Origin of the sequence: Pseudomonas sp. SC11, from assembly GCF_047039205.1 — a bacterium.
GTDB classification, from domain to species: domain Bacteria; phylum Pseudomonadota; class Gammaproteobacteria; order Pseudomonadales; family Pseudomonadaceae; genus Aquipseudomonas; species Aquipseudomonas boreofloridensis.
The window spans coordinates 5,241,022-5,297,140 of record NZ_CP178183.1; the positions used below are offsets into that span (position 1 = coordinate 5,241,022).

At 64.3% G+C, this 56,119-nt stretch carries 55 protein-coding genes (2 of these 55 running past the window's edge); 32 read left to right on the forward strand and 23 right to left on the reverse strand.

Annotated elements, in window-relative coordinates; all coding sequences use genetic code 11:
- The 3 genes from ACK2SD_RS23265 to ACK2SD_RS23275 form a co-directional block, all read left to right on the forward strand.
- On the forward strand, positions 1-2,208 hold the 3' portion of the coding sequence (locus tag ACK2SD_RS23265; protein WP_412460954.1) for a primosomal protein N'. Its footprint begins 12 nt before the window's first position; the window shows 2,208 of its 2,220 coding nt (coding positions 13-2,220); its start codon lies beyond the left edge, outside the window; it ends in the stop codon at positions 2,206-2,208.
- A gap of 253 nt (positions 2,209-2,461) precedes the next feature.
- Positions 2,462-4,198, forward strand: coding sequence for an arginine--tRNA ligase (gene argS / locus ACK2SD_RS23270; RefSeq protein WP_412460955.1), 1,737 nt, complete (start codon positions 2,462-2,464; stop codon positions 4,196-4,198).
- 1 nt (position 4,199) lies between these two features.
- Positions 4,200-4,898 (forward strand): SPOR domain-containing protein, encoded by a 699-nt coding sequence (locus ACK2SD_RS23275; RefSeq protein ID WP_039582571.1) that lies wholly within the window; start codon positions 4,200-4,202, stop codon positions 4,896-4,898.
- A gap of 51 nt (positions 4,899-4,949) precedes the next feature.
- Here ACK2SD_RS23275 and ACK2SD_RS23280 read toward each other — a convergent pair whose 3' ends face one another.
- Positions 4,950-5,369 carry an NINE protein gene (locus ACK2SD_RS23280; RefSeq protein WP_029615080.1) on the reverse strand — a complete coding sequence of 140 codons (420 nt, stop codon included), beginning with the start codon at positions 5,367-5,369 and terminating at the stop codon, positions 4,950-4,952.
- A gap of 167 nt (positions 5,370-5,536) precedes the next feature.
- On the opposite strand from ACK2SD_RS23280, the gene ACK2SD_RS23285 reads away from it, so the two are divergent.
- Positions 5,537-6,169, forward strand: a complete 633-nt coding sequence (locus tag ACK2SD_RS23285; protein ID WP_412460956.1) for a C40 family peptidase — start codon at positions 5,537-5,539, stop codon at positions 6,167-6,169.
- A gap of 46 nt (positions 6,170-6,215) precedes the next feature.
- Here ACK2SD_RS23285 and ACK2SD_RS23290 read toward each other — a convergent pair whose 3' ends face one another.
- Positions 6,216-7,217, reverse strand: a complete 1,002-nt coding sequence (locus tag ACK2SD_RS23290; RefSeq protein WP_412460957.1) for a type IV pilus twitching motility protein PilT — start codon at positions 7,215-7,217, stop codon at positions 6,216-6,218.
- Positions 7,218-7,282: 65 nt separating this feature from the next.
- On the opposite strand from ACK2SD_RS23290, the gene ACK2SD_RS23295 reads away from it, so the two are divergent.
- The 9 genes from ACK2SD_RS23295 (at position 7,283) to ACK2SD_RS23335 (ending at position 13,845) form a co-directional block, all read left to right on the forward strand.
- A complete protein-coding gene (locus tag ACK2SD_RS23295) occupies positions 7,283-7,969 on the forward strand; it encodes a YggS family pyridoxal phosphate-dependent enzyme (RefSeq protein ID WP_116887358.1) in 687 nt (228 codons plus the stop codon).
- 38 nt (positions 7,970-8,007) lie between these two features.
- The gene (gene proC / locus ACK2SD_RS23300; RefSeq protein ID WP_412460958.1) at positions 8,008-8,826 is read left to right on the forward strand and encodes a pyrroline-5-carboxylate reductase; all 819 of its coding nucleotides are present in this window, start codon (positions 8,008-8,010) and stop codon (positions 8,824-8,826) included.
- A 10-nt stretch (positions 8,827-8,836) separates the two neighbouring features.
- Positions 8,837-9,427, forward strand: coding sequence for a YggT family protein (locus ACK2SD_RS23305; RefSeq protein WP_039582561.1), 591 nt, complete (start codon positions 8,837-8,839; stop codon positions 9,425-9,427).
- A gap of 88 nt (positions 9,428-9,515) precedes the next feature.
- Complete coding sequence (gene metX / locus ACK2SD_RS23310) at positions 9,516-10,655, forward strand: homoserine O-succinyltransferase MetX (protein ID WP_412460959.1); 1,140 nt, start codon at positions 9,516-9,518, stop codon at positions 10,653-10,655.
- 7 nt (positions 10,656-10,662) lie between these two features.
- The gene (metW, locus tag ACK2SD_RS23315) at positions 10,663-11,283 is read left to right on the forward strand and encodes a methionine biosynthesis protein MetW (protein WP_029612369.1); all 621 of its coding nucleotides are present in this window, start codon (positions 10,663-10,665) and stop codon (positions 11,281-11,283) included.
- Between the two features lie 23 nt (positions 11,284-11,306).
- Positions 11,307-11,741, forward strand: a complete 435-nt coding sequence (locus ACK2SD_RS23320) for a DUF4426 domain-containing protein (protein ID WP_412460960.1) — start codon at positions 11,307-11,309, stop codon at positions 11,739-11,741.
- Positions 11,738-12,334: an RdgB/HAM1 family non-canonical purine NTP pyrophosphatase gene (gene rdgB / locus ACK2SD_RS23325; protein ID WP_412460961.1), complete on the forward strand. Its 597-nt coding sequence runs from the start codon at positions 11,738-11,740 to the stop codon at positions 12,332-12,334. The genes ACK2SD_RS23320 and rdgB overlap by 4 nt, the downstream gene beginning before the upstream one ends.
- Positions 12,331-13,509, forward strand: coding sequence for a radical SAM family heme chaperone HemW (hemW, locus tag ACK2SD_RS23330; RefSeq protein ID WP_412460962.1), 1,179 nt, complete (start codon positions 12,331-12,333; stop codon positions 13,507-13,509). The genes rdgB and hemW overlap by 4 nt, the downstream gene beginning before the upstream one ends.
- Before the next feature lie 9 nt (positions 13,510-13,518).
- Positions 13,519-13,845, forward strand: a complete 327-nt coding sequence (locus tag ACK2SD_RS23335) for a DUF3392 family protein (RefSeq protein WP_029612373.1) — start codon at positions 13,519-13,521, stop codon at positions 13,843-13,845.
- Between the two features lie 57 nt (positions 13,846-13,902).
- On the opposite strand, the gene trmB is transcribed toward ACK2SD_RS23335, so the two are convergent.
- The 4 genes from trmB to ACK2SD_RS23355 form a co-directional block, all read right to left on the reverse strand.
- Positions 13,903-14,625 carry a tRNA (guanosine(46)-N7)-methyltransferase TrmB gene (gene trmB, locus ACK2SD_RS23340; RefSeq protein ID WP_039582554.1) on the reverse strand — a complete coding sequence of 241 codons (723 nt, stop codon included), beginning with the start codon at positions 14,623-14,625 and terminating at the stop codon, positions 13,903-13,905.
- A 9-nt stretch (positions 14,626-14,634) separates the two neighbouring features.
- Positions 14,635-15,429 (reverse strand): thiazole synthase, encoded by a 795-nt coding sequence (locus ACK2SD_RS23345; protein ID WP_295486219.1) that lies wholly within the window; start codon positions 15,427-15,429, stop codon positions 14,635-14,637.
- A gap of 52 nt (positions 15,430-15,481) precedes the next feature.
- A complete protein-coding gene (gene thiS, locus ACK2SD_RS23350) occupies positions 15,482-15,682 on the reverse strand; it encodes a sulfur carrier protein ThiS (RefSeq protein ID WP_029612374.1) in 201 nt (66 codons plus the stop codon).
- Between the two features lie 102 nt (positions 15,683-15,784).
- Complete coding sequence (locus ACK2SD_RS23355) at positions 15,785-16,156, reverse strand: DUF423 domain-containing protein (RefSeq protein WP_039582551.1); 372 nt, start codon at positions 16,154-16,156, stop codon at positions 15,785-15,787.
- Positions 16,157-16,220: 64 nt separating this feature from the next.
- Between ACK2SD_RS23355 and mtgA the strand changes: the two genes are divergently transcribed.
- Entirely contained in the window at positions 16,221-16,931 is a 711-nt protein-coding gene (mtgA, locus tag ACK2SD_RS23360; protein WP_116887355.1) for a monofunctional biosynthetic peptidoglycan transglycosylase, read from the forward strand.
- 99 nt (positions 16,932-17,030) lie between these two features.
- Here mtgA and rpoH read toward each other — a convergent pair whose 3' ends face one another.
- The 4 genes from rpoH to ftsY all read right to left on the reverse strand — a co-directional run bounded on the left by rpoH (position 17,031) and on the right by ftsY (position 21,175).
- Entirely contained in the window at positions 17,031-17,885 is an 855-nt protein-coding gene (gene rpoH, locus ACK2SD_RS23365) for an RNA polymerase sigma factor RpoH (protein WP_295486213.1), read from the reverse strand.
- Positions 17,886-17,994: 109 nt separating this feature from the next.
- Positions 17,995-19,020 (reverse strand): permease-like cell division protein FtsX, encoded by a 1,026-nt coding sequence (gene ftsX, locus ACK2SD_RS23370; protein ID WP_412460963.1) that lies wholly within the window; start codon positions 19,018-19,020, stop codon positions 17,995-17,997.
- Positions 19,017-19,688, reverse strand: coding sequence for a cell division ATP-binding protein FtsE (gene ftsE / locus ACK2SD_RS23375; protein WP_029612380.1), 672 nt, complete (start codon positions 19,686-19,688; stop codon positions 19,017-19,019). The genes ftsX and ftsE overlap by 4 nt, the downstream gene beginning before the upstream one ends.
- Positions 19,685-21,175: a signal recognition particle-docking protein FtsY gene (gene ftsY, locus ACK2SD_RS23380; protein WP_412460964.1), complete on the reverse strand. Its 1,491-nt coding sequence runs from the start codon at positions 21,173-21,175 to the stop codon at positions 19,685-19,687. Before ftsY ends, ftsE begins: the two co-directional genes overlap by 4 nt.
- Positions 21,176-21,405: 230 nt before the next feature.
- Between ftsY and ACK2SD_RS23385 the strand changes: the two genes are divergently transcribed.
- The 5 genes from ACK2SD_RS23385 to ACK2SD_RS23405 all read left to right on the forward strand — a co-directional run bounded on the left by ACK2SD_RS23385 (position 21,406) and on the right by ACK2SD_RS23405 (position 28,713).
- A complete protein-coding gene (locus ACK2SD_RS23385) occupies positions 21,406-22,761 on the forward strand; it encodes a M16 family metallopeptidase (RefSeq protein WP_412460965.1) in 1,356 nt (451 codons plus the stop codon).
- A gap of 67 nt (positions 22,762-22,828) precedes the next feature.
- Positions 22,829-24,253: a M16 family metallopeptidase gene (locus ACK2SD_RS23390; protein ID WP_412462362.1), complete on the forward strand. Its 1,425-nt coding sequence runs from the start codon at positions 22,829-22,831 to the stop codon at positions 24,251-24,253.
- On the forward strand, positions 24,253-24,870 hold the full coding sequence (gene rsmD, locus ACK2SD_RS23395) for a 16S rRNA (guanine(966)-N(2))-methyltransferase RsmD (protein WP_412460966.1): 618 nt from the start codon (positions 24,253-24,255) through the stop codon (positions 24,868-24,870). Before ACK2SD_RS23390 ends, rsmD begins: the two co-directional genes overlap by 1 nt.
- 69 nt (positions 24,871-24,939) lie before the next feature.
- On the forward strand, positions 24,940-27,660 hold the full coding sequence (locus ACK2SD_RS23400) for a M16 family metallopeptidase (protein WP_412460967.1): 2,721 nt from the start codon (positions 24,940-24,942) through the stop codon (positions 27,658-27,660).
- Between the two features lie 60 nt (positions 27,661-27,720).
- A complete protein-coding gene (locus ACK2SD_RS23405) occupies positions 27,721-28,713 on the forward strand; it encodes a hydrolase (protein ID WP_412460968.1) in 993 nt (330 codons plus the stop codon).
- Positions 28,714-28,725: 12 nt separating this feature from the next.
- On the opposite strand, the gene ACK2SD_RS23410 is transcribed toward ACK2SD_RS23405, so the two are convergent.
- Positions 28,726-29,580: a sulfurtransferase gene (locus tag ACK2SD_RS23410; protein ID WP_295486197.1), complete on the reverse strand. Its 855-nt coding sequence runs from the start codon at positions 29,578-29,580 to the stop codon at positions 28,726-28,728.
- 134 nt (positions 29,581-29,714) lie between these two features.
- Here ACK2SD_RS23410 and ACK2SD_RS23415 point away from each other — a divergent pair, with 134 nt between their 5' ends.
- The 4 genes from ACK2SD_RS23415 (at position 29,715) to ggt (ending at position 33,849) form a co-directional block, all read left to right on the forward strand.
- On the forward strand, positions 29,715-31,169 hold the full coding sequence (locus tag ACK2SD_RS23415) for a coniferyl aldehyde dehydrogenase (protein ID WP_412460969.1): 1,455 nt from the start codon (positions 29,715-29,717) through the stop codon (positions 31,167-31,169).
- 129 nt (positions 31,170-31,298) lie between these two features.
- A complete protein-coding gene (gene coaD, locus ACK2SD_RS23420; protein WP_317870968.1) occupies positions 31,299-31,778 on the forward strand; it encodes a pantetheine-phosphate adenylyltransferase in 480 nt (159 codons plus the stop codon).
- 125 nt (positions 31,779-31,903) lie between these two features.
- The gene (locus ACK2SD_RS23425; protein ID WP_039582535.1) at positions 31,904-32,155 is read left to right on the forward strand and encodes a YfhL family 4Fe-4S dicluster ferredoxin; all 252 of its coding nucleotides are present in this window, start codon (positions 31,904-31,906) and stop codon (positions 32,153-32,155) included.
- Positions 32,155-33,849 (forward strand): gamma-glutamyltransferase, encoded by a 1,695-nt coding sequence (gene ggt, locus ACK2SD_RS23430; RefSeq protein ID WP_412460970.1) that lies wholly within the window; start codon positions 32,155-32,157, stop codon positions 33,847-33,849. Before ACK2SD_RS23425 ends, ggt begins: the two co-directional genes overlap by 1 nt.
- Before the next feature lie 7 nt (positions 33,850-33,856).
- On the opposite strand, the gene mutM is transcribed toward ggt, so the two are convergent.
- Positions 33,857-34,669 carry a bifunctional DNA-formamidopyrimidine glycosylase/DNA-(apurinic or apyrimidinic site) lyase gene (gene mutM, locus ACK2SD_RS23435; RefSeq protein ID WP_412460971.1) on the reverse strand — a complete coding sequence of 271 codons (813 nt, stop codon included), beginning with the start codon at positions 34,667-34,669 and terminating at the stop codon, positions 33,857-33,859.
- A 3-nt stretch (positions 34,670-34,672) separates the two neighbouring features.
- On the reverse strand, positions 34,673-35,491 hold the full coding sequence (locus ACK2SD_RS23440; RefSeq protein ID WP_295486443.1) for an HDOD domain-containing protein: 819 nt from the start codon (positions 35,489-35,491) through the stop codon (positions 34,673-34,675).
- A gap of 194 nt (positions 35,492-35,685) precedes the next feature.
- On the opposite strand from ACK2SD_RS23440, the gene ACK2SD_RS23445 reads away from it, so the two are divergent.
- From ACK2SD_RS23445 to ACK2SD_RS23465, 5 genes are all read left to right on the forward strand, one after another.
- Positions 35,686-36,222 (forward strand): type 1 glutamine amidotransferase domain-containing protein, encoded by a 537-nt coding sequence (locus ACK2SD_RS23445; protein ID WP_412460972.1) that lies wholly within the window; start codon positions 35,686-35,688, stop codon positions 36,220-36,222.
- A gap of 115 nt (positions 36,223-36,337) precedes the next feature.
- Positions 36,338-37,534, forward strand: a complete 1,197-nt coding sequence (locus tag ACK2SD_RS23450; protein WP_342650000.1) for a class I SAM-dependent rRNA methyltransferase — start codon at positions 36,338-36,340, stop codon at positions 37,532-37,534.
- A 323-nt stretch (positions 37,535-37,857) separates the two neighbouring features.
- On the forward strand, positions 37,858-38,931 hold the full coding sequence (locus ACK2SD_RS23455) for a SagB family peptide dehydrogenase (RefSeq protein ID WP_412460973.1): 1,074 nt from the start codon (positions 37,858-37,860) through the stop codon (positions 38,929-38,931).
- A gap of 5 nt (positions 38,932-38,936) precedes the next feature.
- Positions 38,937-39,869 (forward strand): diiron oxygenase, encoded by a 933-nt coding sequence (locus ACK2SD_RS23460; protein WP_412460974.1) that lies wholly within the window; start codon positions 38,937-38,939, stop codon positions 39,867-39,869.
- Between the two features lie 53 nt (positions 39,870-39,922).
- Positions 39,923-41,065: an MFS transporter gene (locus ACK2SD_RS23465; protein ID WP_412462363.1), complete on the forward strand. Its 1,143-nt coding sequence runs from the start codon at positions 39,923-39,925 to the stop codon at positions 41,063-41,065.
- Between the two features lie 110 nt (positions 41,066-41,175).
- Here ACK2SD_RS23465 and mgtE read toward each other — a convergent pair whose 3' ends face one another.
- A complete protein-coding gene (mgtE, locus tag ACK2SD_RS23470; RefSeq protein WP_412460975.1) occupies positions 41,176-42,222 on the reverse strand; it encodes a magnesium transporter in 1,047 nt (348 codons plus the stop codon).
- A 480-nt stretch (positions 42,223-42,702) separates the two neighbouring features.
- On the opposite strand from mgtE, the gene ilvD reads away from it, so the two are divergent.
- Positions 42,703-44,544: a dihydroxy-acid dehydratase gene (ilvD, locus tag ACK2SD_RS23475; RefSeq protein ID WP_029612398.1), complete on the forward strand. Its 1,842-nt coding sequence runs from the start codon at positions 42,703-42,705 to the stop codon at positions 44,542-44,544.
- Between the two features lie 62 nt (positions 44,545-44,606).
- On the opposite strand, the gene ACK2SD_RS23480 is transcribed toward ilvD, so the two are convergent.
- On the reverse strand, positions 44,607-45,071 hold the full coding sequence (locus ACK2SD_RS23480) for an Lrp/AsnC family transcriptional regulator (RefSeq protein ID WP_412460976.1): 465 nt from the start codon (positions 45,069-45,071) through the stop codon (positions 44,607-44,609).
- Positions 45,072-45,197: 126 nt separating this feature from the next.
- Here ACK2SD_RS23480 and ACK2SD_RS23485 point away from each other — a divergent pair, with 126 nt between their 5' ends.
- From ACK2SD_RS23485 to ACK2SD_RS23495, 3 genes are all read left to right on the forward strand, one after another.
- Positions 45,198-45,524, forward strand: a complete 327-nt coding sequence (locus tag ACK2SD_RS23485; protein WP_116889998.1) for a hypothetical protein — start codon at positions 45,198-45,200, stop codon at positions 45,522-45,524.
- Positions 45,525-45,638: 114 nt separating this feature from the next.
- Positions 45,639-47,315: a GspE/PulE family protein gene (locus ACK2SD_RS23490; RefSeq protein ID WP_412460977.1), complete on the forward strand. Its 1,677-nt coding sequence runs from the start codon at positions 45,639-45,641 to the stop codon at positions 47,313-47,315.
- A 92-nt stretch (positions 47,316-47,407) separates the two neighbouring features.
- Entirely contained in the window at positions 47,408-47,716 is a 309-nt protein-coding gene (locus tag ACK2SD_RS23495; RefSeq protein ID WP_039582522.1) for a DUF2388 domain-containing protein, read from the forward strand.
- 46 nt (positions 47,717-47,762) lie between these two features.
- Here the strand turns inward: ACK2SD_RS23495 and gcvH are convergent, their stop codons facing one another.
- The 8 genes from gcvH to pepP form a co-directional block, all read right to left on the reverse strand.
- On the reverse strand, positions 47,763-48,146 hold the full coding sequence (gene gcvH, locus ACK2SD_RS23500) for a glycine cleavage system protein GcvH (protein ID WP_029612403.1): 384 nt from the start codon (positions 48,144-48,146) through the stop codon (positions 47,763-47,765).
- 45 nt (positions 48,147-48,191) lie between these two features.
- Entirely contained in the window at positions 48,192-49,274 is a 1,083-nt protein-coding gene (gcvT, locus tag ACK2SD_RS23505) for a glycine cleavage system aminomethyltransferase GcvT (protein WP_412460978.1), read from the reverse strand.
- A gap of 124 nt (positions 49,275-49,398) precedes the next feature.
- Positions 49,399-51,021 carry an ABC transporter permease gene (locus tag ACK2SD_RS23510; protein WP_412460979.1) on the reverse strand — a complete coding sequence of 541 codons (1,623 nt, stop codon included), beginning with the start codon at positions 51,019-51,021 and terminating at the stop codon, positions 49,399-49,401.
- 73 nt (positions 51,022-51,094) lie between these two features.
- The gene (locus ACK2SD_RS23515; RefSeq protein ID WP_295486161.1) at positions 51,095-52,099 is read right to left on the reverse strand and encodes an extracellular solute-binding protein; all 1,005 of its coding nucleotides are present in this window, start codon (positions 52,097-52,099) and stop codon (positions 51,095-51,097) included.
- 102 nt (positions 52,100-52,201) lie between these two features.
- Positions 52,202-53,419 (reverse strand): 2-octaprenyl-3-methyl-6-methoxy-1,4-benzoquinol hydroxylase, encoded by a 1,218-nt coding sequence (locus tag ACK2SD_RS23520; RefSeq protein WP_167335986.1) that lies wholly within the window; start codon positions 53,417-53,419, stop codon positions 52,202-52,204.
- Between the two features lie 9 nt (positions 53,420-53,428).
- Positions 53,429-53,911, reverse strand: coding sequence for a DUF4442 domain-containing protein (locus ACK2SD_RS23525; RefSeq protein ID WP_039582510.1), 483 nt, complete (start codon positions 53,909-53,911; stop codon positions 53,429-53,431).
- Positions 53,908-55,107: a 2-octaprenyl-6-methoxyphenyl hydroxylase gene (gene ubiH, locus ACK2SD_RS23530; protein ID WP_317870978.1), complete on the reverse strand. Its 1,200-nt coding sequence runs from the start codon at positions 55,105-55,107 to the stop codon at positions 53,908-53,910. The genes ACK2SD_RS23525 and ubiH overlap by 4 nt, the downstream gene beginning before the upstream one ends.
- On the reverse strand, positions 55,104-56,119 hold the 3' portion of the coding sequence (gene pepP / locus ACK2SD_RS23535; protein ID WP_412460980.1) for a Xaa-Pro aminopeptidase. Its footprint extends 319 nt past the window's final position; 1,016 of the gene's 1,335 nt are visible here — the last part of the coding sequence; its start codon lies off the right edge, out of view — the gene reads right to left on this strand; its stop codon occupies positions 55,104-55,106. Before pepP ends, ubiH begins: the two co-directional genes overlap by 4 nt.

Consider the following 56,119-nt stretch of genomic DNA (forward strand, 5'->3'; position numbering starts at 1 on the left):
ATCCTGCGCCTTGCCCTGCCCTCGCCCTTGCGTCGCCTGTTCGACTATCGGGCGCCGGCCGCCATGACCCGCCAGACCCTGACCCCGGGCATGCGCATCCGCGTGCCGTTCGGACGCCGCGAGATGATTGGCGTGCTGGTGGAAGTCTGCGCGCAGAGCGAAGTGCCCGCCGACAAGCTCAAGCCGGCCAGCGAGCTGCTCGATCCGGTGTCGCCGCTGCCGCCTGAGCTGTTCAAGCTGTGCCTGTGGACCGCCCACTATTATCAGCACAGCCTGGGCGACACCCTCAGCTGGGCACTGCCGGTGCTGCTGCGCCAGGGCGAGGCAGCCGAAGCCCGGCAGGAGCGCTTTTGGCACGTCGCGCCGGGCGCGCGACTCGACGACCCGCGCATCGCCCGCGCCCCGCGCCAGAAAGAGGCCTTGCAGACCCTCGCCCAGCATCCCCATGGCGTGGCCCATAGCCTGCTGAGCAAGCTGGCGCTGAACAAGGACAGCCTCGACCTGCTGCTGGCCAAGGAGCTGGTGCAGGTCGAGGTGCGCCGCCATCTGCCGCCGCCGCGCCACGAGCATTGGCTGGCGCAGCCGGAGCTGCCACTCAACGATGAACAGCGGGCGGCGTTCGAAGCCGTGCGTTCGGGCTTTGGCAGCTACCATGCCTTCCTGCTCGCCGGGGTCACCGGCAGTGGCAAGACCGAGGTCTACCTGCAACTGATCCGCGAAACCCTGGAGGCCGGCAAACAGGCCTTGATCCTGATTCCCGAGATCAATCTCGGCCCGCAGACCCTGGCGCGCTTCGAGCAGCGCTTCAACGCGCGCATCGCGCTGCTGCACTCGGCGGTCAACGATCGCGAGCGCCTGGACGCCTGGCTGGCGGCCCGCGACGGCGAGGCCGACATCATCATCGGCACCCGCTCGGCGCTATTCACGCCCATGAAGCGACCCGGCCTGATCATCATCGACGAAGAGCACGACGGCTCCTACAAACAGCAGGAAGGCCTGCGCTATCACGCCCGCGACCTGGCAGTGGTGCGCGCGCACCAGGACAACATTCCCATTTTGCTGGGCTCGGCCACGCCCTCGCTGGAAAGCTTGCACAACGCCCACACCGGCCGCTACGGCCTGTTGCGTATGAACCAGCGCGCCGGCGGTGCCAAGCCGCCGCGCTTCATGCGTCTGGATGTGCGCAGCCTGCCGTTGGACAGCGGCATCAGCGGGCCCTTGCAACAGGCCATCGGCCAGACCCTGGCGGCCGGCCAGCAGGTGCTGGTGTTCCTCAACCGCCGCGGCTTCGCCCCGACCTTGCTGTGCCACGACTGCGGCTGGCTGTCGGAGTGCCCGCGCTGCGATGCGCGCATGACCGTGCACCAGCGCTCCGGCGTGCTGCGCTGCCATCACTGCGGCTACGACGAGCGTCTGCCGCTGCAATGCCCCCAGTGCGCGCATGTCGACCTGCGGCCAGTCGGCGCCGGCACCGAGCGTGCCGAAGAGCGCCTGAAAACGCTGTTCCCCGACTACCCGGTGCTGCGCGTGGACCGCGACAGCACCTCGCGCAAGGACGCCATGCAGCAGTTGTTCAGCACCATCCAGCGCGGCCAGCCCAGCATCCTGGTCGGCACGCAGATGCTCGCCAAAGGCCACCATTTCCCCCGGGTGACGCTGGTGGCGATTCTCGATGCCGACGGTGGTCTGTTCTCCGGCGACTTCCGCGCCAGCGAACGCATGGCGCAGTTGATCGTTCAGGTGGCTGGCCGCGCCGGTCGCGCCGAGGAACCGGGCAAGGTGATCGTGCAGACCCATCTGGCCGAGCACCCGCTATTGGTACAGCTCACCGAGCAAGGCTATTTCGCCTTCGCCGAACAGGCCTTGAGCGAACGCCGCGCCGCCGGCCTGCCGCCGTTCTCACACTTGGCGCTGCTGCGCGCCGAAGCGCACAAGCCGGGCCAGGCCGAAGCCTTCCTCGACGAAGCCTGCGCCGCCGCCGAACGCCTGCAGACCGAGATGACGCTGCCAGGCATCGAGCTGCTGGGCCCGGTGCCCGCCCCCATGGAGCGCCGCGCTGGCCGCTTCCGCGCCCAGTTGCTGATCCAGGCCAGCGCCCGCGCCCCATTGCACCGGCTGATCGCCGCCTGGCTGCTGGTAGTCGAGCAACTGCCCTCGGGTCGCCAAGTACGCTGGTCGCTCGACGTCGACCCCGTCGACCTTTATTGAGCTGCAAGCTGCAAGCTGCAAGCTGCAAGCTGCAAGCTGCAAGCTGCAAGCTGCAAGCTGCAAGCTGCAAGCTGCAAGCGACAGGTTCGGGCCCGCGCAGTCACCGCACAACCTCTTGCCGCTTGCAGCTTGCCACTTGCCGCTCATCACTTGCCGCTGTGCTTGAGCCTTAAGGCTCAAGCACGGATAATGTCCAGTTTTTCCACCTGCGCATCGAAGCGCTCGCCGCGTTTGCGGTCGAAACGAGAACCCGATGAAAGACACCATTCGCCAGCTGATCCAGCAAGCTCTCGCCCAACTCGTCACCGACGGTGTGCTGCCTGAAGGGTTGTCGCCATCGATTCAGGTGGAGAACGCCCGCGACAAGACCCATGGCGACTTCGCCAGCAACATCGCCATGATGCTGGCCAAGCCTGCGGGCATGAAGCCTCGCGACCTCGCCGACAAGCTGATCGCGGCGCTGCCGGCCAGCGCCGACATCAGCAAGGTCGAGATCGCCGGTCCCGGGTTCCTCAACTTCTTCCAGAACACCGACGCCCTGGCCCAGCGCCTGGACGCGGCGCTGGCCGACGACCACCTGGGCGTACGCAAAGCCGGCACCGCCGAGAAGGTGGTCGTCGACCTGTCGGCGCCCAACTTGGCCAAAGAGATGCACGTCGGCCACCTGCGCTCGACCATCATCGGTGACAGCGTCGCCCGCGTGCTCGAGTTCCTCGGCGACACGGTGATCCGCCAGAACCATGTGGGCGACTGGGGCACCCAGTTCGGCATGCTGCTGGCCTACCTGCAGGAAAACCCGATCACCAGCGAAGCGCTGTCGGACCTGGAAAACTTCTACCGCGCCGCGAAGAAACGCTTCGACGAGTCCGAGGAATTCGCCACCCGCGCCCGGGGCCTGGTGGTCAAGCTGCAGGCCGGCGATCCCGAGTGCCTGGCGCTGTGGACGCGCTTCAAGGACATCTCGCTGTCGCACTGCCAGAAAACCTACGAGCTGCTCAACGTCAAGCTGACCATGGCCGACGTGATGGGCGAAAGTGCCTACAACGACGACCTGGCACCGGTCGTGGCCGACCTCAAGGCCTCGGGCCTGCTGGTCGAGAGCCAGGGCGCCCAGTGCGTGTTCCTCGAAGAGTTCAAGAACACCGAAGGCGAGCCGCTGCCGGTGATCGTGCAGAAGGCCGATGGCGGCTACCTCTACGCCACCACCGACCTGGCGGCGGTACGCTACCGCAGCAACGTGCTGCACGCCGATCGCGCGCTGTACTTCGTCGACCAACGCCAGGCGCTGCACTTCAACCAAGTGTTCGAGGTCGCCCGCCGCGCCGGCTTCGTCGGCCACCCGATGAAAATGGAGCACATGGGCTTCGGCACCATGAACGGCGCCGATGGCCGTCCGTTCAAGACCCGCGACGGCGGCACCGTGAAGCTGATCGACCTGCTGAGCGAAGCCAAGGAACGTGCCTACGCCCTGGTCAAGGAAAAGAACCCGAGCCTGGCCGAAGACGAACTGCGGCGCATCGCCGAAGTGGTCGGCATCGGCGCAGTGAAGTACGCGGACCTGTCCAAGCACCGCACCAGCGACTACAGCTTCAACTTCGAACTGATGCTCAACTTCGAAGGCAATACCGCGCCTTACCTGCTGTACGCCTACACCCGCGTGGCCGGCGTGTTCCGCAAGCTGGGCAAGGGCTTCGAGCAGGTCGAAGGCGACATCGTGCTGCAGGCGGCTCACGAGCAGGACCTGGCCGCGCGCCTGGCGCAATTCGGCGAAGTGCTCAACAACGTCGCCGACAAAGGCACGCCACACGTGCTCTGCAGCTACCTCTACGACCTGGCGGGTCTGTTCTCCAGTTTCTACGAGAACTGCCCGATCCTCGCCGCCGACACCGCCGGGCAGCAACAAAGCCGCTTGCGGCTTGCGGCGCTGACCGGCCGTACCCTCAAACAGGGCCTGGAACTGCTTGGCCTGGAAACCCTGGAGCGCATGTAAGTTGGCTGCCAAGAAGAAACCTGCGCCCAAGCGCGGCGCCAGTCGCCATCAGCCACCTGCGAAACAGCCGATTCCGGGCTGGGTGTGGCTGGCGATCGGCCTCACCGTGGGTGCGTTCGTGGTGTTCCTGATGAAACTCGAGCCGGGCGGCGACGACATCAAGCGTGCCAAGCCTGAACAGCAGAAGCCGGCCAAGGTCGCCGAAGCCGCCAAGGGCACCACTCCCACCACGCCTCAGCCGATCAAGCCGAAGTACGATTTCTACACCCTGCTGCCGGAATCGGAAGTGATCGTGCCGCCTGAAGCGGTGCCGGAGAAGACGCCGCCAGTGCCGGCGCAGCCGACCACGCCGGTCACCCCGGCAGAAGCGGCGAAGATCGACACCGCCCGTGCCCAAGCCGCGCTGCTGGGTCAGACGCCGCCACCCGCACCACCGGTGATCAAGCCGGCAGCGACCACCCTGTACTTCCTGCAGGCGGGCTCGTTCCGCAAGGAGGCCGACGCCGACAAGGTACGGGCGCAGATCATCCTGCTGGGGCAGGTGGTGAAAGTGGAGTCCGGTACGGTGAAAGACGAGACCTGGTACCGGGTACTGGTCGGACCGTTCAGCAACCGCGAACAGCTAACCGTTGCACAGAAACAATTGGCCGGCGCCGGCTTCAGCAACCTGCTGTTGCAGCAGCGCCAGACACGCCAGTAAAGAAAAGGCCTTGCCGCACTGCGACAAGGCCTTTTTTCTGAAGCGCGCCTTTCAGGGACGTTCGCGGTTGACCGTGGATATCTGGGTGTTCAGCGTCCAGAAGTCATACAGCACACCGATCAGGAACAGGCCCCCGGTGAAGAAGTAGATGATCGCGCTGATCCATTTGCCCTGGTACAGCCGGTGGATACCGAAGATGCCCAGGAAGGTCAGCAGCACCCAGGCCACCGTGTAGTTCACCCGGCCCGACTGGAAACGCATGTCGGCTTCGCGGTCCATCGACGGAATCAGGAACAGGTCGATCAACCAACCGATGCCCAGCAGACCGAGGGTCAGGAACCAGATCGTGCCGGTGATGGGCTTGCCGTAATAGAAGCGGTGCGAGCCGGTGAAGCCGAAAATCCACAGCAGATAGCCAATCACCTTGCTGTGCGTGTCGTGCAGCGGCGCACCCTGTTGATACGTATTCATGCATTGTCCTCGTGGGATAGCCGAAAATTTTCTAAGAAAAAATGTGACTTTTCCGTTTTGCGCCGACGTATGGTAATCGCCCACACGACCAACGGATCAGTTTTTGATCGAAAAGCTGTTATAAAGTTGCGCGCCAATCTCCATAACCGTTCATAAGAGCTTCATCTATGCCGCCCTTCTTCAAGACATGGCTGACCCTCTGCCTTTTATTGCCCCTGGCCGCCCACGCCACCAATCGTGAGCAACGACTTCCCAACGGCTTCAGCGGCTATACCACCAATGCCGATGCGACCATCAAACGTTCCCCCGCCAAGCACGTCAATCTGCATGCACGGCCAGGCAATGCGGCCAAGAACCCCGCACTGAAGGTGGCCGCTGCCACGCCCAAGCAAAGCAGCCAAGTGCTCAGCCGCGCCGTCAATGCGCTAGGCACGCCCTACCGCTGGGGCGGCAGCACACCCGGCAAAGGGTTCGATTGCAGCGGTCTGGTCAAATATGCCTTCAACGACGTCGCCGACCTGGATCTGCCGCGTAGCTCCAATGCCATGGCCCAGGGCCACGGCGTGAAAGTGGCGCGCAAGGACCTCAAGCCTGGCGACCTGATCTTCTTCAACATCAAGAGCCGTCGCGTCAACCACGTGGCCATCTACCTGGGCAACGAGCGCTTCATCCACGCACCGCGCACCGGCAAGCGGGTGAGCATCGACAGTCTGGACAAACCTTACTGGCAGAAGCACTACGTCGTCGCCAAACGCGTGCTGCCCAAAGAGCAGCAGGCCTTGAGATTGGCCAAGCGTTAATCCCCCTTCGGCCCGGCGCGGACACTCCGCGCCGAGATCGCCCCTACTACTCCAGGTTGTCGATCAGCCCCCGCGCCCTCAACCTGTCCAGCGCCGCCTCCATCGTCACCATGCCCTGTGCCGCACCGGTCTGCATGGCCGACGGCAATTGCGCCACGCGCCCTTCGCGGATCAAATTGCGGACCGCCGCGGTGGCCACCAGGACCTCGCGCGCCGCCACCCGACCGCCGCCCACACGCCTCACCAACGCCTGCGCCACCACCAATTGCAGTGATTCGGCGAGCATGGCGCGGATCAGCGACTTCTCTTCGGCGGCGAACACCTCCACCAGCCGATCGATGCTGCTGGCAGCGCTGCGCGTGTGCACGGTGGCCAGTACCAGGTGACCGGTCTGCGCTGCGCGCAAGGCCAGGCGGATGCTGTCCAGGTCGCGCAGTTCGCCGATCATGATCACATCCGGATCCTGACGCAGTGCGCTGCGCAGGCCTTGGGCGAAGTCTCGGCTGTGACGGCCGATCTCGCGCTGGTTGATCAACGCCCGGCCACGGCCGTGTACGAACTCAACCGGGTCTTCCAGGGTCAGGATATGGCCTGCGCGGTCGCATCCCAGTTGCGCGACCAGCGCGGCGAGCGTGCTGGACTTGCCACTGCCGGTCGCCCCACCCACCAGCACCAGGCCATCGCGGCAGCGGGCAAGCGCCTGATACACCCCAGTCAATTCCAACGCCTCGACCGTCGGCGCCTGCTGCCCGATCAGCCGCAGGCTGGCGGCCAGGCCGTGATACTGCCTGAACAGGCTCAGGCGAACGCGTCCAAGCCCAGGCGGCTCCACGGCCAGGTCCACCTCGTCGCCCGTCCGCCAGCGCTGGCGCTGATCCGCATCGAGCCAGGGCGCAAGCCCCTGTTCCAGCGTGTCGCTGCACAACGTCGGCAGCGCCACGCGCTGCAATACGCCATCCAGGCGCCACGCCGGCAATTCGCCCGCTGCCAAGTGCAGGTCCGATGCCCCCGCCTTCACGGCGCGGGCCAGCAGGTCGGTCACGTCCATGAGACTCCCCAAAGGCCATCAAGCAGGTAGAATGCCGCACACCACTGAGCTGCCGGCATCGATCCATGTCCACCCTAGCAGACAACCTTCACGCCATTCGTACCCGCATCGACGGCGCGGCCAAGGCCAGCCACCGCGACCCGGCCAGCGTGCAGTTGCTGGCCGTGAGCAAGACCAAGCCCGCCAGCGCCATCGCCGAACTTCATCGGGCGGGCGTGCGCGATTTCGGCGAGAACTATCTTCAGGAAGCGCTGACCAAACAGACGGAATTGTCCGACCTGCCCTTGATCTGGCATTTCATCGGCCCCATCCAGTCGAACAAGACCAAGGCCATTGCCGAACATTTCGACTGGGTACATAGCGTGGACCGCCTGAAGATCGCCCAACGCCTGAGCGACCAACGCCCGACCGACCTGCCACCACTGAATATCTGCCTGCAGGTAAATGTCAGTGGCGAGGACAGCAAGTCTGGCTGCACGCCAGAGCAGCTTCCAGCCCTGGCCCAGGCCGTGGCCGCGTTGCCCAACCTGCGCTTGCGCGGGCTGATGGCGATCCCTGAACCCACCGACGACCCTGCCGCCCAGCACGCTGCGTTCGCCCGGCTGCGCCAGTTGCAGGAGGCCCTCGGCCTTGGCCTGGACAGCCTGTCCATGGGCATGAGCCATGACTTGGAAGCGGCCATCGCCCAAGGCGCGACCTGGGTGCGTATCGGCACCGCCCTGTTCGGCGCGCGCGACTACGGGCACGCCTGAATCCATGCTTTACTCACTCTTTCCTTCAAGGACCTGACATGAGCAAGACGCGTATCGCCTTCATCGGCGCGGGCAACATGGCGGCCAGCCTGATCGGCGGTCTGCGGGCCCAAGGCCTGGACGCTTCGCAGATCCGCGCCAGCGATCCTGGCGCCGACACCCGCACCCGGATCCAGGCCGAACACGGCATCGTGACCTTCGAGAGCAACGCCCAGGCCATCGATGGCGCCGACGTGATCGTGCTGGCAGTCAAGCCACAGGTCATGAAGAGCGTGTGCGAAACCCTCAAACCTGAGCTGAAGGCCGGGCAATTGGTCGTTTCGATCGCCGCCGGTATCACCTGCGACAGCCTCCAGAACTGGCTGGGCCAGGTCCCGGTGGTGCGCTGCATGCCCAATACCCCGTCCCTGCTGCGCCAGGGCGCCAGCGGCCTGTACGCCACCGCACAGGTGTCGGCCGGCCAGCGCGAGCAGGCCGAACAGTTGCTCCGCGCCGTGGGCACCGCCCTGTGGCTGGAGCAGGAGCAGCAACTGGATGCGGTCACCGCCGTCTCCGGTAGCGGCCCGGCCTATTTCTTCCTGCTGATCGAAGCCATGACCGCCGCCGGCGAGAAGCTCGGCCTGCCGCGCGACATCGCCTCGCAGCTGACCCTGCAGACCGCACTGGGCGCCGCGCACATGGCCGTTTCCAGCGACGTCGACGCCGCTGAGCTGCGTCGCCGCGTCACCTCGCCAGCCGGGACCACCGAAGCGGCGATCAAATCGTTCCAGGCCAACGGCTTCGAGGCCGTGGTCGAGCAGGCGCTGCAAGCGGCCGCCACACGCTCGGCCGAGCTGGCCGAACAACTGGGCAAATGAGGAGTTGTCGATGAATGCACTGTCCGGCGCCGCGATCTTCGTGGTGCAAACCCTGGTCAGCCTGTACCTGGTGATCGTCCTGCTGCGCTTCGTGCTGCAACTGGTCAAGGCCAATTTCTACAACCCGCTGAGCCAGTTCACGGTGCGCGCCACCCAGCCGCTGCTCAAGCCGATTCGCCGTATCGTGCCGAGCATCGCCGGGCTGGATACCTCGTCGCTGCTGTTGGCGATCGTGATCCAGGCGCTGCTGATGGCCTTCGTGCTGATGCTCACCTACGGCACCATCGGCGACCTGCCGCACCTGCTGATCTGGGCCATCCTGGGAATCACCTCGCTGTTCCTGAAGATCTTCTGGGTGGCGATGATCGTCATGGTGATCGTGTCCTGGATCGCGCCCAACAGCCACAACCCCGCCGCCGAACTGGCCTACCAGATCAGCGAGCCGGTGCTGGCGCCGTTCCGCCGCCTGGTGCCCAACCTCGGTGGTCTGGATATCTCGCCGATCTTCGCCTTCATCGCCATTCAGGTGGTGCAGTCGTTCCTGATGCCGCAACTGGCCAACTACGCCGGTATGCCGGATGTGCTGTGGCGCCTGATCTGATCCAGCCCGGCCCCCAGCGGCAGCCATTGCTTGCCGCTGGGGGTAGCGCTCTTTAGACTTACGCCTCCGTCAAGCGTGAGCAGGGCCGATGTCCACTGTCTTTCCCGAAGATTCCGTCGGTCTGGTAACCCCCCAGATCGCCCGGTTCGATGAACCGTTGACGCTGGCCGGTGGCCGCTCGCTGGCCGGCTACGAGCTGGTCTATGAAACCTATGGCACGCTCAATGCCAGTGCCAGCAATGCGGTGCTGATCTGCCACGCGCTGTCCGGCCATCACCATGCGGCCGGCTACCACAGCGTCGAAGACCGCAAGCCGGGCTGGTGGGACAGTTGCATCGGCCCGGGCAAGCCCATCGACACCAACCGCTTCTTCGTGGTCAGCCTGAACAACCTCGGCGGCTGCAATGGCAGCACCGGTCCGAGCAGCATCAACCCGTCCACCGGCAAAGCCTATGGTGCGGACTTTCCGGTGCTCACCGTCGAGGACTGGGTGCACAGCCAGGCGCGCCTGGCCGATCGCCTCGGCGTCAGCCAATGGGCCGCCGTGGTCGGCGGCAGCCTGGGCGGCATGCAGGCCTTGCAGTGGACCATCACCTACCCGCAGCGCGTGCGTCATTGCGTGGACATCGCCTCGGCGCCCAAGCTGTCGGCGCAGAACATCGCCTTCAACGAAGTCGCGCGCCAGGCCATCCTCACCGACCCCGAATTCCATGGTGGCTCGTTCCAGGACCAGGGCGTGATTCCCAAGCGCGGGCTGATGCTGGCGCGTATGGTCGGCCATATCACCTACCTGTCCGACGACTCGATGGGCGAGAAATTCGGCCGCGAACTCAAGAGCGACAAGCTCAACTACGACTTCCACAGCGTCGAGTTCCAGGTGGAGAGCTACCTGCGCTACCAGGGCGAGGAATTTTCCGGCCGCTTCGACGCCAACACCTACCTGCTGATGACCAAGGCGCTGGACTATTTCGACCCAGCCGCCGCCCACGGCGGTGACCTGGCCGCCAGCCTGGGCCATGTCACGGCCGACTACTGCATCATGTCGTTCACCACCGACTGGCGCTTCTCCCCGGCACGCTCACGGGAGATCGTCGATGCGCTGATGGCCGCGCGCAAGAACGTGTGCTACCTGGAGATCGATGCCCCTTACGGCCACGATGCCTTCCTGATCCCCACACCGCGCTACACCCAGGGCTTCACGAACTACATGAACCGCATCGTCATCTGAGGACAGCATGAGAGCCGACCTGGAAATCATCCACGACTGGATCCCTGCCGGCAGCCGGGTACTCGACCTGGGCTGCGGTAATGGCGAGCTGCTGGCTTCGTTGCGCGACCGCAAGCAGGTCACCGGCTACGGCCTGGAGATCGACGCCGACAACATCGCCGCCTGCGTGGCCAACGGCGTCAACGTCATCGAGCAGGACCTGGACAAGGGCCTGGGCAACTTCGCCAGCAACAGCTTCGATGTGGTGGTCATGACCCAGGCCCTGCAAGCTGTGGAGTATCCCGACCGGATCCTCGACGAGATGCTGCGCGTGGGCCGCCAGTGCATCATCACCTTCCCCAACTTCGGCCACTGGCGCTGCCGCTGGTACCTGGCGACCAAGGGCCGCATGCCGGTGTCGGACTTCATGCCCTACACCTGGTACAACACCCCGAACATCCACTTCTGCACCTTCGAGGACTTCGAGAACCTGTGCCGCGAACGCGATGCCAAGGTGCTCGATCGCCTGGCCGTGGACAACCGTCACCGCAACGGGTGGGGCGGTCGGCTTTGGCCTAATCTGTTGGGGGAAATCGGTATCTATCGGGTCAGCAGCCCTGGTTTGCAGGAGCACCAGGTCGCGGTGTGACCCACCACCGGAGGAATGGCAACATGCGTCGTCTCGCCCTTTTGCTGATCACCCTGTGCCTGGCCCTGCCGACCTGGGCCGCCGATGCAGCCCGACCGGACCGCAAGCAGGTCTTCGGCGACGTCACGGTGTACTACAACGCCTTCGCCTCCAGCGCACTGACGCCCGAGGTGGCACAGGCCAGCGGCATCGAACGCAGCAAGCGCCTGGGCGTGCTCAACATCACCCTGCTCAAGGGTGGCACGCCCACGACCGCGGTGGTCAGCGGCAAGGTCAAAGACCTTACCGGCCGCGCCAGTGCGCTGTCGTTCCGCCAGGTGAGCAGCGCAGGCGCGGTGTCCTACATCGCCCAGTTCAAGACCGAGCAGGCGCAGACCCTGGTCTTCGACGTGCAGATCGAGGCCGGCGGCATCAGCCACGACCTTCAATTCAACCAGGACGTATTCCCAGGCGAATGATGAATTTCCAGCAACTCGTATTGGCCAGCCACAACGCCGGCAAACTCAAGGAACTCCAGGCCATGCTCGGAGAGTCCGTGCAGCTGCGTTCGATCGGCGAATTCAGCCAGGTCGAACCCGAGGAAACCGGCCTGTCGTTCATCGAAAACGCCATCCTCAAGGCACGCAATGCCGCGCGTATTTCCGGCCTGCCGGCCCTGGCCGACGATTCGGGCCTGGCGGTGGATGCATTGGGCGGCGCACCGGGCATCTACTCGGCCCGCTATGCCGACGGTCAGGGCGATGCGGCGAACAACGCCAAACTGCTCGAAGCGCTCAAGGACGTGCCTGAAGCCGAACGCGGCGCACAGTTCGTCTGCGTGCTGGCGCTGGTCAGGCATGCCGACGATCCCCTGCCAGTGCTCTGCGAGGGGCTGTGGCACGGGCGGATTCTGTTCGCGGCCAGTGGCGAGCATGGTTTCGGCTACGACCCGCTGTTCTGGGTGCCTGAACGCAATTGTTCCAGCGCCGACTTGGCGCCGCTGGAAAAGAACCAACTCAGTCACCGCGCCCGGGCCATGGCCCTGCTGCGTCAGCGCCTGGGATTGGCATGACCGAATCCTCCTCCGCGCCACCGTCGAGCCTGGTGCTTGCGGTGCTGCCGCCGCTGTCGCTGTACATCCACATTCCTTGGTGCGTGCGCAAATGCCCTTATTGCGACTTCAACTCGCACCAGGCCGGACCGACCCTGCCTGAAGCGCAGTACGTCGATGCCCTGCTCGCCGACCTGGCGCTGGAAATGCCGGCGGTGCAAGGCCGGTCGATCAGCAGCATCTTCTTCGGCGGCGGCACGCCCAGCCTGTTCAGCGCCGCCGCACTGGGTCGGCTGCTGCGTGGCATCGAGCAACGCATTCCCTTCGCCGCCGACATCGAGATCACCCTGGAGGCCAACCCCGGCACCTTCGAGCAGGACAAGTTCAAGGCCTATCGCCAGACCGGCATCAACCGCCTGTCCATCGGCGTGCAGAGTTTCCAAGCACAGAAGCTGGAGAAGCTCGGGCGCATCCACAATGGCGACGAGGCCGTGCGCGCCGCCGGCATGGCCCGTGCGGCAGGCTTCGACAACTTCAATCTGGACCTCATGCACGGCCTGCCTGAACAGTCGCTGGACGACGCGCTGGGCGATCTGCGCCAGGCCATCGACCTGGGGCCGACGCACCTGTCCTGGTACCAACTGACCCTGGAACCGAACACGGTGTTCTGGAACCAGCCGCCGCTGCTGCCCGAAGACGACATTCTCTGGGATATCCAGGAGGCCGGACAGGCACTGATGGCCGAGCAGGGTTATCGGCAATACGAAGTGTCGGCCTATGCCCAGGCCGAACGCGCCGCGCGCCACAACCTCAACTACTGGCGCTTCGGCGACTTCATCGGCATCGGTGCCGGGGCCCACGGCAAGCTGTCGTTCCCGGACGGGCGCATCCTGCGCACCTGGAAGACTCGCCTGCCCAAGGACTACCTCAATCCGGAGAAACCGTACAAGGCGGGCGAGAAGCTGCTGCCGCCCGATGAGCTGCCCTTCGAGTTCCTGATGAACGCCCTGCGCTTGACCGAGGGGGTGGAAGCCGAATTGTTCACCCAACGCACAGGGCTGCCGCTGGCGCAGTTGGCCGAGGCACGGCGCGACGCCGAACAAAAGGGGCTTTTGCGAGTCGAACCGGAGCGGCTGGCGGCAACGCCCCAAGGCCAGCTGTTTCTCAACGATCTGCTGCAGTACTTCTTGAATTAAGGATGACCCATGGACCTGGTGCTTGACCTGCTCTCGACCGTTTCCCGCTGGAGCCGCAGCAACCTTTCGGAGATTTCCCTGGCGTTGGTGGGCTGCCTGCTGGTGCTGTTCGGCACCGACATCAAGGGCTGGGTCGAGCAGCGCCTGGGCGGACTGGCCGGCGCCCTGCGGGTGCCGTTCATGGCCCTGCTGGTGATGATCGGCAGCGGCGCGGCGCTGATCTATGCCACGCCGTGGGTGGTGAAAGCGCTGGCACAGTTCAACAACTACGCCCTGGCGCCGGTACTGCTGGTGGTACTGGTGCTGATCGGCGTGGTGGCGGATCGCCGCGGCTAGTAACGCAAAAGGGCTGCATAGCAGCCCTTTGTCGGTCGGTACAACGCTGACTGACTGTCAGTCAACCTTCTCGAACTTCAGATCCCACACCCCATGCCCGAGCCGCTCGCCGCGGCGCTCGAACTTGGTGATTGGGCGCTCGTCCGGACGCGGTACGTAGGCGCCGTCCGCCGCCTGGTTGCGGTAACCCGGCGCGGCCTGCATCACTTCCAGCATGTGCTCGGCATAGGGCTCCCAGTCGGTGGCCATGTGGAACACGCCGCCGACCTTGAGCTTGCGCCGCACCAGTTCGGCGAACGCTGGCTGGACGATGCGCCGCTTGTGGTGACGGGCCTTGTGCCACGGATCGGGGAAAAACAGCATCAGCCGGTCCAGGCTGCCGTCGGCCACGCAGCGGTTGAGCACTTCGATGGCATCGCAGTCGTACACCCGCAGGTTTTTCAGGTTCTGGGTGAGCACGCCGTTGAGCAGCGCGCCGACACCAGGGCGGTGCACTTCGACACCGATGAAATCCAGCTCCGGTGCGGCAGCGGCCATTTCCAGCAGGGAGTGGCCCATGCCGAATCCGATTTCCAGGGTACGCGGCGCCGAGCGGCCGAACACCTGGTCGTAGTCCACCGGGCTGTCGGCCAGGGGCAGGATGAACAGCGGGCCGCCCTGCTCCAGGCCGCGCTGCTGGCCTTCGGTCATGCGGCCTGCACGCATCACGAAACTCTTGATGCGGCGGTGCGGGCGCTCTTCGCCGTCGGCGGAGATCGGCGTTTCTTGCGATTCAGTCATCAGGTGCTCTTACTTGATCAGACCATCCAGCGGCGAAGACGCGCTGGCATAGAGTTTCTTCGGCATACGCCCGGCCAGGTAGGCCATGCGACCGGCGACGATGGCGTGCTTCATGGCTTCGGCCATCAGTACCGGCTGCTGGGCGTGGGCGATGGCGGAGTTCATCAGCACGGCTTCGCAGCCCATTTCCATGGCGATGGTGGCGTCGGAAGCGGTGCCCACGCCGGCATCGACCAGCACCGGCACCTTGGATTCCTCGAGGATGATCTGCAGGTTGTAGGGGTTGCAGATGCCCAGGCCCGTGCCGATCAGACCCGCCAGCGGCATGACCGCGATGCAGCCGATCTCGGCCAGTTGACGCGCGATGATCGGGTCGTCGCTGGTGTACACCATGACATCGAAGCCGTCCTTGACCAGTACTTCGGCGGCCTTGAGGGTTTCGATGACGTTGGGGAACAGCGTCTTCTGGTCGGCCAGCACCTCCAGCTTCACCAGGTTGTGGCCGTCGAGCAGCTCACGGGCCAGGCGGCAGGTGCGCACGGCTTCGATCGCGTCGTAGCACCCGGCGGTGTTCGGCAGGATGGTGTAGCGGTCCGGAGGCAGCACATCGAGCAGGTTCGGCTCGCCTGGATTCTGGCCGATGTTGGTGCGGCGCACGGCGACGGTGACGATTTCGGCCCCCGAGGCCTCGATGGCCTCGCGGGTTTCGTCCATGTCACGGTACTTGCCGGTGCCGACAAGCAGGCGCGACTGGAAAGTACGCCCGGCCAGGGTGAAAGGCTTGTCGCTGCGAACGTTGCTCATCGTGGTTCCTCTGCAAAGGTTACGGGAGTTGCGGGTGGGCACGGCGCGGCCGTCAGCCGCCACCGATGGCGTGGACCACCTCGACCCGGTCGCCCTCGTTCAACAGGGTGCAGTCGTGCTGGCTGCGCGGCACGATGTCCAGGTTCAGTTCCACCGCCACACGACGCCCGACCAGCTCCAGACGCCCCAGCAGGGCCGCCACGCTCTCGCCTGCAGGCAGTTCGTAGGGTTCACCGTTGAGTTGAATGCGCATGCGCACGGCCACCATCGTTCATTGGGGCCCGCATTCTAGCGCCGATCCGCCGTGCAACCCAAGGGCGAGCGGCGCCATCAGTCGCTATTGCCGACCGACTGGTCAGCCCAGGCGCCACGCCGTCAGGCCCAGACAGGCCCAGCCCGCCAGGAAGCACACGCCACCGATGGGGGTGATGATGCCGAGCTTGCTCACGCCGCTGAGGGTCAGGGCGTAGAGGCTGCCGGAGAACAGCACGATGCCCACGGCGAACAGGCCGCCCGCCCAGCCGATCAGCCGCCCGGGCAGATGCACGGACAGCATCGCCACCGCCAGAATCGCCAGCGCATGCACCAGTTGATAACTGACACCGGTATGAAAGATCGCTAGGTAGTCGGCGCTCAGACGGTTCTTCAAGCCGTGTGCGGCGAAGGCACCCAGCGCGACACCGGTGAAGCCGAAGAAGGCCGCGAGCATCAGGAAGCTGCGAAGCATGGGACGACTCCTTGAAAGGGGTCTGTATAATGGCCCGTTCCATCGGTCCGGCCAAGCTATCGACATGCTGTCATCCCTTATCCGCCGTCTTGCTCGTGCTCTGCTCTGGTTCGCCGCAGGCAGCATCGTGCTGGTGTTGGCGCTGCGCTGGGTGCCGCCACCGGGCACGGCCTTGATGGTCGAGCGCAAGGTGCAGTCGTGGGTCGATGGCGAGCCGATCGACCTGCAGCGCGACTGGGTGTCCTGGGAGCAGATCTCCGATGAACTGAAGGTGGCTGTGGTCGCCGGCGAAGATCAGCACTTCGCCAGCCATTGGGGCTTCGATGTCCCGGCGATTCAGGCAGCCCTGGTGCATAACGAGCAAGGGGGCAAGCTGCGCGGCGCCAGCACGCTGACCCAGCAGGTGGCCAAGAACCTGTTCCTGTGGTCTGGGCGCAGTTGGCTGCGCAAAGGCTTGGAGGCCTGGTTCACCGCGCTGATGGAACTGCTCTGGTCGAAGGAGCGCATCCTCGAGGTCTACCTCAACAGCGCCGAATGGGGGCCGGGGGTGTTCGGTGCCCAGGCTGCCGCGCGCTATCACTTCGGCGTCGATGCCAGTCGCCTGACACGTCAGCAGGCCAGCCAGCTTGCCGCTGTGCTGCCCAGTCCGCTGAAATGGAGCGCCAGCCGGCCCAGCGCCTACGTGGCAAGTCGGGCCAGTTGGATTCAACGACAGATGAGTCAGTTGGGCGGTACCAGCTACCTGATGCAACTGCAGGGCAGCGCGCGCCTCTGAGCAAGGCGCCTGGCAAACGCCAAGGTCACAAGCACCGGTAACGAAAAAGCCGCCTGTTTCGTGGGAAACAGGCGGCTTTTCAGTTGAGCGCAAGGCCGATCAGACGGTGATCAGCGCCTTGACCTTGCTCATCGCGTTCTTCTCGAGCTGACGAATCCGCTCGGCCGACACGCTGTACTTCTCGGCCAACTCATGCAAGGTCGCCTTTTCCTCGGCCAGCCAGCGCTGGTAGAGGATGTCGCGGCTGCGCTCGTCCAGACCGTTCAACGCTTCATGCAGGTTGCTGTTGGCGTTGTCGCTCCAGTCGGCATCTTCCAACTGCATGGCCGGATCGTAGCGATGGTCTTCCAGGTAGTGCGCAGGCGAATGGAAGGCGCTGTCGTCGTCGGCATCGGCTGCCGGATCGAAGGCCATGTCATGGCCACTCAGGCGGCTTTCCATCTCGCGCACTTCACGCGGCTCGACGCCCAGGCTCTCGGCGACACGGTGCACTTCGTCGTTGTTCAGCCAGGCCAGACGCTTCTTCTGGCTGCGCAGGTTGAAGAACAGCTTGCGTTGCGCCTTGGTGGTGGCCACCTTGACGATACGCCAGTTGCGCAGGATGAATTCGTGGATCTCCGCCTTGATCCAGTGCACGGCGAAGGACACCAGGCGCACACCCATTTCCGGGTTGAAGCGCTTGACTGCCTTCATCAGGCCCACGTTGCCTTCCTGGATCAGGTCAGCCTGGGCCAGCCCGTAACCAGCGTAGCTGCGGGCGATATGGACGACGAAACGCAGGTGGGCCATCACCATTTGCCGAGCGGCCTCAAGATCCTGCTCATAGAAGAGACGCTCAGCCAGTTCACGCTCCTGCTCGACCGTCAGCAGCGGGATGCTGTTGACCGTGTGCACATAGGCTTCCAGGTTTGCACCGGGAACCAAGGCATACGCAGGTTGCAACGAAGTGGTCATTCAAGTACCTCCGACTCACTGGACTCGTGCCTTGTGGGCACTGCCAACATAGACCCGGAACCATCAGACAAGTTCCTGGATGAAAAAAGTCAATGCTGGCACGAAAGCATTATCGCGGTGCGAGCTCGTTCAGGTGCCGAGCGACCGCAATCCATGCACCGATATACCCCAAGAGCACCGCCCCGATCAAGAGTGACAGACCGTCGGCAGCGGGTACGCCCCCCAGGGCGAAGTCACTGCCATACAGGTCGGAAAGCCCGACCACCGCATCATTCAGCCAGTTCAGGCCAAACGCGAGGATGCCCCAGGCCAGCACGCCGGCGCCCAGGCCGTACAAGGCGCCCATGTACAGGAAGGGTCGGCGCACGTAGCTGTCGGTGCCACCCACCAGCTTGATCACCTCGATCTCCACCCGGCGGTTCTCGATGTGCAGGCGAATGGTGTTGCCGATGACCAGCAGCAGTGCGGAAATCAGCATCACCGCCAGGCCGAAGACGAAGCGATCGCCCAGTTTGAGGATCGCCGCCAGGCGCTCGACCCAGACCAGGTCCAACTGCGCCACTTCAACCCGCGGCAGCTCCGACAGACGCTGGCGCAGCGCTTCGAGCGCCGGCTTGTCGACTTCGGTCGGTGTCACCACCACCACGCCGGGCAGCGGGTTCTCCGGCAGCTCGCGCAGCGCCTCGCCCAGGCCCGACTGCTGCTGGAACTCCTGCAGCGCCTGTTCGCGGCTGACATAGGTGGCCTCGGCCACCCCCGGCATGGCCTTGATCTCGTCGCGCAGCGCTTCGCCTTGCTGGGTGCCGGCATCGAGCTTGAGGTACAGCGAAATCTGCGCCGCGCGCTGCCATGAGCCGCCCAGTTTCTCGACGTTCTTCAACAGCAGCGACAGTCCCATCGGCATGCTCAGCGCCACCGCCATCACCAGGCAGGTGAAGAAGCTACCGATCGGCTGCTTGCCCAGGCGACGCAGGCTGTCGGCCAAGCTGGCGCGGTGGCTTTCCAGCCAGGCGTTGAGCAGGGTGCGGAAATCCGGGCCATCGTCGTCGTGGCCACCGCGCTTCTTGTCGGGCTTGGGGTCTGCCGCCTTGGGCGCGACGCGCTCGGAGACCTTGGGTGTACGGGTGTCGCTCATTGTCCGGCCTCCCCATCGCCGATCAGTCGTCCGCGTTGCAGGGTGAGCATGCGGTGGCGCATGCGCGCGATCAGCGCCAGGTCGTGACTGGCGATCAGCACGGTGGTGCCCAACCGGTTGATGTCTTCGAACACCCCCATGATCTCGGCCGCCAGGCGCGGGTCGAGGTTGCCGGTGGGCTCGTCCGCCAGCAGCAGGGCCGGCTGGTGGACGATGGCGCGGGCGATGCCCACGCGCTGCTGCTGACCGGTGGACAGGTCGGCGGGGAACAGTTCGCCCTTGTCCGACAGCGAAACCCGCTCCAGCGCCGAGTCCACGCGCTTGCCGATCTCGGCCTTGGACAGCCCGAGAATCTGCAGCGGCAGGGCGATGTTGTTGAATACGGTGCGGTCGAAGAGCAGTTGGTGATTCTGGAACACCACGCCGATCTGGCGGCGCAGGAACGGAATCTGTGCGTTGCTGATCTGGCCCAGGTCCTGGCCGGCCAGCAGCAGCTTGCCGCTGGTGGGGCGCTCCATGGCCAGCAACAAGCGCAGCAAGGTGCTCTTGCCGGCGCCCGAGTGCCCGGTGACGAACAGGAATTCGCCCCGGCGCGCCCGGAAACTCAGTTCATGCAGGCCGACGTGGCCATTGGGGTAGCGCTTGGCGACCTGCTCGAATCGGATCATGGGTGCTCACGCTCGGCAAACAGGGCTTTGACGAAAGGCTCGGCTTCGAAGGTGCGCAGGTCGTCGATACCTTCGCCGACGCCGATGAAGCGGATCGGCAGGCTGAACTGCTTGGCCAGGGCGAAGATCACCCCGCCCTTGGCAGTGCCATCCAGCTTGGTCAGGGCCAGGCCAGTCAGTTCGACGCTCTGGTTGAAATACTTGGCCTGGCTGATGGCGTTCTGCCCGGTTCCGGCATCGAGCACCAGCAGCACCTCGTGCGGTGCCTCGGCGTCGAGCTTGCCGATGACCCGACGGACCTTCTTCAGCTCTTCCATCAGGTTGTCTTTGGTATGCAGGCGACCGGCCGTGTCGGCGATCAACACATCGACGCCACGGGCCTTGGCCGCCTGTACCGCGTCGAAGATCACCGAAGCCGAATCGGCGCCGGTGTGCTGGGCGATCACCGGAATCTGGTTGCGCTCGCCCCAGACTTGCAACTGCTCCACCGCTGCGGCGCGGAAGGTGTCACCGGCGGCGAGCATGACCTTCTTGCCTTCGAGCTGTAGCTTCTTGGCCAGCTTGCCGATGGTGGTGGTCTTGCCGGCGCCGTTGACGCCCACCACCAGAATCACATAGGGCTTGGTCTGCGCGTCGATCTTCAGGGGTTGCTCGACCGGGCGCAGCAGCGCGGCGAGTTCTTCCTGCAGCGACGTGTACAGCGCATCGGCGTCGGCCAACTGCTTGCGGGCGACCTTCTGGGTGAGGTTCTGCACGATCAGCGAAGTGGCTTCGACACCGACGTCGGCGGTCAGCAGGCGTGTCTCGATCTCGTCGAGCAGGTCGTCGTCGATGACCTTCTTGCCGAGGAACAGGCTGGCCATGCCTTCGCCAATGCTGGCGCTGGTCTTGGACAGGCCCTGCTTGAGCCGGGCGAAGAAACCGACCTTGACCTGCTCGGTGGCCGCGACCGGTGCAGCGACCGGCTCCGGCTCGGCTACGGGCAAGGCCTCGACGGGGGCAGGCACGCTCACGGGCGCCGGCTCCACCACCACGGGCGCAACCACGACCAACTCGGGTTCGACGGACTGAGGCTGAACCACCGGCTCGGCGACCGGCTCGGCAATGGCAGCAGGACGCTCGGGGATGACCGGCGGCGCGCTCGGTTCCAGATCGGGCACCAGCGCCACCGGCTCTTCGGCAACCGGCAGTACCAGATTGCTCACCGGGGCCTCGGCGACTGGCACCACCACCACGGGCGTTGGGCTGACGGCCTGGACAGGCGCCTCGCTCGGCGCCAGCGGCCGCTCGTCGGCGACCGGTTCGCTGACCTCAATCGGCGCAGGCTCGGCCGCTGCGGCGGGCGTTACCGGTTCGGCAGCCGGCTGCTCGGGTACTGGCGGCGGCTCGGCGACAGGTTGCTGCGGCTTCTTGCGAAACCAGCCGAACAGGCCTTTCTTTTCACCGGCCTCGGCCGGCGCTTTCTTGTCGTCGTTGGAACCAAACATGGAAGACGGCTATCTCAGGGTGGCGATGCACCATCATTGGGCATCGGGAATGCTTTATACGCAGAACAGACTCTCATGCAGGCGGCTGGTTCACGCGCAACGTTTTGTCTTGGTGTCCTGTGGGCCAGAACGGCGACAGGCATGGTCGCCAGGCAACCGGATCAGTATCCTAGCACCTCCTGGCCTGCCGACGCTAAGTCCCGCAGGCCGCCGTACAGGTTATCCATCGTATGAATGCTCTCGCCCGCCGCGCCGCTGGCCTGTTGCTCGGCACGCTCTGCCTGCCCCTGGCGGCACTGGCCGCCGATACGCAACCCACCCACGAATTCATCCTCGACAACGGCCTGAAGGTCGTGGTGCGCGAAGATCACCGCGCGCCCGTCGTGGTTTCGCAGATCTGGTACAAAGTCGGCTCCAGCTACGAGACGCCGGGCCAGACCGGTCTGTCCCACGCCCTGGAGCACATGATGTTCAAGGGCAGCGCCAAGATCGGCCCCGGTGAAGCCTCGCGCATCCTGCGCGACCTGGGCGCCGAGGAAAACGCCTTCACCAGCGACGACTACACCGCCTATTACCAGGTGCTGGCCCGCGACCGCCTGCCGGTGGCCCTGGAACTGGAAGCCGACCGCCTGGCCAGCCTGCGCCTGCCGGCCGACGAGTTCAGCCGCGAAATCGAAGTGATCAAGGAAGAGCGCCGGCTGCGCACCGACGACCAGCCCAACGCCAAAGCCTTCGAGCTGTTCCGCGCCATGGCCTTCCCCGCCAGCGGCTATCACACCCCGACCATCGGCTGGATGGCCGACCTGGAGCGGATGAAAGTCGAGGAGCTGCGGCACTGGTACGAATCCTGGTACGCGCCGAACAACGCCACCCTGGTGGTGGTCGGCGATGTCACCGTCGATGAGGTCAAGGGCCTGGCCAACAAGTACTTCGCGGCCATCCCCAAGCGCAGCGTGCCACCGGCCAAGCTGCCGCTGGAGCTCGCCGAGCCCGGTCAGCGCCAGCTCACCCTGCATGTGCGTACCCAATTGCCCAGCCTGATCTACGGTTTCAACGTGCCGGGCCTGGCCACCGCCAAGGACACCCGCAGCGCCCAAGCCCTGCGGCTGATCTCGGCCCTGCTCGACGGCGGCTACAGCGCGCGCATGCCGGCACGCCTGGAACGCGGCCAGGAACTGGTGGCCGGTGCCTCCAGCAGCTACAACGCCTTCACCCGTGGTGACAGCCTGTTCCTGATCTCGGCAACGCCGAACGTACAGAAGCACAAGACGCTCGCCGATGTGGAAAAGGGCGTCTGGCATCTGCTCGACGAACTCAAACGCACCCCGCCGACCGCCGAAGAGCTCGAGCGCGTGCGCGCCCAGGTCATCGCCGGACTGGTGTATGACCGCGACTCGATCAGCAGCCAGGCCACCACCATTGGTCAACTGGAAACCGTGGGCCTGTCGTGGAAGCTGATCGACAGCGAACTGGACGACCTCAAGCGCGTCACCCCGCAGGACATCCAGGAAGCCGCACGCACCTACTTCACCCGCGAACGCTTGAGCGTTGCCCATGTTCTGCCCGAGGAGTCCGCCCATGACTGATCGTCGCGCCCCCCGCGCTCTGCGTCCCGGCCGTGGTGCGTTCGCCTCGGCGCTCACCCTGGCGTTGTTGCTCGTCGGCGCCGCGCAGGCCGACGAGGCCACCGGCACCATCGACCGCTCCAGCGCGCGCCCGGCCAATACCCTGCAGTCGCTGGCCGAGCTCGACGGCAAGGCGCCCAGCCGGCGTCAACTGAACATTCAGCACTGGACCACGGCCGAAGGCGCCCGCGTGCTGTTCGTCGAAGCCCGCGAACTGCCGATGTTCGACCTGCGCGTGACCTTCGCGGCCGGCAGCAGCCAGGACGGCCCGGTGCCGGGCCTGGCCACCCTGACCAACGCCATGCTCAACGAGGGCGTGGCCGGCAAGGACGTCACTGCCATCGCCCAGGGCTTCGAAGGCCTGGGCGCCGACTTCGGCAACGGCTCCTATCGCGACATGGCCGTGGCTTCGCTGCGCAGCCTCAGCGCCGCCGACAAACGCGATCCAGCGCTCAAGCTGTTCGCCGACGTGGTCGGCAAGCCCAGCTTCCCGCAGGACGCCCTCAAGCGCATCAAGAACCAGTTGCTGGCAGGCTTCGAGTACGACAAGCAGAACCCTGGCAAGCTGGCTGGCCAGACGCTGTTCGCCAACCTCTACGGCAGCCATCCTTATGCCCACCCCAGCGATGGCACCGCGCAGAGCATCCCCGGCATCACCCAGGCGCAGTTGCGCGCGTTCCACGCCAAGGCCTATGCAGCCGGCAACGCGGTGATCGCGCTGGTGGGCGACCTCAGCCGCAGCGACGCCGAAGCCATCGCCGCCCAGGTGTCCGCCGCCCTGCCCAAGGGCCCGGCACTGGCCAGTCCCGCCGAGCCGACCGAACCCAAGCCCGGCGCCACCCACATCGACTTCCCGTCCAAGCAGACCCACCTGATGCTCGCCGAACTGGGCATCACCCGCCAGGACCCGGACTGGCCTGCGCTGTCGCTGGGCAACCAGATCCTCGGCGGCGGCGCCTTCGGCACCCGGCTGATGAGCGAAGTGCGCGAGAAACGCGGCCTCACCTACGGCGTGTACTCCACCTTCACCCCGATGCAGGTGCGCGGACCGTTCATGATCAACCTGCAGACCCGTGCCGAACTCAGCGAAGGCACCCTGCAACTGGTGCGTGACATCCTGGCCGACTACCTGAAGAACGGCCCGACCCAGCAGGAACTGGACGACGCCAAGCGCGAGCTGGCCGGCAGCTTCCCGCTGTCCAACGCCAGCAACGCGAGCATCGTCGGGCAACTCGGCGCCATTGGCTTCTACAATCTGCCGCTGACCTGGCTCGAAGACTTCATGCAGCAGTCCCAGGCGCTGACGGTCGAGCAAGTCAAGGCGGCGCTGAACAAGCATCTGGCGGCGGACAAGCTGGTGATCGTCACCGCCGGCCCGAGCGTGCCGCAAAAGCCCCTGCCGCCACCGACAGACACACCGTCCGAGCAGCCACTCGGCGTACCGGAGCACTGATGGCCAGACCTTCCTCCCCCGCCCAGCCCCACAGCAAAGGGGCTGGCCAGTTGCGCATCATCGCGGGCGAATGGCGCAGCCGTCGCCTGGCCGTGCCCGAAGGCGAAGGCCTGCGCCCGACGCCCGATCGCGTGCGCGAAACCCTGTTCAACTGGCTGGCGCCCTACATCGAAGGCGCCCATGTGCTGGATGCCTTCACCGGCAGCGGCGCGCTGGTGCTCGAGGCGCTGTCGCGCGGCGCGGCCGATGCGGTGGCGCTGGACAGCAATCCGGCAGCCATCGCCAACCTCAAGCACAACCTGGAGTTGCTGCGCTGCCCGCGCGGGCAGATCCTGCAAACCGACGCCTTGCGCTACCTCGGCGGGCCGGCCAAGCAACCCTTCGACCTGGTGTTCCTCGACCCGCCCTTTCACAAAGACCTGCTGGCCGAGGTGTGCAATCTGCTGGAAAGCCAGCAGTGGCTGCGCGACCAGGCATGGATCTACACCGAGAGCGAGGCCGCGCCGTCGAGCCTGCCGATGCCGGGCAACTGGCGCCTGCACCGGGAGAAGAAAACCGGCCAGGTGCATTACGCCTTGTGGCAGCGCGGCGAAGTGCGCCAGGACAGCCAGACATAGGTAATACCTGCCGATACCTGCCGTGATCGAAGCTGCTCCGCTCGTGAACTCACTCGGAGCAGCGCCCCCATGCAAGCATCCCCCCTCGCACTCGAAGACCTGATCACCGCGCCCCACTCGCCTCAACAGCACTTCACCTTGCCCAACGGCCTCGCTGTCCACTTCCAGCAAGATCGACGCAGCCCCTTGGTGTGCATGCACCTCTACTACCATGTGGGCTCCAGTCACGAGGCGCCGGGCCATACCAATCTGTCCCATGTACTGGAGCACATGATTTTCGAGGGCAGCGAAAAACTCGCCACCGGTCAGTACCTGCGCGTCATCGAGTGGCTGGGCGGCAACAACAACGCCCAGACCCTGCAAGACGCCACCGTCTACACCATGGTCCTGCCAGCCTCGCGACTGGAAGTGGCGCTGGAGATCCTGGCAGATACCATGGTCAATGCCCGCCTGAGTGAACAGGCCTTCGAGAAAGCCCGGACCGCCGTGCGCGACGAGCGTCGCCTGAAAATCGACAACCGTCCTGTGCAACAGGCCATAGAGCGCCACCATGCCCTGGCCCACGGCACCAGCCCCTATGGCACACCCCACTATGGTCAAGCACGGGATCTGGAGGACATGAGCCTGAGCGCGCTACGGACCTGGTACCGGAATCGTTACGCGCCGAACAACGCCACGCTGGTGGTGGTCGGAGACGTCGAGGCCGACGCTCTTCAGCGTCTGGTGGAACGGCATTTTGCCGCTCACGAGGCCGTACCGCTGCCGCCTCCGGAAGTCCCTCGTCACGCAACGCCCCTGCACGCGCGCAGTCAGTCGGTGACCCTGCCCGGCCTGCGCGATGGCTTGCTCATGGCCTTCAATGTTCCGAGCCTGGCAACCTGCGATGAACTGCGCAGCGTGCATGCGCTGAGAATCGTCGCCGAACTGCTGGGCAGAGGCGCTTCGTCGCTGCTGTACAGCCAACTGGTGCGCGGACAGCACGTGATGACCGGTATCGACCCTTCGTACGACTATCAGGTGCGTGGCGACACCTTGCTCAACTTCGCCGGTTACGTCGCCCCCGGGCATACCCCGGCCGCCGCCGAGCAAGCTGTGTGGGACGTCATCGATGGGCTTCGGACAGCGCCTGTGAGCGCCCAGCACATCGAGAACGCCAAATTCCACTTGCTGGCACAGCATGCCGCCGCCCAGGCCAGCCTCACCGGCCAGGCCGATGCCATCGGCTGGAGCGTGATCGGCGGCACCGCGCCCGCCCTGCGCCAACAACACCTGCGCACATTGGCCTCGATCACCGAGCAAGACATCCAAGACGCTATCGACACTTTCCTGACTCGCGAGCGATCGACCGTCACCCACCTGTGCGCCGTCACGCCGGTCATCGATCAACACCCGGTGCTGATCTGCGCCGATCTGTCGCCCGGCATCGCCGCCGTGGACATGTCCGCGCTGATGTCGGCGCAGGGTCTGCCGGAGATCGCGTTGGACAGCACGCAACGACCGCTGCAGCAGTGGCACACGGCGCAGGGCAGCAAGGTGTGCTTCGTCGCCAGCGAGGGCGCGCCGATGTTCGATCTGCAACTGCGCTTCAAGGCCGGCGCGTGTCATGACGGCGATACCCCGGGCCTGGCGGCACTGACGCTGTACATGCTCGACCAAGGCGGCGGGCAATGGGATGCCGCGCAGATCGCCGAGCGATTCAAGGCCCTGGGTGCCACCTTCAGCCGCAACGTCACCCCTGACGACGCCATCCTGCGCCTGCGTTGCCCGGCCCACGCAGGGCTGCGCAGCGACGCCCTGGCGCTGCTGACGGCCGTGTGCGCACGCCCGAGCTTCGAGCCCACGGCCCTCGAACGGATGCGCACGCGCGTGCTCAACTATGTGCGCCGCCGCGAAGCCAAAGCGCAAAACCGGCTCAACGTCGAAACGCTGCGCCTGCTGTATGCCGCGCACCCCTACACCCAGGATCACCACGGCACCGTCGCCAGTCTCGCCACCCTCGATCGCCAGCAGATCGTCGACTTCCACCAGCGCGCCTACAGCGCTGGGAACCTGGAGATCACCCTGGTCGCAGACCTGCCGCACGAACAGGCACAAGCCTTGCTGGCCTCACTGAGCCAAGCGTTCACGGCAACCGAACAGCCCCTCCCGACCGTGGCCAAGGCGCAGGCCACCGGCCAGCCGGGCACGCTGCGTATCGAAGAGCCCGGCAACGAGACCGCGACGGACAACGTCACGCTCAAGCTCGCCTTCGCGGTGGATACGCTGCCGGACGATCCACAGTACCCGGCGCTGCTGATGGCCAACCAGATAGTCGGGGGCAGCTTCCAGTCGCGGCTGGTCAGCGAACTGCGCGAGCGCCGCGCGCTGACCTACGCCATCCATAGCCGTCTGCACCACTATCGCGCGGCGAGCGTGTTGATCGTGTCGTGGGACATCCAGCCTCAGTACCTCGACGCCTCGCTGGAACTGGTCCGGCTGGTGCTGCGTTGTTTCATCGAGCAAGGCCCGAATCCCGTCGAACTGGACATGGCGCGCAGCCAACTGCTCGGCAAACAGTTGCGCACGTTCGCCGACGACGAGGAGTTGGCCACCCTGCTCGCCGAGATCAACGCCCAAGGGCTGCCGGCCGACCATTGCAGCGGTTATTCAGCGCGCCTGGCCCAGGTCAGCGCGGCGCAGGTTCAGGCGGCAGCCCGGCAGGCCTTCGACCCAAACCGCTGCGTGGTGGTCAGCGTCGGTCCGAACGTGGCGCAGAAACCATTGCCGGCGCTCGTCGGCGCCGACCACTAGGCGCGGTACAGGCGCGCTGTTTCATGGCACTCTAGGCAAGCCCATCACGAGTTGCCCAGCATGCCCAGTCCCACCGCCCTCTTTCGTCCGGCCCGCGGCCTGTCGAATCCGCACCTGCAAACGCTTTGGGGACCGCTGTGGCGCAAACTGCCTGCGCTGCGGCGCGCCCGAGAGCGGTTGTGGCTGGAGGATGGCGACTTTCTCGACCTGGACTGGTATGGCCCTGACCAGACCGAGACGCCGCTGGTGCTGGTGCTGCACGGCCTGACCGGCTCGTCCGAATCGCCCTACGTGAAGGGCCTGCAACAGGCACTTGAGGCGCAAGGCTGGGCCAGCGTCGCACTGAACTGGCGGGGCTGCTCGGGCGAACCGAATCGGCTTGCGCGCAGCTACCATTCCGGCGCCAGCGAAGACCTCGGCGAAACCGTCCGCCACCTGCGCGCCAGACGTCCGCTGGCGCCGTTGTACGCCGTGGGCTATTCGCTGGGCGGCAATGTGCTGCTCAAGTACCTGGGTGAAACCGGCGCGGCCAGCGAACTTCAGGGCGCAGTGGCGGTTTCGGTGCCGTTCCGCCTGGACCAGTGCGCCGACCGCATCGGCCTGGGCTTCTCGAAGATCTACCAGGCCCATTTCATGCGCGAGATGCTGAGCTACGTGCAGGTCAAGCAGCGCCACTTCCAGGCGCAGGGGCACGTTGAAGCGCTGGCAGCCCTCGAGGGCCTGGGGCCGCTGCGTAACCTGCGCACCTTCTGGGATTTCGATGGCCGGGTAACGGCGCCCCTGCACGGTTTCAGCGACGCGCACGACTATTATCGCCGCGCCTCCAGCCGCTACTACCTGGGCGAGAACCGCACCCCGACCCTGATCATCCAGTCCCAGGACGATCCCTTCGTGTTCGATCACAGCCTGCCGGCACCTGAAGAATTGGCGCCGCAGACCGAATTCGAACTGCATCGGCACGGCGGCCATGTGGGTTTCGTCGAAGGCAGCCTGCGCGCTCCGGGCTACTACCTGGAACGGCGCATTCCGCAGTGGCTGGGCGGATTGGGTTAGGCGGGGCCTCTTTCAGTCGCCGATCTCGATGGCGTGGTCGGCGTCATTGATCCACTCGCTCCAGGAGCCGGCGTACAGCCGACCCAGCGGATAGCCCGCCAGCGCCAGGGCGAACAGGTTGTGGCAAGCCGTGACGCCCGAACCGCAATACGCGACCAACTGTTGCGGTGCGCGGCCCGCGAGCGTCTGGTCGAAGCGCTGGCGCAATTGCTCGGGAGGCAGGAAGCGTCCGTCAGCACCCAGGTTGTCGGTGAACGTGGCGCACTGTGCGCCAGGGATGTGTCCGGCCACCGGGTCGATCGGCTCGACTTCCCCGCGAAAGCGCGGCAGCGCCCGCGCATCGATCAAGGTCAAATCAGGCGCGTCCAGGCGCTTGGCCAACTGCTCGGCATCGATCAGCAGCGCAAGGTCCGGCTCACCGGCGAAACTGCCCTCGCGCTGCGGCGGCGGGTCCAGGCTCAGCGGCAAATGCGCGGCATGCCAGGCTTTGAGCCCACCGTCGAGGAGGAACACGGCGTCACGTTTGCCCAGCCAAGCCAGCAGCCACCAGGCGCGGGCGGCATAGGCACCGGGACCATCGTCGTAGAGCACCACCTGGCTGTCGTTGTCCACGCCCCAGGCGCGTAGGCGCTCGACCAGCCGCTGCGGATCAGGCAGTGGATGTCGGCCACTGCGACCCTTGATCACAGGTCCGCTGAGGTCGCGCTCCAGGTCGGCGAAATGCGCCCCTTCGATATGCCCCTCGGCATAGCTGCGCTGGCCGTAGTCAGGGTCTTCGAGGGCGAAACGGCAGTCGAGAATCACCAGTCCTGGCGAACCCAGGCGCTCGGCCAATTGCGGCGGGGTGATCAGTTGCGCAAGCGGCATGACAGTCTCCTATCGATGGCACGAACGGCCCGGCAGGCATGCGCCAGGGCCTGATTGAAGCGGCTATGGACCTGATCGCATGGCAGCCAGCGACAGGTTCACGGACCGAGGCGTAGGGAGTATAAGCTGGCCAGATGCCCACTTTGCACGGAGCTGCCGTGAGTTCGTCCAATCCCCCGCCCGTTGAATCATCCGACCTCGCCCTGCAACGCTTGTTCGACGCTCAGCGCCGCGCGTTTGCCGCCCACCCGATGCCACCCGCCGATCAGCGTAGGCAATGGCTGAGGTACCTGCGCGAAACCCTGCTGGCTAATCGCGAGCGTTTGATCGACGCCATCGACGCCGACTTCGGTGGACGCAGCGCCGATGAAACCCTGTTCGCCGAACTGCTGCCTACCGTGCACGGGCTGCGGCATGCCGAACGCCGCGTGCGACGGTGGATGAAACCCCAGCGGCGCAAGGTAAGCCTGGCGTTTCAACCGGCCCGCGCCCACGTGCTGTGGCAGCCGTTGGGCGTGGTCGGCATCATCGTTCCCTGGAATTACCCGCTGTTCCTGAGCATCGGTCCGCTCACCGATGCGCTGGCGGCGGGCAACCGCGTCATGCTCAAGCTCAGCGAGGCCACGCCGCAGACCGCTGCGCTGCTCAAGCACCTGCTCGAACAGGTGTTCCCCAGCGACCTGGTCGGCGTGGTGCTGGGTGAGGTCGATGTCGCCCAGGCCTTCGCCCGGTTGCCGTTCGATCACCTGTTGTTCACCGGCGCCACGGCCATCGGCCGCCAGGTCATGCAGGCCGCAGCGGCCAACCTCACACCGGTGACCCTGGAGCTGGGCGGCAAGTCGCCCGCCATTGTCGCGCCCGACGTGCCGTTGACCATGGCCGCCGAACGCATCGCCTTCGGCAAGACGCTCAATGCCGGGCAGACCTGCGTGGCCCCGGACTACGTGCTGGTCCCACGCCAGCAGCTGGACGCGTTTGCCCAGGCCTATCGGGCGGCCGTGACCCGGCTGTACCCGCACATCGCCGACAACCCCGACTACAGCGCCATCATCAACCCGCGCCAGTTGCAGCGCCTCGAACACCTGCTGCAGGACGCCCGCGACAAAGGCGCCCAAGTGCTCGACCTGTATCCGCAGGAAGCGCGCCAGGGCCGGCGACTGCCACCGCACCTGCTGCTGCAGGTAAGCGATGACATGCAGGTGATGCAACAGGAGATCTTCGGCCCGCTGCTGCCGCTGGTGCCCTACGACGATCTGGACGACGCCCTGGCCTACATCGCCCAGCGCCCTCGCCCACTGGCTCTGTACTACTTCGGCTACGATCGCCGCCAACAGGCTCGCGTGCTAGCGCACAGCCACTCCGGTGGCGTCTGCCTGAACGACACCCTGCTCCACGTTGCCCAGGATGACTTGCCGTTCGGCGGGATCGGCCCCTCCGGGATGGGTCATTACCATGGCCAGGCGGGTTTCCAGACCTTCAGCAAGGCCAAGGCCGTGCTGGTCAAGCAGCGCGTCAACGTGGCCAGGCTGATCTACCCGCCCTACGGCACGGCGCTGCAGCGCCTGGTGCAGCGCCTGTTCATCCGCTGATGGCAGCGCGGGCATGACAGCCAATAGACGCACTGTCTATAGTGCCATCAGCCGGTCACATGACTTGGCCCGGCAGCAGTCGCTGCGCTACCATCCGACTCCCCAACGCACTCCAGCCAGGATGACGCGATGAACCGAGTGTTGTACCCGGGTACCTTCGACCCCATCACCAAAGGCCATGGCGACCTGGTCGAGCGCGCGTCCCGCCTGTTCGACCAAGTGGTCATCGCGGTGGCCGCCAGCCCCAAGAAGAATCCGCTGTTCCCGCTGGAACAACGGGTGGCGCTGGCTCGTGAGGTCACCAAGCACCTGCCCAATGTCGAGGTCATCGGCTTCTCCACCCTGCTCGCGCAATTCGCCAAGGAGCAGGGCGCCAATGTGTTTCTGCGCGGGCTGCGTGCGGTGTCCGATTTCGAATACGAATTCCAGTTGGCGAACATGAATCGCCAGTTGGCGCCGGACGTGGAGAGCCTGTTCCTCACACCGTCGGAACGCTATTCGTTCATTTCCTCGACCCTGGTGCGGGAGATCGCCGCGCTGGGCGGCGATATCAGCAAGTTCGTCCACCCCTCTGTGGCCGACGCACTGACCGAACGCTTCAAGAAGTAGTCATGCTCGCCGTAACGCCACGTGGGCGCGACACCGCGCCTGCGTGCACTGCGCGCAGTAATGCGGCACAATTGCGCGCATTGCCTTGATACATGCCTGGGCGGCAAGCCCTGGCCGGAGTCCCAATGTCCCTGATCATCACCGACGATTGCATCAATTGCGACGTCTGCGAACCCGAGTGCCCGAACGCCGCCATCTCCCAGGGCGAGGAGATCTACGTGATCGATCCGAACCTGTGCACCCAGTGCGTGGGCCATTACGACGAGCCGCAGTGCCAGCAGGTCTGCCCGGTCGACTGCATCCCCCTGGATGACGCGCACCCGGAAACCGAAGACGAGCTGATGGCCAAGTACCGCCGGATCACCGGCAAGGCCTGATGACCGTGCTCGGCGCGATTCGCCAGGCGCTGCTCGGCGCCGCCCTGGCGCTGCTGGCCAGCGCCGCGCTCGCCGATAGCCCAGGCCGGGCCGCCATCGCCAGCCCACACGCCGACGCCACGGCCGCCGCGCGACAGGTGCTGGCGCAGGGCGGCAACGCCTTCGACGCCGCCATCGCCATCAGCGCCGCACTGGCGGTGGTCGAGCCATACGGTTCGGGGCTGGGCGGCGGCGGGTTCTTCCTGCTGCGCGAACAGGGCGAGCCAACGCGCTACGCCTTCCTCGATGCCCGCGAACGCGCGCCAGGGGCGGCTTCGCCGGACATGTACCTGGAAAATGGCAAGGTCCGTGCGGGGCTGTCCGTCAATGGTCCCTTGGCCGCCGCCATTCCCGGCTTGCCCCAAGCCCTCGCCGACCTCGCCGCCACCCACGGCAAACTCCCGCTCAAAGACAGCCTGGCCCCGGCCATCCGCCTGGCCAACCAAGGCTTTACCGTCGACCGCATCTACCGCGACCGCGCCAGCATGCGCCTTGACGCGCTGCGCGCCGACGCCGAAAGCACCCGCCTGTTCTTGCGCGACCAGCAGGTGCCCGCTCTCGGCACCCGTATCCGCCAGCCCGAACTCGCTGCCACCCTGCAGGCGCTGGCCGACCACGGCCGCGATGGCTTCTATGGCGGAGCGGTCGCGCGGCGACTGGTAGCAGGCGTTCGCCAGGCCGGAGGGCTGTGGACGCTCGACGACCTCGCTGTTTACCGCACGGCCTGGCGCCAGCCGCTGCGTTACAGCCTGGCCGATCAGCGCGAACTGATCAGCAGCCCACCGCCGTCGGCGGGTGGCGTGGCGCTGGCGCAGAGCCTGGCGATGCTCCAGCGCCTGCCCTGGCAGAGCGCCGAGCCGGTGCAACGCAGCCACTACGTGGTCGAGGTGCTGCGCCGCGCCTATCGCGACCGGGGTTTGCTGGGCGATCCAGACTACGTCGCCAACCCCATCGACCGCCTGCTGGCGCGTTCGTACCTGACCTCGCTGGCCGACAGCATCGATGTGCACCAGGCGACCCCCAGCAGTGCGCTGCCACCGGCACCGGCCTGGCGCGAAGGCGACCACACCACTCACTTCACCGTGATCGATGCCGCTGGCAATGCCGTGTCGGCCACGCTGTCGGTCAACCTGCCGTTCGGCGCCGCCTTCACCGTGCCCGGCAGCGGCGTGGTGCTGAACAACGAGATGGACGATTTCGCCGCCGACCCCAGCGGCAGCAATAGCTACGGGCTGGCCGGCAGCCAGGCCAATGCCGTGGCCGCGGGCAAGCGTCCATTGTCGAGCATGACCCCCAGCTTCCTGGAAAGTCCGTCACAGCTCGCCAGTTTCGGCACACCGGGCGGCAGTCGGATTCCGAGCATGGTGCTGCTGTCGATGCTGGGTTTCCTGGAAGGACGACCGGTGAGCGACTGGCCCGCCACGCCCCGCTACCACCATCAGTACCTGCCGGATGTGATCGAGCACGAGCCCGATACCTTCGACGACGCGCAAAAAGCCGCGCTGCGGGCGCGTGGTTACACGCTCAAGGATCTGCAGCGCAGCTACGGCAACCAGCAGGTGGTGTATTGGAACAAGCGCGCGGGCACGCTCGAAGCGGCCAGCGATCCACGCGGGGAAGGCCAGGCCACGGTGCTGGAGGCTGTCCGGGAGTGAGCGGCGCTCAGCGCTGGCAGCGTGGGCAGAACACGCTGGCGCGCTGGCCGAGCTTGACCTCGCGCAGTTCGCTGCCGCACACCTTGCAGGCCTCGCCACCCCGCCCGTAGGCATACAGCTCCTGCTGGAAATAGCCGGGCTGGCCGTCGCCGCCGATGAAATCACGCAACGTGGTGCCGCCGCGCTCGATCGCGGCGGCGAGCACCCGCTTGATCTCGATCGCCAGCTTCAGATAACGCGCCCGGCTGATGCCGCCAGCAGCGCGACGCGGGTCGATACCCGCAGCGAACAGCGCTTCGGTGGCGTAGATGTTGCCCACGCCGACCACCACGGCGTTGTCCATGATGAACGGCTTGACCGCCATCGACCGCCCGCGCGACAGCTGGAACAGCCGCTCACCGTCGAACAGCTCGGTCAGCGGTTCCGGCCCCAGGCGCGCCAGCAGTTCGTGACCGAGCGGGTCATGGCTCCAGAGCATGGCGCCGAAGCGACGCGGGTCCGTGTAGCGCAGCATCAGCCCGGATTCCAGCTCGATGTCCACGTGTTCGTGCTTGGCCGCCGGCAAGCCCTGCTCGACCAGGCGCAGGTTGCCAGACATGCCCAAGTGACTGATCAGCGTACCCACCTCGGCGTTGATCAGCAGGTACTTGGCCCGCCGCTCGACGCTGAGAATGCGTTGGCCCGAAAGGCGCACATCCAGGTCTTCAGGGATCGGCCAGCGCAAGCGGCGATCACGCACCACCACCCGTCTGACCCGCTGCCCTTCGAGGTACGGTGCGATACCGCGTCGGGTTGTTTCGACTTCCGGCAACTCAGGCATGGATCAACGGCCACTCAGTTCGCGAATGTTCTGCTTGAGGCTGTCGAAGTCGTATTCCGACAGCCCGATGTAATCGAGTACCAGCGGGCCGACCGCGTTCCATTCGTGATCTTCGCTCTGGTTGCCCAGCACCTGGTAGGACGCGCAAATGTGCTCGGCCATCTTCAGCACCGCCAGCAGGTTCTTCAGTTGGGTCTGGCCGTTGCGCGACGTGTCGTCGCGGAAGATCGACAGCGCGTTGTGATGATTGGCGATGGCGCCGCTGATGTGCTCGGGCAGGCGCCACGACTTGGCCGTGAAGTAGCCCACCACCGAGTGGTTGGTGTTGAGGGCGCGGTTTTCGGTGTCGACCACGCGGTTGTCCGCGCTGGCATTGGCGTAGGCGTCTTCCAGCACGTCCATGTAGTTGGGGAAACGCTTGAGCATCAGCGGCACGCCGCAGTCATGGAACAGGCCGAGCGTGTAGGCCTCGTCCACCGCCTGGATGCCGGTGCGCTTGGCCAGGGTCAGGCAGGTCATGGCCACGTCCTGGGCGGTATCCCAGAACCGGTTGAGGGTGACGATGGTCTCGTCGCTCATCTCGCCCTTGATCGACTGGGCGTTGATCAAGTTGATGATCGAGCGGCTGCCCAGCAGGTTCACCGCGCGCTGGATCGAACCGATCTTGTTGGCCAGGCCGAAATGCGGCGAGTTCACCAACTTGAGCAACGCGCCGGACAGACCGGGGTCTTGGGCGATGAGCTTGGCGATGGTTTCCAGGTCCGGGTCGGGCATGTACTGCTCGAACTGCAGGTCCACCATGATCTGCGGCTGGGGCGGGATGGTGATGCCCTGCAAGGCTTGCTGGATCTGTTCGGCGGTAAGTTCCTGGGACATGGCTGCGCACTCGGGGATAAGGGGGAATTCTAACCCTGTACGCCGGCAGGGCACCAACCACTGAATCGTTCGCCGGGAACTTTACTTTAGGGCCGGCGGCCTCCTTTCTCACACCTATCGATGAAATGGAGTAACAACTCATGACCACACAACTCAACGGCAAGCGCGTGGCCTTTCTGGTGACCGACGGCTTCGAGCAAGTCGAGCTGACCGGTCCGCGCGATGCGCTGCTGCAGGCCGGCGCCCAAGTGGATGTGCTCGGCGAGGAGACCGGCAGCGTGCGCGGCTGGAACCACGACAAGCCGGCCGATGCCTTCCAGGTTGATGCCACGTTCGACGACGCCCAGGGCACGACCTACGATGCCATCGTACTGCCAGGCGGCGTGCAGAACTCCGACACCATCCGTCTGATTTCGGGCGCACAGAAACTGGTGAAAAGCCACGCCGCAGCCGGCAAACCCCTGGCGGTGATCTGCCACGGCGGCTGGTTGCTGATTTCCTGCGACCTGGTCAAAGGCAAGCGCATGACCAGCTTCAAGACCTTGCAGGACGACATTCGCAATGCAGGCGGTAAGTGGGTGGATGAAGAGGTGGTGGTGGACGGCAACCTGATCAGCAGCCGCCAGCCTGACGATATCCCGGCATTCAACGCTCAGTTGATCAAAGCGCTGAGCTGAGCCTCTCGCGGCCTGAACCGCAGCCACGGCGAGGTCGCTCTGCGCCTCGTCGCGCTGCGCTGCGAATCCCGCCAGCGACACGCTATACTCCCGCTCTTTTTTCCGGAGCGACGTCATGTCCCTGCCCAGCCTTCGTCTCAAAGCCAATGCCGACCGCCGTTTGCGCGCCGGTCACCTGTGGGTCTACAGCAACGAGATCGATGTGGCTGCGACCCCGCTGCAGGGCCTGAAGGCCGGGCAGCAGGCGATCCTCGAAGCGGCCAACGGCAAGCCGCTGGGCGTGGTCGCCGTCAGCCCGAACAACCTCATCTGCGCGCGCCTGCTGTCGCGCGACAGCAAGCTGGCGCTGGACAAGTCGTTGCTGGTGCACCGTTTGAACGTGGCCTTGTCGCTGCGCGAACGGCTCTTCGAGCAGCCCTGCTATCGCCTGGTCTACGGCGATTCCGACTTGCTGCCTGGGCTGGTGGTCGATCGCTTCTACGACATTCTGGTGGTGCAACTGGCCTCGGCCACCATGGAAGCGCACAAGGACGAAGTGACCGCCGCGCTGGTGCAGGTGCTCAAGCCCAGCGGCATCCTGTTCAAGAACGACTCCGCCGCACGCGACGCCGAAGGCCTCACGCGCTATGTCGAGACGGTCTACGGCGAAGTGCCGGATTGGGTCGCCCTGGAAGAAAACGGTGTGAAGTTCGAAGCCCCGGTGCGCGAAGGCCAGAAGACCGGCTGGTTCTACGACCACCGCATGAACCGTGCGCGCCTGGCGCCCTACGTCAAAGGCAAGCGCGTGCTCGACCTGTTCAGCTACATCGGTGGCTGGGGCGTGCAGGCCGGTGCCTTCGGCGCCAGTGAAGTGTTCTGCGTCGATGCTTCGGGCTTCGCCCTGGATGGCGTCGAGCGCAACGCCGCGCTGAACGGCATCGCCGACAAGCTGACCTGCATCGAAGGCGATGTGTTCGAAGCACTGCGCGAACTCAAGGCCGCCGAAGAGCGCTTCGATGTGATCATCGCCGACCCACCCGCCTTCATCAAACGCAAGAAAGACCTGAAGAACGGCGAAGCGGCCTACCGTCGCCTCAACGAACAGGCCATGCGCATGCTGAACAAGGACGGCATCCTGGTCAGCGCCTCGTGTTCGATGCACCTGCCCGAGGACGATCTGCACAACATCCTGCTGACCAGCGCCCGCCACCTGGACCGCAACCTGCAACTGCTCGAGCGTGGCGGTCAGGGCCCGGACCATCCGGTGCACCCGGCCATCGCCGAAACGCGCTACATCAAGAGCATCACCTGCCGGTTGCTGCCTAATAGCTGACCACGGTTCGGCGCGGTTTGAAAAAGCCCGGTATTGGATAGCCAATGCCGGGCTTTTTTACGCGTTAGATAACCTGCGAAGCAACAGCGGAAAGCTCCTACGAGTTGTTGAGAATTTTCAGCCGATATAGAAGCTTGCCTCTCTAGGTATTTTTTCTACTCTAAGAAATGTCGCAATGATGCGGCTTAACTAGGAGAAGAAAATGAAAGAAGTTCAGCTTGAATCCAAGGATCTCGCCAACCTCAACCACTTGGTTAAAGCCAAATAGCTGGATGATGATGAAGCGCAGAGCCGGCCTGCGCTTCTGATCAGACAGAGAGGTAATGATGATAAACCCGAACATATTCTTGTATGCCTCTACAGACGGATTAGTTTGTTGGAACTTCAAGGACCACAAGCAATTTCTCCTTAATCATGATTATGCGGCACGCTTGATAGCCATCGCATGTGGTGGTACTTCAATTGACTTGAATAATCCTATTGACCGAGATCTTTACTCAGCCGAGCTAGCCAGTTCAAAATTCATTAGCCCGGCACACTGGGGGTGGGATCCGCTTTCTAGAATTTTCCACATTGGCACTCGGGATATTCCGATATTAGATATTCCACGAGACGTAACTGAATGGGCAAAACTTTACCTTGCACACTGCGAAAAGGCTTTGGAAAAACCTTTTCCCGCTGAAAACTGCGTAGAGTACTCTGACCAAGGACTCAATCTTCCATTAGCTGAGGATACCGGTTGGTTCGATAAGCTACTATCGAAGCGTATGACTGTAAGGTCATTTCTCGGCAACCCTATACCGTTGATGAAATTAAGTAAGCTGCTCAAATACTCACTCGGATTCATGCCGCACCGGGAAAAATCCTGTGATACTGACATACCAAATCATTTCCGCAATCGCAGATGTAGCGCGTCAGGCGGCGGACTCAATTCAACTGAGGGGTATATATACGCAAACCACGTGGAAGGCTTACCGCGGGGTATTTATTACTACAACCCACATAGACACACATTGCACTTTATAGAGAAAAATCTGCCCGAACTAGGATCACTGCTATCAGGGCAACATTTTGCCAACGAGATATCTGTAGGTATATTTCTTACGTCTAGACTCGACAAACTGTGGTGGAAATACTCCCACTCTCGTGCTTATAGAATGGCGCTTGTTGAGATTGGTCATATAGCACAGACGTTTCAGCTGTATGCTTGCGAGCTCGGGTTGGGAACATGGCTGACCGGAGCTTTAAACGAAAATTCAATTGAGAGTCTATTGAAGTTAAGAAACCCTAGTGAACAGCCAATGTTTTTCGTTGGTGCCGGACACACTGACGGCTCGCACACACCAGCGGCACTAATTCAACTTACAAACAAAAACCTCACTAACTTCCAAAAGTGACATCCATGAAATTTACAACTCGAAGCTGCCGTACTGTAGCCGCATTCAGTAATTGGGTAACGTCAAGTAGCGTGCGCAGTAGACCCTATACTTATTTGCTATCAAGTCAGGATCTGCAGGAAACAAATCCTGACCGATGGTTCCCAAGCTCCATGGCCCCAATGCTGGAGCATCCATTGGTAACTAGTTTGCCTCTGCCTGAACGCCTTCGCATCCATCAAACCCACCTTATTTATTTTTTGGACTATACGACAGACCTTGAAATAACACATATCAATGAAGCTGTGAAATTAATTACTCATGGTGAACTCAAACACTGCTTCTCATCGGAGCAACATCAAATTGCGTTAAAAATCTACACAGACGAGGGTTACCATGCTTTTTTCTCGAGGGAGATCTCCGACCAACTAAAACGTCATCTAAATTTGAACCGCAATGAATCTACACGACTCAAAAACTTGTCAATTCTCCGTTCATCAACGTCAAAGCGCCGACGAGCCCTTGCATGTTTTCTAATTGCATTTGTTTCCGAAACCCTAATCACAAAGGAATTACTAAGCCTAACTCGCGATGCTCTCATACCTAGCATATTTTATATGTTGCGCGATCACTTACGTGACGAGGACAAGCATTCGGTCTACTTCTCTGAATGTTTTCAACAATTATGGAGCACTCTTTCTAAACCAGAAAGAGCCTTCGCCTCCGTTTTTCTGCTGAAGGTCATTTTGACTTTCAGCAATACCGACAAAAAATTTCTTCCTAATCTTCTAGACGTCAGTCAAATTGAAAAAGAAAAAATATTTTCTGACCTTAACAGTCAGCGTGAGGAGCGAGTTGCGTCGTTATTCCAGCCGACAATCCAGACGCTAAAACGAACAGATTTCTTCGAAAACCGCCAGACTTTCAATTTATATAAATGCTCTGGAATAATCGCATGAACTCTACCCCACCCTCCCCCCCTAGCCGACGACTGCTTGCTTTACTCGCATTGATGACGCTATTAGGCGTCTTCCCTGTGGATGTGGTGCTCCCTTCACTCCAAGCAGTCAGCCAAGCGTTTTCAGTCAGCCTCGTAAGCGCTTCCTACTCCGTCAGTTTGTTCGCAATCGGCGTGGCCATTTCTCAGTGTGCAATCGGACCGTTGTCAGACCGAATGGGTCGCAAAAGACTTCTACAGGCCGGCCTTTACTTATCGATCATCGGAGCGGTTGGCTGCACCTTATCGGGTGATTACATAAGCTTTACAGTCTTTCGGATACTTCAAGCCGTTGGCTGCGGCTGTTTCGTATTAAGCCAGGCCATCATCCAGGATCGATACTCGGAGCATCAACGCAATACCTTGAGGATAATCTTGACCACCGCAAGCGGATTGTTCATTTCCATTGCGCCGCTGGCGGGCAGCGTATTGCAAAATTTTTTCGGCTGGCAGGGAAGCTTTTATGTGTTCAGTGGTTTCGCTTTCCTGGCTATCGTTCTGTGCGCGAAAGAACTGACAGAGAACCGCTCGAAACCTCCCATACCCGGTGCGATGAAAAGCTACAGCATCTTGATTCGCGACCCTCGCTTCTTGGCCTACTCGATCCTTTCTGCTTTTGCATTCGCCTGCCATTTTTCCTTCATCGTCGTATCTCCGTTACTGCTCATGAACCGCTTGGGACTTTCCGAGTACGCCTTTTCGATGGTTTTTCTTGGCTATGGATGTGCCTACCTGGCCGGCGGCATCATCGCCAGTGCGATCAATGGGCGGATATCCACACACACTCAGATTCGCGTCGGCCTTGGGCTCATCGGTCTGGCAGGTGGGGTGCTGGTCGTCTGGCTCACATGGACCGCGTTGTCCATCACGGTGCTCTTGGTGCCCATGATCGTCTGCACGGCAGGCACCACGATCGTCAGGCCCGCGGCCACCTGCGCAGCACTGGAACGTCATCCTGACCGCGCAGGCGCCGCAGCGGCGCTCGGTAATACGTTGCTGTTCGCGATTGGGGGCGCGGCGAGCGGGCTGATCGCAGTGATCGAAGCCAGCCTACCGATGAGCCTGGGCTTGGGTTTCATCGGCGTGAGCCTGTGCGGCGCGCTGGTGCTCGAAAGGCTGTCGTCCGTTTCAGCCGAGCCCGCTGCAACACGCCCTTGAGCAGCAGGCGCAGCAAGCCCGAGAAGACCAACGTCCGACCCGACGCGCGCGCCCGGCTGAGGACGAGCTCCCAGGCCTGCATGCCCCCTGTCACTACGTCTGCGCCAGCCTCACAACTCCAGCACCACCGAAGCGATACCGAAGTAGATCAACACGCCCACTGCGTCGGCGATCGATGTCACCAACGGGCCGCTGGCGGTGGCCGGGTCCAGCTTGAAGCGGCTGAGCAGGAACGGCAGGCTCATGCCGATGAGGCTGCCGATCAGCACGATCACCAGCATGCTGCTGGCCACGATCACAGCAATCTCCGGCCCACCGCGCAATATGCCGAGCGATGCCACGGCCACGGCCATGGTGCCGCCCAAGGCCAGTGCCACGCCGCACTCGCGGGCCAGCATTCGCATCCAGTCGCGCATCACCACTTCGCCCGTGGCCAGGCCGCGCACCATCAAGGTCGCGGACTGGGCACCGGCATTACCGCCGCTGTCCACCAGCAGGGGCAGGAAGAACACCAGGGCGATGTGCGCGGCGATGGTGTCTTCGAACGCTGCGATACCGGCCCCGGAAAACAGGTTGCCGAACACCAGCACCACCAGCCAGAGCACACGCTTGCGGTACATCAGGCCGATGGTGGCGTCCTTGAGATTGCCGATGTGGTTGGTGATCGACGCGCCTTTATGAAAGTCCTCGGTGGCCTCTTCCACCATCACGTCCAGTGCCTCGTCGCAGGTGACGATGCCCACCAGGCGCCCGAGTTCGTCGAGCACCGGCACGGCCAGCAGGTCGTGCTCGCGGATCAGCCGCGCGACTTCCTCCTGGCGTGTGGCGGTGCTGACGCAGAGCACCTTGCGCACCATGATGGCGTCTATCGGCTGGTCGGGCGCCGCCAGGATCAGCTCGCGCAGCGACAGGGTGCCAAGCAGGTTGCGCGCGGCATCCACCACGTAGGACTGATAGATGGTTTCAGCATCTGCTGCCTCGCGGCGCAACATGTCGATGGCCTGACTGGCCGTGAGCCCGCTGTCGAGGTGAGAGTACTGGCTGATCATCAGCCCACCTGCCGTGCCGGCCTCGTAGGTCTCGGCCTGCAGAAACCGGTCCCGCTGCGCCTGGGCGGCCTGGCGCAGTTCGAGCGGATTGGATGGGGTGTAGTGCATGGGAGATTCTCCAGGCGCCGTGACAGGCGCCTGCTGACCTCAGCCGCACGGGCTCAAGCCTTCGCAAGCCCTGGCGACGGCGCGCTCAGTGCCAGAATGCAAGTTCGCGATGAACTGAAACTGGGAAGGTCCATTGAGGTAGTAGCTCGTGAAGCCGCACATGCGGCGCGGGGATCATAGGGAGCGCGGCGAGGAAAGAACACCGCCCAACCCGCGTTTGGGACAAGTCCTACAACTACCGCAGCGAGTCGTGAAAGCCACCGTCCAGACACATCGCCATTTCCTCACCGCCCCAGCGGTGTAGAATCGGCCTATTCATCGCCAGACATCCCCAGGCGGGTTTATGAGCTCTGGCCAGGCACGCGGCGATCCCGCGCAGTCCCGGCCCCATCCGTGCAGCGGCAACCGGCCTGCGGCGCCAAGGACAAGCGAAGCTCACTCCCCTTACCAGTGACCTGATCAAGCCGCCAGGAGTGCGTCATGCCTGATTACCGTTCCAAGACCTCCACCCACGGCCGCAACATGGCCGGTGCCCGCGCGCTGTGGCGTGCCACCGGCATGAAGGACGATGACTTCAAGAAGCCGATCATCGCCATCGCCAACTCCTTCACCCAGTTCGTCCCGGGTCATGTGCACCTGAAGGACCTGGGCCAGTTGGTCGCTCGAGAAATCGAACGCGCCGGTGGCGTGGCCAAGGAATTCAACACCATCGCCGTGGACGACGGCATCGCCATGGGCCATGACGGCATGCTGTACTCGCTGCCCAGCCGCGAGATCATCGCCGACGCCGTCGAGTACATGGTCAACGCCCACTGCGCCGACGCCATCGTCTGCATCTCCAACTGCGACAAGATCACCCCCGGCATGCTGATGGCCGCCCTGCGCCTGAACATCCCGGTGATCTTCGTCTCCGGTGGGCCGATGGAAGCTGGCAAGACCAAGCTGGCCAGCCACGGCCTGGACTTGGTCGATGCCATGGTCATCGCCGCCGATTCCTCGGCCTCCGACGAAAAAGTCGCCGAGTACGAGCGCAGCGCCTGCCCGACCTGTGGTTCGTGCTCCGGCATGTTCACCGCCAACTCGATGAACTGCCTGACCGAAGCCCTGGGCCTGGCCTTGCCGGGCAACGGTTCGACCCTCGCCACTCACGCCGACCGCGAGCAGTTGTTCCTCACTGCCGGACGCACCATCGTCGAGCTGTGCAAGCGCTACTACGGCGAGAACGACGAGTCGGTGCTGCCGCGCAACATCGCCAACTTCAAGGCGTTCGAGAACGCCATGATGCTCGACATCGCCATGGGCGGCTCGACCAACACCATCCTGCACCTGCTGGCCGCAGCCCAGGAAGCCGAGGTGGCCTTCGACCTGCGCGACATCGATCGCCTGTCACGCACGGTACCGCAGTTGTGCAAGGTGGCGCCGAACATCCAGAAGTACCACATGGAAGACGTGCACCGCGCCGGTGGCATCTTCAGCATCCTCGGCTCGCTGGCCCGTGGCGGGCTGCTGCACACGGACCTGCCGACCGTGCACAGCCGCAGCATGGAAGAAGCCATCGCCAAGTGGGACATCACCCAGACCGATGACGCCGCCGTGCACACCTTCTTCAAGGCAGGCCCAGCCGGCATCCCGACCCAGACCGCCTTCAGCCAGTCGACTCGCTGGGACACGCTCGATGACGACCGCGAGAACGGTTGCATCCGCAGCGTCGAACACGCCTACTCGCAGGAAGGTGGCCTGGCCGTGCTGTACGGCAATATCGCCCTGGACGGCTGCGTCGTGAAAACCGCCGGTGTGGACGAGTCGATCCACGTGTTCGAGGGCACCGCCAAGATCTTCGAAAGCCAGGACAGCGCCGTGCGCGGCATCCTCGCCGACGAAGTGAAGGCCGGCGACATCGTGATCATCCGTTACGAAGGTCCGAAAGGCGGTCCGGGCATGCAGGAAATGCTCTACCCCACCTCGTACCTGAAGTCCAAGGGCCTGGGCAAAGCCTGCGCCTTGCTCACCGACGGCCGTTTCTCCGGCGGCACCTCGGGTCTGTCCATCGGCCATGCCTCTCCGGAAGCGGCGTCGGGCGGCGCGATTGGTCTGGTGAAGGATGGCGACAAGGTGCTGATCGACATTCCCAACCGCTCGATCAACCTGTTGGTCAGCGACGAGGAGCTGGCGGCGCGCCGTGCCGATCAGGACAAGAAAGGCTGGAAGCCCGCCGAAGCGCGACCACGCAAGGTGACCACCGCCCTGAAGGCTTACGCGCTGCTGGCGACCAGCGCTGACAAAGGCGCGGTACGCAACAAAGCCATGCTCGACGGCCTCTGAAGGTTTCGAGCCTGACCGAACCGGCGCCCACAGCGCCGGTTTTTTTGCGCCCGCAGTTTGCATTAGAGCGGCAGGCTGGTGGTCGACTTGATCTCGGACAGCGCCACGATCGAATTCACTTCCTGGATCCCCGGCACGTTCGACAGCTTCTCGAAGAAGAAGCGCTCGTAGGCCTCGATATCGGCCGTGACGATCCGCAGCAGGAAGTCCACCGAGCCCATCAGCACGTAGCACTCCAGCACTTCGGGAAATCCACGGATCGCCTCGGTGAACTCGGTGAAGTTGGAGCGACCATGGGCGTTGAGCTTGACCTCCGCGAAAATCTGCGTGTTCAGACCCACTTTACGGCGATCGAGCAGGGTGACCTGAGCGCGGATGACCCCTTCGTCTTTCAACCGCTGTATCCGTCGCCAGCAGGGGGACTGGGAAAGCCCCACGCGCTCGGCGATCTGCGCGCTGGACAAGGACGCATCTTCTTGGAGCAATTCGAGAATGCGCCGGTCATAGGCATCCAGTTGGCCGTGCATGATTGATCCTTTTATTTACGGTTATGAGACTTGATCTAGTCTCAGCCTTAGTTCAACCGAGGAATAATAACGAAGAAATGCCTGTTTCGACCTGGGAGAATGCTCTGCATCCAATGGGAGACCTTCATGAATGCACTCGAACGCCAAGACACCCCCACGCGCAGCGATGCCTGGGCGGCCAGTGTCCACCTTACCGAGGTGCGTTATCGCCTGGATATCGAGGCCGAACCCGACAGCTTGTGTCGAGTGCTGAACCTGTTCGCTCTGCAATTTCTCACGCCACACAGTGTGCAGGTCTGTCAGCACGATGACGTGCTGCACGTGGAAATCGGTATCGCCGGACTGAGCTGGCACCGTGCCGGTGTGATCGCACAGAAAATGCGCAACCTGGTGTGCGTGGGCGAAGTACTGCTGGAAAACGTACCCAGGCTGTCGGAAGTCGTCGTTGGCTGAGGCGCGTCGATGCCGCTGCGACCGCGCAAGATCCAGAAACCCATTTTTACCGGACCATATTTCAACCCCGGCTAAGCTTGCCCAGGCCTTCAGCAGCCCGGCAAGGATGCCGCCATGCACAGCCCACACGATCACAGCCTCGACCTCAATCGCCTACTCGAAGCGCTGCTGGCCGAGCAGCGCCTGGACCCTGCCGATACGCTGCGCGTGCTCGAGCACACCAGTCACCCGCCGAGCCATCCCCTGGAGATTCTCGCCAGCCTGTCCCTGAAAGACCGCCTGCGGCCCGGTCATACACTGGATCTGGATACCCTCTGCCAATGGCTGGCAGACAAGACCGGCCTGCCCTATGTACGCCTTGACCCCCTGACTATCGACCTGGCCGGGGTGGCGGACCTGATCTCCCCGGCCTTCGCTCGCCGTCATGGCATCCTCGCCGTGGACAGGGACGACACCGCGGTCACCGTGGCCAGTACCCAGCCCTATCAGCGCGAATGGGAGGCCGACCTGGGGCGCAGCCTTGGCCAGCCGATCCGTCGCGTACTGGCCAATCCGGCGCAACTGCGCCAACTGACGCACACCTACCAGCACCTGGCGCATTCGGTACAAGGTGCCCAGCAGCAGCGCGCCAGCTTGGGCGCACTGGAACACTTGCTGGAACAGAGTGGCAGAACGACGGCCAACAACGCCGACGACGCGCACATCGTGCACATCGCCGACTGGCTCCTGCAGTACGCCGTCGAGCAGCGCGCCAGCGATATCCACCTGGAGCCACGTGGCGATCAGGGCCAACTGCGCTATCGCATCGACGGCTTGCTGCACACGGTGTACGTGTTTCCGGGCAGCGTGACCTTGGCACTGGTCAGCCGCCTGAAGCATCTGGGGCGAATGGACGTGGCCGAGAAACGCCGCCCTCAGGATGGTCGTTTGAAAAGCCGTCTGCCCGACGCCAGCGAAATCGAATTGCGCCTGTCCACCCTACCAACGCCCTTCGGCGAAAAGCTGGTGCTGCGCATTTTCGATCCGGAACAGTTGCATGAAGACTTCGAGCGCCTGGGGCTGGAAGGCCGCTTGCTCGAGCAGTGGCAAACGCTGCTGGCCCGGCGCCAGGGCATTATCCTGCTGACCGGCCCCACCGGCTCCGGCAAGACCAGCACGCTCTATGCCAGCCTCAAGTACCTCGCTACACCCGAGATCAACCTGTGCACCATCGAAGATCCCATCGAACGGCTGGAGCCCGGCCTGAACCAATTGCAGGTCCAGCCGGCGCTCGACTTGAGCTTCGCCAATGGAGTGCGAGCGTTGCTGCGCCAGGACCCTGACATCATCATGATCGGCGAAATCCGTGACCGGGAAACGGCGCAGGTCGCGGTGCAAGCCGCCTTGACCGGTCACCTGGTACTTTCCACCCTGCACACCAACGACGCCTGCAGCGCTATCACCCGCTTGCAGGAACTGGGCGTTGCCGACTACCTGATCAAAGCCACGCTGATCGCGGTCATGGCCCAGCGTCTGGTCCGGACCTTTTGCGTGGCTTGCCACGGCAGGTCAGGGGAGAACGATGCGTCGTGTAGGACCTGTCGCGGAACTGGCTACAAGGGGCGTACCGGACTGTTCGAACTGCTGGTGCTCTGCGAAGCTCTGCGAGCGCGAATCGGCGCCCGGATGGACCTGGCAAGCCTGCGACAGCAAGCTTTTGCCAGAGGTATGCGGGACTTGCGCCGATGCGGCGAAGACAAGGTTGCACAGGGGCTGACCAGCCTGCAGGAGGTTCTGCGGGTATGCCCCTGAGCACCGCCCCTATCTTGCGCGCAAAGGAACTTGCCTCAGGCAAAGCGATCGAATCAGGCACCTGTGCGCCCTAACCTTCCGAGGTATTCAACATGCGTCTCAAATCCGCCATTGCGGCCGCTGTCATGCTGTCTCTGCCCGTGGGCTCCGCCCTGGCATCCTGGCGCGACATCATCTCTTCCGGCGCGACCACCGCCTCCACGTACCTGACCTTCAAGGACCACAAGCTGGTCGCGGCGGCACAGGACGACGCTGGCAGCTTCGTCGCCAGCGACGGCGCGATCCGCGGTCCTTACCTGGAAGCCGCGATGCGTCAGGTACGGGCTGAGAACCCCGGTGTACAAGCCACCGACATGGACTTGGCCAACGCCATCCTGGCCAGCAACCTCGACGCGAAGTAGTCACCTCGCGTGCAGTGCGGGGCAGCCTGATGGCCGCCCCGGTCACTCATTCCCCGATGGCCGCCTGGTAACCGGCAGCATCCAGCAGCTTGTCCAGTTCGGCCGCATTGTTCGGCTTGAGCTTGAAGATCCAGGCCTCGTAAGGTGTTTCGTTGAGCTGCTCCGGGCTGTCGGCCAGTGCTTCGTTGACGGCGATGACTTCACCGCCGACCGGTGCATAGATATCCGACGCAGCCTTGACCGATTCGACCACACCTGCGGCATCACCCGCCGCGAACACCTTGCCGACTTCGGCCAGTTCGACGAAGACCACATCGCCCAGGGCTTCCTGGGCATGGTCGCTGATGCCCACAGTGACGCTACCGTCAGCCTCCAGGCGAGCCCACTCGTGACTTTCAGCGAAACGCAGGTCGGCGGGGATATTGCTCATGTGTCGTTTTCCTCGATTGGCTAGCGGCGTACCGCCGGTAATGGTTCAGATCAGAATCTTGCCGTGGCGCACGAAGGTGGGTTTGACCACGCGCACCGGATACCACTTGCCGCGAATTTCCACCTCGGCACGCTCACCCGTGGCCATGGGTACACGCGCCAAGGCGATGGACTTGATCAGCGTAGGAGAGAAACTACCACTGGTAATCTCTCCTTCGCCAATCCCGGCGACGCGAACGGTCTGATGAGCGCGCAGGACACCGCGTTCTTCCAATACCAGGCCGACCAATTTCTCTTCAACCCCACGCTCGATTTCCGCGAGCAGACCGCTGCGCCCGATGAAATCGCGCTCTGCCGGCTCCCAGGCGATGCTCCAGCCCAGGTTGGACGTGAGCGGCGTATGGCGTTCGTCGATGTCCTGACCGTACAGGTTCATACCGGCTTCCAGACGCAAGGTATCGCGCGCGCCGAGGCCGCTGGGCGCGATGCCGGCGCCGACCAGATCGTAGAAAAAGGTGGCCGCCTGATCGGCCGGCAGGATGATTTCCAGACCGTCCTCGCCGGTATAGCCAGTGCGGGCGATGAACCAGTCCCCGTCGGTCACCCCCTCGAACGGCTGGAGCGTGCGGATCAGCGCCGCCCGCGCGGCACTCAGCAGCGCTGCGACCTTCTCGCGCGCCTGCGGGCCCTGGATGGCCAGAATGGCCAGATCCGTGCGCGGGACCAGGTTTACGGCATGGCCTGCGCAGCAGGCATTCAACCAGGCCAGCACCTTGTCGCGGGTGGCGGCATTGGCCACCAATCGGTAGCCCGCCTCGGTTCGGTAGGCGATGAGGTCATCGATGACCCCGCCCTGCTCGTTGAGCAACGGGCTGTAGAGCGCCTTGCCGGTGCGGTCGAGGCGGATCACATCGTTGGCCAGCAGACGGCGCAGCCAGGGCATGGCATCTGCACCGTCAAGGTCGATCACACTCATGTGGGAAACATCGAAAACGCCGCAATCACGGCGCACCTGATGATGTTCTTCGACCTGCGAGCCGTAATGCAGGGGCATGTCCCAACCACCGAAGTCGACCGTCTTGGCGCCAAGCGCCAGGTGCAGGTCGTACAGGGGCGTGCGCTGTCCCATGGGTTTCTCCTTCCGGGCGTGGCGAGGCAGAGGCGGTCGGCGCTGTTCGATCAGCGCGGGCTATTGCAGGACCGGCCTCGGCGAATGCCGCGCATTGTAGCGGCATGGGCCAGGGCTGACACCCTCAGCACGCTTGCCCAGGGCCGCGCGCCGAGCGACGGATCAGCAGGATGACCGGCAGCAGCCCGACCAGCACCAGGGTCAGGGCCGGCAGCGAGGCGCGCGCCCACTCCCCTTCGCTGGTCATCTCGAAGACGCGAACAGCCAGGGTGTCCCAGCCGAACGGACGCATGAGCAAGGTCGCCGGCATTTCCTTCAGCACATCGACGAAGACCAGCAACGCAGCGCTCAACACGCCCGGCACCAGCAACGGCAGATACACCCTGAAAAACAATCGCGGCCCGGCCACGCCCAGGCTGCGCGAAGCCTCTGGCAGCGAGGGCCTGACTCGCGCCAGGCTGCTCTCCAGCGGCCCATAGGCCACGGCGATGAACCGCACCAGATACGCCAGCAATAGGGCGGATACGCTCCCCAATAGCAATGGCTTGCCCGCGCCACCGAGCCAACTGGACAGCGGGATCACCAGGTGGTTATCCAAGTAGCTGAAGGCCAACATGATCGACACCGCCAGCACCGATCCCGGCAAGGCATAGCCCAGATTGGCCAGCCCGACGCCGGCGCGGATCGAGGCACTGGGCGCCTGGCGTCGGGCGAAGGCCAGCACCAGCGCCACGCACACGGTGATCAGCGCCGCCATGCCACCGAGAGAGAGGGTGTGCAGGATCAACCCGGCATAGCGCTCATCCAGGTCATGGCGGCCACGCTGCCAGAACCACGCCAGCAGTTGCAGCAGCGGAATCACGAACGCGCAGGCGAAGACCAGCAGGCACCAGCCACTGGCGGCCAGGGCCTTGAGTCCACGCAGGTGATACAGGGCCTGGCCACGCGCACGCTCGTTGGCGCTGCGCGTCGCGCCACGGACGCGGCGCTCACCGTACAGCACCAGCATGACCGCCAACAGCAGCAGGCTGGCCAACTGCGCGGCGCTGGACAGGCTGAAGAAGCCGTACCAGGTCTTGTAGATGGCGGTGGTGAAGGTATCGAAGTTGAACACCGCGACCGCGCCGAAATCGGCCAGGGTTTCCATCAGCGCCAGGGCGACGCCGGCGCCGATCGCCGGCCGCGCCATGGGCAACGCCACCCGCCAGAAGGCCTGCAGCGGTGAGAGGCCCAGTACCCGCGCCGCCTCCATCAGCCCCCGGCCCTGGGCCAGAAACGCACTGCGAGCCAGCAGGTAGACGTAGGGATAGAACACCAGCACCAGCACCACGATCACACCGCCGGTGGAGCGCACACGGGGCAGGCGCAGAGGACCGAACAGTTCACGCAACGCGCTTTGCACGGGACCGGCGAAATCCAGCAGGCCGACGAAGACGAACGCCAGCACGTAGGCCGGAATGGCGAAGGGCAGCATCAGCGCCCAGTCCAGCCAGCGCCTGCCGGGGAATTCGCAGAGGCTGGTGAGCCACGCCAGGCTGACGCCGAGCAGGGTGACGCCCAGGCCGACACCCACCACCAGCGTCAAGGTATTGCCCAGCAGACGACTCATCTGGGTGTCGAGCAGGTGCGACCAGATCTGAACATCGATCGACTGCCAGGACAGCACCAGCACGCTCAGGGGCAGCAGCACCAGGGCAGCGATGAGCGAGACCGGGACATACCAGCGGCGTTGGGGAGTGTGGGGCACAGTGGATGAGTCCGGTGGCAGGGGTGATTGCGTTGCGGCGATCGCGGGGTGAACCCGCGATCAGGTTCATGACTCAGTTCCAGCCAGCCCGGTCCATCAAGCGAATGGCTTGGGCCTGACGCTTGCCAGCCACCTCCACCGGCAGGCTGTCAGCCTTGAAGCTGCCCCAGGCCGCGACCTCGTCCGACGGCTTGACCTTGGGATTGGCCGGAAACTCCTGGTTGATGTCGGCGAACAGCTTCTGCGCCTGCTCACCGGTCATCCACTCCACCAGCTTCTTCGCCGCCTCCGGGTGAGGCGCGTGCTGGGTCAGGCCGATGCCCGACAGGTTGACGTGCACGCCACGGTCGCCCTGGTTAGGCCAGAAGATCTTCACCGGCAAGTTCGGATCGATCTTGTGCAGACGGCCGTAATAGTACGTATTGACCACGCCGACATCGCACTGACCGGCCGCCACGGCCTGAATCACGGCGTTGTCGTCGGAGAACACATCGGTGGACAAGTTGTTGATCCAGCCTTTGACCAGCTTCTCGGTCTCGGCCTCGCCATGCGCCTCGATCAGCGTGGCGGTGAGCGACTGGTTGTAGACCTTCTTCGCCGTGCGCAGGCACAGGCGGCCTTCCCACTGCTTGTCGGCCAGGGCTTCGTAGGTGCTCAGTTCAGCGGGCTTGACCCGGTCACTGGCGTAGACGATGGTCCGCGCCCGCAGGCTCAGGCCCGTCCAGTCATGGGAAGCGGCGCGGTACTGGGGCGGAATGTTGCGGTCGATGATGTCCGACTTGATCGGCTGCAGGATGCCCATCTGCTCGGCCTGCCACAAGTTGCCGGCATCGACGGTGAGCAGCAGGTCGGCCACGCCGTTCTGGCCCTCGGCCTTGATGCGCTGCATCAACGGCGCTTCCTTGTCGGTGATGAACTTGATCTTCACCCCTGTTTCGGCGGTGTAGGCGTCGAACACTGGCTTGATCAACTCGTCGATGCGCGAGGAATACACCACCACTTCGTCGTCCGCCGCCTGGGCAGTGCCAGCGAACAGGGTCAGCGCCAGGGCGGCGAACAGAGGCTTGCGGGGCGACATGGCGAGGGCTCCAGGGGTAAGTGAGGCGCAAAGGGTAGTGAATCTCATTTGCCTACTCACCCACTGAGCCGTTTCCAGATGTTGCAAAGGAACGGCTGACCCTCAGGCTTTTGCCAGCGCCGGCAGATCGCCGCTCAAGCCCAGCGCCTGACGCACGAACAGCGCCTTGGCCTCGGGCAAGTCCTGCACCACTTTCAGCCCGGTGTTGCGCAGCCAGCGCAGCGGCAGCGGATTGGCCTGGAACAGACGCTCGAAGCCCTCCATGGCCGCCATCAACGCCAGGTTGTGCGGCATGCGTCGGCGCTCGTAGCGACTCAGCACCTTGACGTCCGCCAGGCGCTCGCCACGCTCGCTGGCGCGCATCAGCTCCTCGGCCAGCACGGCAGCGTCGAGGAACCCCAGGTTGACCCCCTGCCCCGCCAGTGGGTGGATGGTATGGGCGGCATCGCCAATCAGCACCAGGCCTTCGTCCACATAGCGCTTGGCATGGCGCTGACGCAGCGGCACGCACAGGCGCGGATCGGCATGCTCGACCTCGCCCAGGCGCCCCTCGAAGGCGCGCTCCAGCGCCCGGCAGAATGCCGCGTCGTCCAACGCCATGGCCTGCTCGGCCTGCTCCGGCGTGGTGGACCAGACGATCGAGCACCAGTGTTGCCCGCCATCGCGCGCCAGCGGCAGGAACGCCAGCGGCCCCTCGTCGGTGAAGCGCTGCCAGGCCGTGGCCTGGTGCGGCGCGCTACAACGCACGCTGGTGACGATGGCGTGATGCAGGTAATCCCATTCGCGGGTGGCGCAACCGGCCAGGCGACGCACCGCCGAGTGGGCGCCGTCGGCCGCCACCACCAACGGTGCGCGCACGCGTCGACCGTCGGCCAGCGTGACCAGCCACTCGTCACCGGAGCGACGCAGCTGTTCCAGACGGGCATTGGGCACGAGGCCGACATCGCTGTCGTGCAGGCGCTCGAGCAGGCCGTCCTGGACTACGCGGTTCTCGACGATGTGGCCCAGCACCTGGGCATGCACGCTGGCCGCCGAGAAGTGGATCTGCCCGGTGCCGCTGCCGTCCCATACCTGCATGTCCGAATATGGACACACGCGTCGCCCGGCGATGCCTTCCCAGGCGCCGAGGCGCTCAAGGATGCGCTGGCTAGCGGCCGACAGGGCACTGACCCGCGGCTCGAAGGGCGCCGCCGCCTCGAACGGCTTGACCGACAGAGGCCCGCCATCGACCAGCAGCACCTGCAGCCCGCTGTGGCGCAAGGCAAGCGCCAGGGCGCTGCCGACCATACCGGCTCCGACAATCAACAGATCCGCGCGCATGTCCATGCCTTACGCCTGCCTCGCTTGCGGCTTGAGCCGCACATATAGGGTTTTGTCGACGCGGGCCACCAGCTCGCCAGCGCCGTCACGGATGTCCACCTGCAGACGCGGCAGGCATTTCTTGCCACTGGCCGTCTGCTGGCGGATGTCGTCCAGCAGGGCATCGTCGATGTGCAGTTCGGCGAACACCGGACCTTTGCCCGGTGCGATGAAGTCGATGCTGGCAGCCTTGTCCCAGACGATGTACTCGCTGCCCAGCTGCTCGATCAGCAACAGCATGTAGAAGGGGTCGACCATCGAATACAGGCTGCCGCCGAACTGGGTGCCGACGTAGTTGCGGTTCCAGCGCGTCAGGCTCATGCGCACCTTGACGCTGCGCATGTCCGGGCTGATGCGTTGCACGCGGATGCCGGCGCCCAGGTAGGGCGGGTAGAGATTCAGCAGCCAGCGCAGCAGGCGGGCGCGACGGGCGAGCTTGCGCGCATCGCTCATGCCTGGCCTCGCAGATCGGCGCGAGTGCCCAGGCCCATGGCCTGGCGGGCGAACCAACTTTTCGCCGGGGGCAGCAGGTCCAGGCCCAGCAGGCCGAGGTTGCGACCGCCGGCCAACAGCGGCTGAGCCGTGCCGAACAGGCGTGTGACCTGGTCGGAAAAGCCAATGGTCAAGGCTTGATCGAGGCGCTGACGTTCACGGTAGGCCTGCAACGTGGCGAGGTCGCCCGGCTGTTGCGGACCGGCGAGCAAGGCCTCGGCCAAGGCTTGCACATCGCGCAGCGACAGGTTGAAGCCTTGGCCGGCAATCGGGTGCAGGCTGTGCGCGGCATTGCCCAGCACCACCAGATGCGGACGTACCTGCTCTTGGGCCTCGACCAGCGCCAGCGGATACAGATGCCGTGCGCCGACCTGGCGCAAGGCCCCCAGGCGATAACCGAAGGCCTCTTGCAACTCACCGAGGAATGCGCGCTCGTCGAGGTCGGCCAGGCGCCGCGCGTCCATGCCCTGTCGGGTCCAGACCAGCGCGCAGCGATTCTCCGGCAGCGGCAGCAAGGCCATGGGGCCTTGTTCGGTGAAGCGTTCGAAGGCCTGGCCGCGATGGGCCTGGCCAGGGGTGATGTTGGCGATCAGCGCACTCTGCTCATAGGGGATGCGCCGCACATGGATACCCAACTGCTCGCGTAGGCCGGAGCGGCCGCCATCGGCAAGAATCGCCAGGTCGCACTCCACGCGGGTGTCGTCGTCCAGTTGCAGACGGTAGCCGCCGGCGATCGGCTGCAACGCCTTGACCTCGGCCGGGCAGCGCCAGCTCACCACTTCGCTGTCCAGGCCCTGCCACAGGCATTGGCCGAGCCAGGCGTTCTCCACCACGTAGCCCAGCGCCGGCACGCCCTCCTCCTGGGCATCCAAGCGCGTTGCGCCGAAGCGGCCGCGATCGGACACCTGGATCTGGCGGATCGGCTCGGCGCGACGCTCGATACCGTGCCATAGGCCCAGTTGGTCGTAGATCTGCCGCGTGCCGAAGGACAGCGCTGAAGAGCGCGCATCGTAGCTGGGCTGGAAGCTGTCACCGGGGGCGAACGGCTCGATCAGCAGAATGCGCCATCCACGCGCCTTGGCCCCGGCCTGCAAGGCCAGCGCCAGGCTGGCACCGACCAGACCACCGCCGATGATCGCCAGATTGACCCGATTCATGCCACGTCCTTGCGCGCGTCGGCCATCAAGGCCTCGATCTCGGCGACCGTCTTCGGCACGCCTGAGGTGAGGATTTCACAGCCTTTTCTGGTGACCACCACGTCGTCCTCGATTCGAACCCCGATACCACGCCATTTCTTCGCCACGCGCGTGTTGTCCGGGGCGATGTAGATGCCCGGCTCGACGGTCAGCGCCATGCCCGGTTCGAGCACGCGCCACTGACCACCGACCTTGTATTCGCCCACGTCGTGCACGTCCATGCCCAGCCAGTGTCCGGCGCGATGCATGTAGAAGGCGCGGTAGGCCTCGCTGTCGATCAGCGCCTGGACCTCGCCCTGCAGCAGCCCCAGCCTGACCAGCCCTTCGGTGATGACCCGCACCGTCGCCTCGTGGGCGTGATTCCAGTGCTTGCCGGGCGCGATCTCGGCGAAGGCGGCGTGTTGAGACTCCAGCACCAGCTCGTAGATCGCCTTCTGCTCAGGCGAGAAGCGCCCGCTGACCGGGAAGGTGCGGGTGATGTCGCTGGCATAGCAGTCGATTTCGCAGCCCGCGTCGATCAGCACCAGGTCGCCGTCCTTGAGCGCTGCATCGTTCTGCTGGTAATGCAGGATGCAGGCGTTGCGCCCAGCGGCGACGATCGAGCCGTAGGCCGGCATCTTCGCGCCCCCCTGACGGAACACGTAGTCCAGTTCGGCCTCCAGGCTGAATTCATGCAGTCCGGCGCGGCAAGCCTGCATGGCCCGCACATGGGCACGCGCGGAAATCGCCGCGGCCTCGCGCATCACCTTCACTTCCGCCGCCGATTTATACAGGCGCATGTCGTGCAGCAGATGATCCAGGGCAACGAATTCATTCGGTGGCTGGGCGCCGAGACGGGCCTTGGAGCGAATCACGTTGATCCAGTCCATGAGCCGTCGGTCGAATTCGGGGTTGCTGCCCATGGCGCTGTAGACCCGCTCGCGCCCCTCGATCAGTCCCGGCAGGATCTCGTCGATGTCGGTGATGGGGAAGG

Coding starts and splice junctions, on each gene's coding strand:
- argS (WP_412460955.1), top strand. CDS start 2,462: ATGAAAGACACCATTCGCCAGCTGATCCAGCAAGCTCTCGCCCAACTC.
- ACK2SD_RS23280 (WP_029615080.1), bottom strand. CDS start 5,369: ATGAATACGTATCAACAGGGTGCGCCGCTGCACGACACGCACAGCAAG.
- ACK2SD_RS23285 (WP_412460956.1), top strand. CDS start 5,537: ATGCCGCCCTTCTTCAAGACATGGCTGACCCTCTGCCTTTTATTGCCC.
- ACK2SD_RS23290 (WP_412460957.1), bottom strand. CDS start 7,217: ATGGACGTGACCGACCTGCTGGCCCGCGCCGTGAAGGCGGGGGCATCG.
- ACK2SD_RS23295 (WP_116887358.1), top strand. CDS start 7,283: ATGTCCACCCTAGCAGACAACCTTCACGCCATTCGTACCCGCATCGAC.
- proC (WP_412460958.1), top strand. CDS start 8,008: ATGAGCAAGACGCGTATCGCCTTCATCGGCGCGGGCAACATGGCGGCC.
- ACK2SD_RS23305 (WP_039582561.1), top strand. CDS start 8,837: ATGAATGCACTGTCCGGCGCCGCGATCTTCGTGGTGCAAACCCTGGTC.
- metX (WP_412460959.1), top strand. CDS start 9,516: ATGTCCACTGTCTTTCCCGAAGATTCCGTCGGTCTGGTAACCCCCCAG.
- metW (WP_029612369.1), top strand. CDS start 10,663: ATGAGAGCCGACCTGGAAATCATCCACGACTGGATCCCTGCCGGCAGC.
- ACK2SD_RS23320 (WP_412460960.1), top strand. CDS start 11,307: ATGCGTCGTCTCGCCCTTTTGCTGATCACCCTGTGCCTGGCCCTGCCG.
- rdgB (WP_412460961.1), top strand. CDS start 11,738: ATGATGAATTTCCAGCAACTCGTATTGGCCAGCCACAACGCCGGCAAA.
- hemW (WP_412460962.1), top strand. CDS start 12,331: ATGACCGAATCCTCCTCCGCGCCACCGTCGAGCCTGGTGCTTGCGGTG.
- ACK2SD_RS23335 (WP_029612373.1), top strand. CDS start 13,519: ATGGACCTGGTGCTTGACCTGCTCTCGACCGTTTCCCGCTGGAGCCGC.
- trmB (WP_039582554.1), bottom strand. CDS start 14,625: ATGACTGAATCGCAAGAAACGCCGATCTCCGCCGACGGCGAAGAGCGC.
- ACK2SD_RS23345 (WP_295486219.1), bottom strand. CDS start 15,429: ATGAGCAACGTTCGCAGCGACAAGCCTTTCACCCTGGCCGGGCGTACT.
- thiS (WP_029612374.1), bottom strand. CDS start 15,682: ATGCGCATTCAACTCAACGGTGAACCCTACGAACTGCCTGCAGGCGAG.
- ACK2SD_RS23355 (WP_039582551.1), bottom strand. CDS start 16,156: ATGCTTCGCAGCTTCCTGATGCTCGCGGCCTTCTTCGGCTTCACCGGT.
- mtgA (WP_116887355.1), top strand. CDS start 16,221: ATGCTGTCATCCCTTATCCGCCGTCTTGCTCGTGCTCTGCTCTGGTTC.
- rpoH (WP_295486213.1), bottom strand. CDS start 17,885: ATGACCACTTCGTTGCAACCTGCGTATGCCTTGGTTCCCGGTGCAAAC.
- ftsX (WP_412460963.1), bottom strand. CDS start 19,020: ATGAGCGACACCCGTACACCCAAGGTCTCCGAGCGCGTCGCGCCCAAG.
- ftsE (WP_029612380.1), bottom strand. CDS start 19,688: ATGATCCGATTCGAGCAGGTCGCCAAGCGCTACCCCAATGGCCACGTC.
- ftsY (WP_412460964.1), bottom strand. CDS start 21,175: ATGTTTGGTTCCAACGACGACAAGAAAGCGCCGGCCGAGGCCGGTGAA.
- ACK2SD_RS23385 (WP_412460965.1), top strand. CDS start 21,406: ATGAATGCTCTCGCCCGCCGCGCCGCTGGCCTGTTGCTCGGCACGCTC.
- rsmD (WP_412460966.1), top strand. CDS start 24,253: ATGGCCAGACCTTCCTCCCCCGCCCAGCCCCACAGCAAAGGGGCTGGC.
- ACK2SD_RS23400 (WP_412460967.1), top strand. CDS start 24,940: ATGCAAGCATCCCCCCTCGCACTCGAAGACCTGATCACCGCGCCCCAC.
- ACK2SD_RS23405 (WP_412460968.1), top strand. CDS start 27,721: ATGCCCAGTCCCACCGCCCTCTTTCGTCCGGCCCGCGGCCTGTCGAAT.
- ACK2SD_RS23410 (WP_295486197.1), bottom strand. CDS start 29,580: ATGCCGCTTGCGCAACTGATCACCCCGCCGCAATTGGCCGAGCGCCTG.
- ACK2SD_RS23415 (WP_412460969.1), top strand. CDS start 29,715: ATGCCCACTTTGCACGGAGCTGCCGTGAGTTCGTCCAATCCCCCGCCC.
- coaD (WP_317870968.1), top strand. CDS start 31,299: ATGAACCGAGTGTTGTACCCGGGTACCTTCGACCCCATCACCAAAGGC.
- ACK2SD_RS23425 (WP_039582535.1), top strand. CDS start 31,904: ATGTCCCTGATCATCACCGACGATTGCATCAATTGCGACGTCTGCGAA.
- ggt (WP_412460970.1), top strand. CDS start 32,155: ATGACCGTGCTCGGCGCGATTCGCCAGGCGCTGCTCGGCGCCGCCCTG.
- mutM (WP_412460971.1), bottom strand. CDS start 34,669: ATGCCTGAGTTGCCGGAAGTCGAAACAACCCGACGCGGTATCGCACCG.
- ACK2SD_RS23445 (WP_412460972.1), top strand. CDS start 35,686: ATGACCACACAACTCAACGGCAAGCGCGTGGCCTTTCTGGTGACCGAC.
- ACK2SD_RS23450 (WP_342650000.1), top strand. CDS start 36,338: ATGTCCCTGCCCAGCCTTCGTCTCAAAGCCAATGCCGACCGCCGTTTG.
- ACK2SD_RS23455 (WP_412460973.1), top strand. CDS start 37,858: ATGATGATAAACCCGAACATATTCTTGTATGCCTCTACAGACGGATTA.
- ACK2SD_RS23460 (WP_412460974.1), top strand. CDS start 38,937: ATGAAATTTACAACTCGAAGCTGCCGTACTGTAGCCGCATTCAGTAAT.
- ACK2SD_RS23465 (WP_412462363.1), top strand. CDS start 39,923: ATGACGCTATTAGGCGTCTTCCCTGTGGATGTGGTGCTCCCTTCACTC.
- mgtE (WP_412460975.1), bottom strand. CDS start 42,222: ATGCACTACACCCCATCCAATCCGCTCGAACTGCGCCAGGCCGCCCAG.
- ilvD (WP_029612398.1), top strand. CDS start 42,703: ATGCCTGATTACCGTTCCAAGACCTCCACCCACGGCCGCAACATGGCC.
- ACK2SD_RS23480 (WP_412460976.1), bottom strand. CDS start 45,071: ATGCACGGCCAACTGGATGCCTATGACCGGCGCATTCTCGAATTGCTC.
- ACK2SD_RS23485 (WP_116889998.1), top strand. CDS start 45,198: ATGAATGCACTCGAACGCCAAGACACCCCCACGCGCAGCGATGCCTGG.
- ACK2SD_RS23490 (WP_412460977.1), top strand. CDS start 45,639: ATGCACAGCCCACACGATCACAGCCTCGACCTCAATCGCCTACTCGAA.
- ACK2SD_RS23495 (WP_039582522.1), top strand. CDS start 47,408: ATGCGTCTCAAATCCGCCATTGCGGCCGCTGTCATGCTGTCTCTGCCC.
- gcvH (WP_029612403.1), bottom strand. CDS start 48,146: ATGAGCAATATCCCCGCCGACCTGCGTTTCGCTGAAAGTCACGAGTGG.
- gcvT (WP_412460978.1), bottom strand. CDS start 49,274: ATGGGACAGCGCACGCCCCTGTACGACCTGCACCTGGCGCTTGGCGCC.
- ACK2SD_RS23515 (WP_295486161.1), bottom strand. CDS start 52,099: ATGTCGCCCCGCAAGCCTCTGTTCGCCGCCCTGGCGCTGACCCTGTTC.
- ACK2SD_RS23520 (WP_167335986.1), bottom strand. CDS start 53,419: ATGCGCGCGGATCTGTTGATTGTCGGAGCCGGTATGGTCGGCAGCGCC.
- ACK2SD_RS23525 (WP_039582510.1), bottom strand. CDS start 53,911: ATGAGCGATGCGCGCAAGCTCGCCCGTCGCGCCCGCCTGCTGCGCTGG.
- ubiH (WP_317870978.1), bottom strand. CDS start 55,107: ATGAATCGGGTCAATCTGGCGATCATCGGCGGTGGTCTGGTCGGTGCC.